At 41.8% G+C, this 57,671-nt stretch carries 62 protein-coding genes and 1 riboswitch (2 of these 63 running past the window's edge); of the genes, 1 reads left to right on the top strand and 61 read right to left on the bottom strand.

Going from position 1 to position 57,671, the window contains the following annotated elements; genetic code table 11:
- The 51 genes from rseP to sucC all read right to left on the bottom strand — a co-directional run.
- Positions 1 to 450, bottom strand: partial view of an RIP metalloprotease RseP gene (gene rseP / locus FZC78_RS13025; RefSeq protein WP_148940130.1) — the 5' portion only. 807 nt of this gene lie to the left of the window's left edge; only the first 450 of its 1,257 coding nucleotides appear in the window; the start codon lies at positions 448 to 450; its stop codon lies off the left edge, out of view.
- A 573-nt stretch (positions 451 to 1,023) separates the two neighbouring features.
- Positions 1,024 to 2,175 (bottom strand): 1-deoxy-D-xylulose-5-phosphate reductoisomerase, encoded by a 1,152-nt coding sequence (dxr, locus tag FZC78_RS13030; protein WP_148940131.1) that lies wholly within the window; start codon positions 2,173 to 2,175, stop codon positions 1,024 to 1,026.
- 51 nt (positions 2,176 to 2,226) lie between these two features.
- Positions 2,227 to 3,021 carry a phosphatidate cytidylyltransferase gene (locus tag FZC78_RS13035; RefSeq protein WP_148940132.1) on the bottom strand — a complete coding sequence of 265 codons (795 nt, stop codon included), beginning with the start codon at positions 3,019 to 3,021 and terminating at the stop codon, positions 2,227 to 2,229.
- On the bottom strand, positions 3,018 to 3,812 hold the full coding sequence (locus FZC78_RS13040; RefSeq protein WP_148940133.1) for an isoprenyl transferase: 795 nt from the start codon (positions 3,810 to 3,812) through the stop codon (positions 3,018 to 3,020). Before FZC78_RS13040 ends, FZC78_RS13035 begins: the two co-directional genes overlap by 4 nt.
- A gap of 708 nt (positions 3,813 to 4,520) precedes the next feature.
- Positions 4,521 to 5,078: a ribosome recycling factor gene (frr, locus tag FZC78_RS13045; RefSeq protein WP_148940134.1), complete on the bottom strand. Its 558-nt coding sequence runs from the start codon at positions 5,076 to 5,078 to the stop codon at positions 4,521 to 4,523.
- On the bottom strand, positions 5,078 to 5,803 hold the full coding sequence (pyrH, locus tag FZC78_RS13050; RefSeq protein ID WP_148940135.1) for a UMP kinase: 726 nt from the start codon (positions 5,801 to 5,803) through the stop codon (positions 5,078 to 5,080). The genes frr and pyrH overlap by 1 nt, the downstream gene beginning before the upstream one ends.
- A 120-nt stretch (positions 5,804 to 5,923) precedes the next feature.
- Complete coding sequence (gene tsf, locus FZC78_RS13055; protein WP_148940136.1) at positions 5,924 to 6,808, bottom strand: translation elongation factor Ts; 885 nt, start codon at positions 6,806 to 6,808, stop codon at positions 5,924 to 5,926.
- Between the two features lie 198 nt (positions 6,809 to 7,006).
- Positions 7,007 to 7,717 (bottom strand): 30S ribosomal protein S2, encoded by a 711-nt coding sequence (rpsB, locus tag FZC78_RS13060; protein ID WP_148940137.1) that lies wholly within the window; start codon positions 7,715 to 7,717, stop codon positions 7,007 to 7,009.
- Positions 7,718 to 7,867: 150 nt separating this feature from the next.
- Positions 7,868 to 8,443, bottom strand: a complete 576-nt coding sequence (locus FZC78_RS13065) for a hypothetical protein (protein ID WP_148940138.1) — start codon at positions 8,441 to 8,443, stop codon at positions 7,868 to 7,870.
- 283 nt (positions 8,444 to 8,726) lie between these two features.
- Positions 8,727 to 9,482 carry a FliA/WhiG family RNA polymerase sigma factor gene (locus FZC78_RS13070; protein WP_148940139.1) on the bottom strand — a complete coding sequence of 252 codons (756 nt, stop codon included), beginning with the start codon at positions 9,480 to 9,482 and terminating at the stop codon, positions 8,727 to 8,729.
- A gap of 589 nt (positions 9,483 to 10,071) precedes the next feature.
- Entirely contained in the window at positions 10,072 to 10,569 is a 498-nt protein-coding gene (locus tag FZC78_RS13075) for a chemotaxis protein CheD (RefSeq protein WP_148940140.1), read from the bottom strand.
- Positions 10,566 to 11,201, bottom strand: a complete 636-nt coding sequence (locus FZC78_RS13080) for a chemotaxis protein CheC (protein WP_148940141.1) — start codon at positions 11,199 to 11,201, stop codon at positions 10,566 to 10,568. Before FZC78_RS13080 ends, FZC78_RS13075 begins: the two co-directional genes overlap by 4 nt.
- A 111-nt stretch (positions 11,202 to 11,312) precedes the next feature.
- A complete protein-coding gene (locus FZC78_RS13085) occupies positions 11,313 to 11,753 on the bottom strand; it encodes a chemotaxis protein CheW (RefSeq protein ID WP_148940142.1) in 441 nt (146 codons plus the stop codon).
- Positions 11,754 to 11,770: 17 nt separating this feature from the next.
- Positions 11,771 to 13,846 carry a chemotaxis protein CheA gene (locus tag FZC78_RS13090; protein WP_148940143.1) on the bottom strand — a complete coding sequence of 692 codons (2,076 nt, stop codon included), beginning with the start codon at positions 13,844 to 13,846 and terminating at the stop codon, positions 11,771 to 11,773.
- A 15-nt stretch (positions 13,847 to 13,861) separates the two neighbouring features.
- Entirely contained in the window at positions 13,862 to 14,938 is a 1,077-nt protein-coding gene (locus FZC78_RS13095; RefSeq protein ID WP_148940144.1) for a protein-glutamate methylesterase/protein-glutamine glutaminase, read from the bottom strand.
- A complete protein-coding gene (locus FZC78_RS13100; RefSeq protein WP_148940145.1) occupies positions 14,938 to 15,807 on the bottom strand; it encodes a MinD/ParA family protein in 870 nt (289 codons plus the stop codon). Before FZC78_RS13100 ends, FZC78_RS13095 begins: the two co-directional genes overlap by 1 nt.
- Entirely contained in the window at positions 15,804 to 16,952 is a 1,149-nt protein-coding gene (gene flhF / locus FZC78_RS13105) for a flagellar biosynthesis protein FlhF (RefSeq protein WP_148940146.1), read from the bottom strand. Before flhF ends, FZC78_RS13100 begins: the two co-directional genes overlap by 4 nt.
- Positions 16,949 to 18,985, bottom strand: a complete 2,037-nt coding sequence (flhA, locus tag FZC78_RS13110; RefSeq protein ID WP_148940147.1) for a flagellar biosynthesis protein FlhA — start codon at positions 18,983 to 18,985, stop codon at positions 16,949 to 16,951. Before flhA ends, flhF begins: the two co-directional genes overlap by 4 nt.
- Positions 18,986 to 19,010: 25 nt before the next feature.
- Positions 19,011 to 20,093, bottom strand: a complete 1,083-nt coding sequence (gene flhB / locus FZC78_RS13115; RefSeq protein ID WP_148940148.1) for a flagellar biosynthesis protein FlhB — start codon at positions 20,091 to 20,093, stop codon at positions 19,011 to 19,013.
- Position 20,094: 1 nt separating this feature from the next.
- Positions 20,095 to 20,871, bottom strand: a complete 777-nt coding sequence (gene fliR / locus FZC78_RS13120) for a flagellar biosynthetic protein FliR (protein WP_148940149.1) — start codon at positions 20,869 to 20,871, stop codon at positions 20,095 to 20,097.
- Between the two features lie 5 nt (positions 20,872 to 20,876).
- A complete protein-coding gene (fliQ, locus tag FZC78_RS13125; protein WP_148940150.1) occupies positions 20,877 to 21,146 on the bottom strand; it encodes a flagellar biosynthesis protein FliQ in 270 nt (89 codons plus the stop codon).
- Between the two features lie 14 nt (positions 21,147 to 21,160).
- Positions 21,161 to 21,826 (bottom strand): flagellar type III secretion system pore protein FliP, encoded by a 666-nt coding sequence (gene fliP, locus FZC78_RS13130; RefSeq protein ID WP_148940151.1) that lies wholly within the window; start codon positions 21,824 to 21,826, stop codon positions 21,161 to 21,163.
- Positions 21,819 to 22,487, bottom strand: coding sequence for a flagellar biosynthetic protein FliO (fliO, locus tag FZC78_RS13135; RefSeq protein WP_148940152.1), 669 nt, complete (start codon positions 22,485 to 22,487; stop codon positions 21,819 to 21,821). Before fliO ends, fliP begins: the two co-directional genes overlap by 8 nt.
- A gap of 76 nt (positions 22,488 to 22,563) precedes the next feature.
- On the bottom strand, positions 22,564 to 22,926 hold the full coding sequence (locus FZC78_RS13140) for a response regulator (protein ID WP_148940153.1): 363 nt from the start codon (positions 22,924 to 22,926) through the stop codon (positions 22,564 to 22,566).
- Positions 22,927 to 22,942: 16 nt separating this feature from the next.
- A complete protein-coding gene (gene fliY, locus FZC78_RS13145; protein ID WP_148940154.1) occupies positions 22,943 to 24,145 on the bottom strand; it encodes a flagellar motor switch phosphatase FliY in 1,203 nt (400 codons plus the stop codon).
- Positions 24,135 to 25,133 carry a flagellar motor switch protein FliM gene (gene fliM / locus FZC78_RS13150; RefSeq protein ID WP_148940155.1) on the bottom strand — a complete coding sequence of 333 codons (999 nt, stop codon included), beginning with the start codon at positions 25,131 to 25,133 and terminating at the stop codon, positions 24,135 to 24,137. The genes fliY and fliM overlap by 11 nt, the downstream gene beginning before the upstream one ends.
- Positions 25,134 to 25,163: 30 nt before the next feature.
- Positions 25,164 to 25,586: a flagellar basal body-associated protein FliL gene (gene fliL, locus FZC78_RS13155; RefSeq protein WP_148940156.1), complete on the bottom strand. Its 423-nt coding sequence runs from the start codon at positions 25,584 to 25,586 to the stop codon at positions 25,164 to 25,166.
- Positions 25,576 to 25,797 (bottom strand): flagellar FlbD family protein, encoded by a 222-nt coding sequence (locus tag FZC78_RS13160; RefSeq protein ID WP_148940157.1) that lies wholly within the window; start codon positions 25,795 to 25,797, stop codon positions 25,576 to 25,578. The genes fliL and FZC78_RS13160 overlap by 11 nt, the downstream gene beginning before the upstream one ends.
- A gap of 58 nt (positions 25,798 to 25,855) precedes the next feature.
- Positions 25,856 to 26,635, bottom strand: a complete 780-nt coding sequence (gene flgG, locus FZC78_RS13165) for a flagellar basal body rod protein FlgG (RefSeq protein ID WP_148940158.1) — start codon at positions 26,633 to 26,635, stop codon at positions 25,856 to 25,858.
- A 72-nt stretch (positions 26,636 to 26,707) separates the two neighbouring features.
- Positions 26,708 to 27,100 carry a TIGR02530 family flagellar biosynthesis protein gene (locus FZC78_RS13170; RefSeq protein WP_148940159.1) on the bottom strand — a complete coding sequence of 131 codons (393 nt, stop codon included), beginning with the start codon at positions 27,098 to 27,100 and terminating at the stop codon, positions 26,708 to 26,710.
- Between the two features lie 15 nt (positions 27,101 to 27,115).
- Complete coding sequence (gene flgD, locus FZC78_RS13175) at positions 27,116 to 27,757, bottom strand: flagellar hook assembly protein FlgD (protein WP_148940160.1); 642 nt, start codon at positions 27,755 to 27,757, stop codon at positions 27,116 to 27,118.
- Positions 27,758 to 27,766: 9 nt separating this feature from the next.
- On the bottom strand, positions 27,767 to 30,025 hold the full coding sequence (locus FZC78_RS13180; RefSeq protein ID WP_148940161.1) for a flagellar hook-length control protein FliK: 2,259 nt from the start codon (positions 30,023 to 30,025) through the stop codon (positions 27,767 to 27,769).
- Positions 30,026 to 30,035: 10 nt separating this feature from the next.
- On the bottom strand, positions 30,036 to 30,641 hold the full coding sequence (locus FZC78_RS13185; protein ID WP_148940162.1) for a MotE family protein: 606 nt from the start codon (positions 30,639 to 30,641) through the stop codon (positions 30,036 to 30,038).
- An 8-nt stretch (positions 30,642 to 30,649) separates the two neighbouring features.
- Positions 30,650 to 31,093, bottom strand: a complete 444-nt coding sequence (fliJ, locus tag FZC78_RS13190) for a flagellar export protein FliJ (RefSeq protein WP_148940163.1) — start codon at positions 31,091 to 31,093, stop codon at positions 30,650 to 30,652.
- Positions 31,090 to 32,412, bottom strand: a complete 1,323-nt coding sequence (fliI, locus tag FZC78_RS13195) for a flagellar protein export ATPase FliI (RefSeq protein WP_148940165.1) — start codon at positions 32,410 to 32,412, stop codon at positions 31,090 to 31,092. Before fliI ends, fliJ begins: the two co-directional genes overlap by 4 nt.
- Entirely contained in the window at positions 32,409 to 33,188 is a 780-nt protein-coding gene (fliH, locus tag FZC78_RS13200; protein WP_187444933.1) for a flagellar assembly protein FliH, read from the bottom strand. The genes fliI and fliH overlap by 4 nt, the downstream gene beginning before the upstream one ends.
- The gene (gene fliG / locus FZC78_RS13205) at positions 33,181 to 34,197 is read right to left on the bottom strand and encodes a flagellar motor switch protein FliG (protein WP_148940168.1); all 1,017 of its coding nucleotides are present in this window, start codon (positions 34,195 to 34,197) and stop codon (positions 33,181 to 33,183) included. The genes fliH and fliG overlap by 8 nt, the downstream gene beginning before the upstream one ends.
- Before the next feature lie 11 nt (positions 34,198 to 34,208).
- A complete protein-coding gene (fliF, locus tag FZC78_RS13210; RefSeq protein ID WP_148940169.1) occupies positions 34,209 to 35,798 on the bottom strand; it encodes a flagellar basal-body MS-ring/collar protein FliF in 1,590 nt (529 codons plus the stop codon).
- A gap of 50 nt (positions 35,799 to 35,848) precedes the next feature.
- Positions 35,849 to 36,154, bottom strand: a complete 306-nt coding sequence (fliE, locus tag FZC78_RS13215; RefSeq protein WP_148940171.1) for a flagellar hook-basal body complex protein FliE — start codon at positions 36,152 to 36,154, stop codon at positions 35,849 to 35,851.
- Positions 36,155 to 36,165: 11 nt separating this feature from the next.
- Positions 36,166 to 36,627: a flagellar basal body rod protein FlgC gene (gene flgC, locus FZC78_RS13220; RefSeq protein WP_148940173.1), complete on the bottom strand. Its 462-nt coding sequence runs from the start codon at positions 36,625 to 36,627 to the stop codon at positions 36,166 to 36,168.
- A 2-nt stretch (positions 36,628 to 36,629) separates the two neighbouring features.
- Complete coding sequence (gene flgB / locus FZC78_RS13225; RefSeq protein WP_148940175.1) at positions 36,630 to 37,019, bottom strand: flagellar basal body rod protein FlgB; 390 nt, start codon at positions 37,017 to 37,019, stop codon at positions 36,630 to 36,632.
- Between the two features lie 433 nt (positions 37,020 to 37,452).
- Positions 37,453 to 37,532, bottom strand: a riboswitch (cyclic di-GMP riboswitch).
- Between the two features lie 161 nt (positions 37,533 to 37,693).
- Positions 37,694 to 38,401, bottom strand: coding sequence for an IS30 family transposase (locus FZC78_RS13230; protein ID WP_187444934.1), 708 nt, complete (start codon positions 38,399 to 38,401; stop codon positions 37,694 to 37,696).
- Positions 38,402 to 38,419: 18 nt separating this feature from the next.
- Positions 38,420 to 38,635, bottom strand: coding sequence for a helix-turn-helix domain-containing protein (locus FZC78_RS13235; RefSeq protein WP_148940178.1), 216 nt, complete (start codon positions 38,633 to 38,635; stop codon positions 38,420 to 38,422).
- Between the two features lie 143 nt (positions 38,636 to 38,778).
- A complete protein-coding gene (gene codY, locus FZC78_RS13240) occupies positions 38,779 to 39,558 on the bottom strand; it encodes a GTP-sensing pleiotropic transcriptional regulator CodY (RefSeq protein WP_148940180.1) in 780 nt (259 codons plus the stop codon).
- A gap of 160 nt (positions 39,559 to 39,718) precedes the next feature.
- A complete protein-coding gene (gene hslU, locus FZC78_RS13245) occupies positions 39,719 to 41,134 on the bottom strand; it encodes an HslU--HslV peptidase ATPase subunit (protein WP_148940181.1) in 1,416 nt (471 codons plus the stop codon).
- 185 nt (positions 41,135 to 41,319) lie between these two features.
- Entirely contained in the window at positions 41,320 to 41,862 is a 543-nt protein-coding gene (gene hslV, locus FZC78_RS13250) for an ATP-dependent protease subunit HslV (RefSeq protein ID WP_148940183.1), read from the bottom strand.
- A gap of 21 nt (positions 41,863 to 41,883) precedes the next feature.
- Complete coding sequence (xerC, locus tag FZC78_RS13255) at positions 41,884 to 42,783, bottom strand: tyrosine recombinase XerC (RefSeq protein WP_148940184.1); 900 nt, start codon at positions 42,781 to 42,783, stop codon at positions 41,884 to 41,886.
- 303 nt (positions 42,784 to 43,086) lie between these two features.
- On the bottom strand, positions 43,087 to 45,162 hold the full coding sequence (topA, locus tag FZC78_RS13260) for a type I DNA topoisomerase (protein WP_148940185.1): 2,076 nt from the start codon (positions 45,160 to 45,162) through the stop codon (positions 43,087 to 43,089).
- Between the two features lie 671 nt (positions 45,163 to 45,833).
- Positions 45,834 to 46,727, bottom strand: a complete 894-nt coding sequence (gene dprA, locus FZC78_RS13265) for a DNA-processing protein DprA (protein ID WP_148940187.1) — start codon at positions 46,725 to 46,727, stop codon at positions 45,834 to 45,836.
- Between the two features lie 89 nt (positions 46,728 to 46,816).
- A complete protein-coding gene (sucD, locus tag FZC78_RS13270; protein ID WP_148940188.1) occupies positions 46,817 to 47,719 on the bottom strand; it encodes a succinate--CoA ligase subunit alpha in 903 nt (300 codons plus the stop codon).
- 16 nt (positions 47,720 to 47,735) lie between these two features.
- The gene (gene sucC / locus FZC78_RS13275; protein WP_148940190.1) at positions 47,736 to 48,896 is read right to left on the bottom strand and encodes an ADP-forming succinate--CoA ligase subunit beta; all 1,161 of its coding nucleotides are present in this window, start codon (positions 48,894 to 48,896) and stop codon (positions 47,736 to 47,738) included.
- A gap of 727 nt (positions 48,897 to 49,623) precedes the next feature.
- Here sucC and FZC78_RS23715 point away from each other — a divergent pair.
- Positions 49,624 to 49,857: a hypothetical protein gene (locus FZC78_RS23715; protein WP_187444938.1), complete on the top strand. Its 234-nt coding sequence runs from the start codon at positions 49,624 to 49,626 to the stop codon at positions 49,855 to 49,857.
- 513 nt (positions 49,858 to 50,370) lie between these two features.
- Here the strand turns inward: FZC78_RS23715 and FZC78_RS13285 are convergent.
- From FZC78_RS13285 to FZC78_RS13330, 10 genes are all read right to left on the bottom strand, one after another.
- Positions 50,371 to 50,655, bottom strand: coding sequence for an EscU/YscU/HrcU family type III secretion system export apparatus switch protein (locus FZC78_RS13285; RefSeq protein WP_148940193.1), 285 nt, complete (start codon positions 50,653 to 50,655; stop codon positions 50,371 to 50,373).
- A complete protein-coding gene (locus FZC78_RS13290; protein WP_148940195.1) occupies positions 50,652 to 52,481 on the bottom strand; it encodes a hypothetical protein in 1,830 nt (609 codons plus the stop codon). Before FZC78_RS13290 ends, FZC78_RS13285 begins: the two co-directional genes overlap by 4 nt.
- Positions 52,482 to 52,494: 13 nt before the next feature.
- The gene (locus FZC78_RS13295) at positions 52,495 to 53,271 is read right to left on the bottom strand and encodes a ribonuclease HII (RefSeq protein WP_148940197.1); all 777 of its coding nucleotides are present in this window, start codon (positions 53,269 to 53,271) and stop codon (positions 52,495 to 52,497) included.
- Positions 53,272 to 53,380: 109 nt separating this feature from the next.
- Complete coding sequence (gene ylqF, locus FZC78_RS13300; protein WP_148940198.1) at positions 53,381 to 54,250, bottom strand: ribosome biogenesis GTPase YlqF; 870 nt, start codon at positions 54,248 to 54,250, stop codon at positions 53,381 to 53,383.
- A 34-nt stretch (positions 54,251 to 54,284) separates the two neighbouring features.
- The gene (lepB, locus tag FZC78_RS13305; RefSeq protein ID WP_148940200.1) at positions 54,285 to 54,836 is read right to left on the bottom strand and encodes a signal peptidase I; all 552 of its coding nucleotides are present in this window, start codon (positions 54,834 to 54,836) and stop codon (positions 54,285 to 54,287) included.
- 297 nt (positions 54,837 to 55,133) lie between these two features.
- A complete protein-coding gene (gene rplS / locus FZC78_RS13310) occupies positions 55,134 to 55,478 on the bottom strand; it encodes a 50S ribosomal protein L19 (RefSeq protein ID WP_113929873.1) in 345 nt (114 codons plus the stop codon).
- A gap of 134 nt (positions 55,479 to 55,612) precedes the next feature.
- Positions 55,613 to 56,356: a tRNA (guanosine(37)-N1)-methyltransferase TrmD gene (gene trmD / locus FZC78_RS13315; protein WP_148940202.1), complete on the bottom strand. Its 744-nt coding sequence runs from the start codon at positions 56,354 to 56,356 to the stop codon at positions 55,613 to 55,615.
- A complete protein-coding gene (rimM, locus tag FZC78_RS13320) occupies positions 56,353 to 56,871 on the bottom strand; it encodes a ribosome maturation factor RimM (protein ID WP_148940204.1) in 519 nt (172 codons plus the stop codon). Before rimM ends, trmD begins: the two co-directional genes overlap by 4 nt.
- 11 nt (positions 56,872 to 56,882) lie before the next feature.
- Positions 56,883 to 57,269 carry a YlqD family protein gene (locus tag FZC78_RS13325; RefSeq protein ID WP_148940206.1) on the bottom strand — a complete coding sequence of 129 codons (387 nt, stop codon included), beginning with the start codon at positions 57,267 to 57,269 and terminating at the stop codon, positions 56,883 to 56,885.
- A gap of 302 nt (positions 57,270 to 57,571) precedes the next feature.
- On the bottom strand, positions 57,572 to 57,671 hold the 3' portion of the coding sequence (locus FZC78_RS13330) for a KH domain-containing protein (protein WP_148940207.1). 134 nt of this gene lie beyond the right edge of the window; 100 of the gene's 234 nt are visible here — the last part of the coding sequence; its start codon lies off the right edge, out of view — the gene reads right to left on this strand; its stop codon occupies positions 57,572 to 57,574.

Consider the following 57,671-nt stretch of genomic DNA (forward strand, 5'->3'; position numbering starts at 1 on the left):
TTCCATACCATCTTCAATAATGACCGCTTCTCTTCCGATAGAGAAAGTCTTCAATTCTTCTTCCCCATCTTCATATCCACGGATGAACAACTTGTGTTCCAAATCACTTTCTTCTACTTCTACAACGCGGATATCCGGATATCTGTCTTTATTGTTAATAATGATTTTTTTGATTGTTTCATTGTTATCCAGAACTAATCCTATTCTGTAACCCGGCTTCAGATCCACCATTTCCGGATCTTCTCCTGCCATTCGGACAAAGCCTCCAAGCGGAAGCAGCCTGATCGTATAAGTTGTTTCTGATTTCTTGTAGGAGAACACTTTTGGGCCAAAGCCAATAGCAAACTCCCGGCACATGATCCCCGCTCTTTTGGCAAAAATTAAATGTCCCAATTCATGGAAGAAAACAAGTGCGCCAAAAATGATAATAAAGGCTATCACTGTCTGCAAATAGAAAACCACCTTTTTAGAGTATGTGTAATGAATTTTAAAATTGTACGGTTAAAAAGCTGTATTCTGCAGTTATACCCCTCAAGCAAAACAAGGAACATTATCTATTTTTTGTTTTTAAGAACAATAATATCAGGAGGCCCATTCAACCTCTGCCTTGCTTCGGTAAGAGTGGTCAGCCTTTCATGCAAGCACCCCGCATAAAGAACGATCAACCTGAATATGTAAGGTTGTTTTCGCAAAGATTGCGGCTATGGACAAATAATGGATTTCCACTCCAGCCGCACGACTCCGCGGGGCGGGCGGTGAGCCTCCTCGGCTTTGCCTGCGGGGTCTCACCTGTCCCGCAGGAGGTCGCACGCCTTCCGTTCCAATTTCCTACTTTAAAGGGGAAAGGCAAGATAGTAATCAAAAGCAACTTTTTCTTAGAAAAGAGCAACTCTCAAAGAACTGCTGGGGATGAACGCAAGGGATTTCAGCTCCAATTCCACTTAAAAGAAATTAAAATAGCATCCAAAAGTAACAATCTTTTAGAAAAGAGCCATTTGTAAAGTCTTCAGTCCAGAAACTACTTTAACCAAGATTCAGCTCATTTACAAATCGGCGCGTTTCAGAATCAATCTCCCTTATGGCCTCCAGATCAGGCTGTTTAATCAATTCATGCTTTGTAAGAGATTTTTCGATGAGCGTCTCAATATCCAGGAAAGAAATTTCCCCATTCAGAAAGCGTGCCACCGCTGCTTCATTGGCAGCATTCAGGACAGCCGGCATAGATCCGCCAGCCTTTCCTGCCTCAAAACAATATTCCAGACAGCGGAAACGTTCAAAATCCATTTCCTCAAAGTGCAGCTTTCCGATTTCAGCAAGGTTCAGCCTGCCTCCCCTTGGTCTGGCAAATCGATCCGGGAATGTCAATGCATATTGAATCGGCACTCTCATGTCAGGTGTTCCCAGCTGAGCCATAACTGAACTATCATGGAATTCCACCATAGAATGGATGATGCTTTCTCTATGTAACAAAACTTTAATATTCTCATAAGGAATGCCAAACAGCCAATGAGCCTCTATGACCTCCAGACCTTTATTCATCATCGTTGCAGAATCTATCGTGATTTTTGCACCCATAGACCAATTCGGATGATTCAGTGCTTCATCTACAGTCACGCCTTCCAGCTCGGTTCTTGTTCGGTCCCGGAAGCTGCCTCCTGAAGCTGTAATAATCAGGGATTCAATATTCTTCGTGTTTTCACCTTGAAGGCATTGAAAGATGGCAGAATGCTCACTGTCAACAGGCAAGAGCGAGACCTGATTTCTTGCGGCCGCTTCCATGACAATATGGCCAGCAGTCACCAGGGTTTCCTTGTTCGCAATGGCAATCGTTTTTCCAGCCTCTATTGCCCTCAGTGTAGGAAATAGACCAACACTTCCAAGCACTGCGTTCACCAGAACATCAGTATCCTGATGACAGGCAGTTTCAAGCAGTCCTTCCTCACCCCAAAGCACTTTTGTTCCATGAGCTACCTCGTTTTTCAAAACCTCTGCATCCTCTTTCAATTGGACGGAAACAAGCCGTGGATTAAACTCCTGAATGATCTTACGGGTTTCGGCTATATTTCTCCCAGCAGAGATGGCTGTAAGTTCAAATTGTTCCTTATTCTCTCGTATTACATCAAGGGTTTGCATTCCAATTGATCCGGTTGCCCCCATAAGACTGATTTTCCTCAAAAACATTCACTCCTACATTAAGACCAAGTTTTTCAGCTATTGCTTTATGACTTATAGAACATTCAAAAAATGCAGCAAAGGCAGTACGAATAAAAGACTATCAAAGCGGTCTAAAATTCCGCCATGTCCAGGCAGCAGTTGACCAGAATCTTTCACGTTATAGTGTCGTTTCAATGCTGATTCGACCAAATCGCCAATTTGCCCGAATACAGATAATATGGCAGAAACGATTAACAGCTTCGGAAGGGATATGGCCAAATCTGCAAACAAAGTGAAAATGACCGCCACTGCCATTGCACAAATGACTCCGCCTACAGAGCCTTCAATTGTTTTATTTGGACTGATATCCGGCCAGAGCTTCCTTTTCCCTAAAGCCCGTCCGATAAAATAAGCCCCTGAATCAGTTGACCAGATTAAAAACAGCGAATAAAAAACAAACTGTATTCCTGCATCAGCATTCCTGGTTTCAATGAAGTAATAAAATCCAATCCCGACATAAAGTGTCGCCAAGATAGAAAAAGCGACATCATCAAAAGAGAATCTGTTCTTTGCGGCTACTGTATAAGTAAGGAACAGCAAAACAGCAAGCAATGCAAGCTCAATCTTGCTGTACCCCAAACCCTCTATAACACCAATATATTGATCCGGGACTAAAAAAATCCATAAAAGTGCAATAGAAATTATTCCAGGTATCGATAGCAGGCGCAAATTCCTCATTTTTAGAGCCTCATAAAGACCTATCGTCGCAATCAAATAAGTTAAAATTAAAAACGGCGTACCTCCGAACAATACTATTGGCAGAAACACTGCCGCTGCTATAACTCCAGTCAGTATTCTTTGTTTCATTCCAATTCCTCACTTTGTATACCGCCGAACCTTCTTGACCTTCCTTGATACACTTCTATTGCTTCAATTAAGTGTTCTTCCTTAAAATCCGGCCATAGAACTGGTGTAAACCAAAATTCAGTATACGCCAATTGCCAAAGCATAAAATTGCTGAGCCTGATTTCACCGCTGGTACGGATTAAAAGATCCGGATCGGGGAGATCCTTTGTCAACAAGTAATTAGAGAAGGTTTCTTCGTTAATTTCATTTTTATCTATTATACCATTGCTGACATCATTTAAGACATCCTTTACAGCCTCTATGATTTCAAATCGGCTTCCATAGTTCAGGGCAAAGTTTAATACAAGCCCATTATTATGTTCCGTTTCTTTCATTGCCTTCTTGATTGCATTAGCTGTGTGGGACGGGAGTTTATCCTCATAGCCCATCATTGTTACCTTTACGTTTTCCTCAATCAATTCTGGCAGAAAAGTACCAAGGAACTCTTCAGGAAGTTTCATAAGATAGTCCACTTCCATTTTAGGCCTTTTCCAATTTTCTGTCGAGAAAGCATACAGTGTTAATGTTTTGACTCCAAGCTCATTAGCCATTCTTGTAATTTTGCGAACCACTTTCATCCCCTCATGGTGGCCAGCTATTCTAGGGAGGGCCCTCTTTTTGGCCCACCTTCCATTACCGTCCATTATGATAGCGATGTGGCCGGGAATCTGGTACTTTAACACGTCATGAAATTTTTCGTCAACCATGGATTTATCCTTTTGACTTTTCCATAATTTCATTCTATTTAACATAAATGATCCTCCACAAGACTATAGTATCAATTTTAGTTTGAATGCCGGCAAAGACATTGACATGCCCTTATGATCCGTGCACAGTCCATATTCACCTGCAGCTTGGATAAGAACCTCACATTATAAATGAATATGAAGCCTCGAAGCCTGCTGCCAGTTATTCAGCCATAATCCCCCAATAGGATTTTTCTCGCTGCAGTAATAATAACATAATTTATAAACAAGGATTCTCCATAGAAACTAAAATCGGATAGGAAAACTTTTTCCCTACTATCATATCAAAAATATGTATATTTATCTTTAAAAAACAGAAATCGCTTCGCTTTATGTATATTTAGTATGAATTAACTGCCTTTTCATAACCTTTTTTCCGCTATGCCCGCCTTCCTTGCCTGCAGTTATGTTAATTGAAGACTGTTTAAATTGTTGCTTCAGAAAATCCCAAGAGCCATCTTTTCTCCTTGATACATAAGTGTTTCTTTGTAAACAGGAAGAAAAGCCCTTTTCTTTCGTGCTTACCAGATTATTTCTCGTGAACTTTGATTGATGTTACTCTTTGAAATTCATATTAAACAACAAGAAAGTTTACGAATAGAGCCTTATCAACACTTTGATTGTTACTCCACGAAATGCAGAGATTAATGTATATTTACACAGATGAAAAAAACCCCCTGAATAGAGGGTTTGAACTGCATTATTGATTTCAACTCAGACTTCGAGGATCTCTTTTTCCTTGTCTTTTGCTATAGAATCAATTTGAGTGATATGGTCATCTGTCATCTTTTGGACATCATCTGAATATCCACGAAGATCATCTTCTGTGATTTCGCCATTTTTTTCTAATTTCTTCAAGTCATCATTGCCGTCACGACGGATGTTCCGGATGGCCACTTTAGCATCTTCGGCTTCTTTTTTGACCAGCTTGACAAGGTCTTTACGGCGTTCTTCAGTCAATTGTGGAATCACAATACGAATAATGTTTCCATCACTTGTTGGTGTAATACCTAAATCTGATTTCATGATCGCCTTTTCAATATCACCCAATGCTGTTTTATCATAAGGCTGAATGACCAGCATTCTTGCTTCAGGAACAGAAATACCTGCTAGTTGGTTTACTGGAGTGGGAGCTCCGTAATAATCGACTGTAATCTTGTCCAGTAAAGAAGCGTTTGCTCTTCCCGCACGGATAGAAGCCAGTTCCCTTGTAAAAGTCTGAATTGCTTTACTCATTCTTTCTTTTGTGTTGGACATAGTTTTGCTTGGCATTATGCTTTCCCCCTTACCATTGTTCCGATTGATTCGCCCATAACGGCACGTTTGATGTTGCCATCTTCTGATATAGAGAAGACGATGAGTGGAATATCATTGTCCATACATAGAGATGAAGCAGTGGAATCCATTACTGCCAGCCCTTCCTTGATAACATCCAAGTAAGAAAGTTCATCGTATTTCACGGCATTTGCATCCGTTTTCGGATCGGCTGAATAAACACCATCCACATTATTTTTTGCCATGAGGATAACTTCGGCTTCAATTTCTGCAGCTCTCAATGCAGCAGTCGTATCAGTTGAGAAGTAGGGATTGCCTGTTCCTGCAGCGAAAATTACGACTCTTTTTTTCTCAAGGTGGCGGATTGCTCTTCTGCGGATATATGGTTCTGCTACCTGACGCATATCAATTGAAGTCTGAACCCGTGTTTCAACTCCAAGCTGTTCCAGGCTGTCCTGAAGAGCCAATGAGTTCATAACGGTTGCAAGCATCCCCATATAATCAGCAGACGCTCGGTCCATCCCCATTTCACTGCCTACTTTGCCGCGCCAAATGTTTCCGCCGCCTACAACAACTGCGACTTCAACACCCAGTTCTGCAATTTCTTTTACATCTTCTGCTACATTTTTAATGATGGAAGGGCTGAGGCCGAATCCCTGTTCGCCAGCCAGTGCTTCACCACTTAGTTTTAATACTACTCGTTTGTATTTTGGAATGCTCATTTGAACCTCCATATGTAGTTGATTTTTTTATTCAAACCTGCAAGGTTCCTATAATCACTTTTTGAAAAAGAGGGAACACACAGTGTGTTCCCTTTTTTGAGTAAAGCATACCCTTTGGGCTTACTTCTTATTTACTTGGCTCATTACTTCATCAGCGAAGTTTTCCTGGCGTTTCTCGATTCCTTCTCCAACTTCATAGCGAGTGAAATCTTTCAATTCAGCTCCGTTAGCTTCAAGGAATTGACGTACTTTTTGATCAGGGTTCTTAACAAATGGCTGATCAAGGATACATACATCTTCAAAGAACTTGCCAAGGCGGCCTTCCACCATTTTTGCTACGATGTTTTCAGGCTTGCCTTCGTTGAGTGCCTGCTGAGTAAGAAGTTCACGCTCACGCTCAACTTCTTCTTCAGACACTTGGTCACGAGATACATATTTCGGGTTCAGCGCAGCTGCGTGCATCGCCACATCTTTAGCTGTATCAGCATCAGTCGTTCCTTCAACCACACTTAGTACAGCAATTCTTCCACCCATATGCAGGTATTCACCAAATGCGCCATTGTCCGTTTTAGTGCGGATTTCAAAACGGCGAAGAGTGATCTTCTCACCGATTTTAGCAATTGCAGAGTTGATGAATTCGCTGACAGTGCTGCCATTAGCCATAGTTTGCTCATGAGCTTCTTCTACATTGGCAGGCTGGTTAGTCAGCAAGTGTTGAGAAAGCTCTTTTACAACACTTTGGAAGTTTTCGTTTTTGGCAACGAAATCAGTTTCAGCGTTAACTTCAAGAATCACTGCAGTATTTCCTTCACTTTGGATGAAAGTAGTACCTTCAGCTGCAATGCGGTCAGCTTTTTTAGCTGCCTTTGCGATCCCTTTTTCACGAAGAAAGTCGATTGCTTTGTCCATGTCGCCGTCTGTTTCCTGTAAAGCCTTTTTACAATCCATCATTCCGGCGCCAGTTTTTTCACGAAGTTCTTTTACCATTTGCGCAGTAATTGCCATAATGATATTCCTCCTTAAAGTATATTATGTAAGCTTAAATAGCTTGTACTCTAATTTTTCATTTTTAAAAAAAGGTGATAAGGGGTATCCTCTCATCACCTTTTTCAGATCAACTGATCGGAGTATGATCCACAGCAGTTTCTGCTTATGCAAGGTGCAGATAGTCTGTCTTACATATCATCCGGTCGCAACCTTTAATTACTCAGCCGCAGTTACAGCAGCTTCTTCACCTTGCTTAGCTTCAAGGATAGCATCCGCCATTTTTGAAGTAAGAAGTTTCACAGCACGGATTGCATCATCATTTGCAGGGATAACTACATCGATTTCATCCGGATCACAGTTTGTATCAACGATACCTACGATAGGGATGTTCAATTTGCGAGCTTCTGCAACAGCGATACGCTCTTTACGAGGATCGATGATGAATAATGCATCAGGAAGTGTCTGCATATCTTTAATTCCGCCTAGGAATTTAACTAAACGCTCATGCTCTTTTTTCAATTGTACTACTTCTTTCTTCGGAAGAACTTCAAAAGTTCCGTCTTCTTCCATCTTTTCGATTTGCTTAAGACGGGAAATACGCTTTTGGATTGTTTCGAAGTTTGTTAAAGTACCACCCAACCAACGTTGGTTAATGAAGTACATTCCAGCACGTTCTGCTTCTTCTTTAACAGACTCCTGTGCTTGTTTCTTAGTTCCTACGAAAAGGACTTTCCCGCCGTTTCCAGCTAGTTCCTTAACGAAGTTGTAAGCTTCTTCAACCTTTTTGACTGTTTTTTGAAGGTCGATGATGTAGATGCCGTTACGCTCTGTGAAGATATATTTCTTCATCTTAGGGTTCCAACGGCGAGTCTGGTGACCGAAATGAACACCAGCTTCAAGCAATTGTTTCATAGAAATTACTGACATGTGTGTTTCCTCCTAATAGGTTTTTATAATCCTCCGCTTATGATCATCTCCAGACAGAAACTTTTTCAAGCACCTTCTGCCAGAATCCCACAGCGTGTGTAATCACACCGTTAACTAATATAGCACAATCATCTGCAGCAATCAAGAAATTTATTCTTGTTTTTGTCGAAATTTCAATGCCAGCTCAATTTCGGTTACACCTTTGCCTAATTCCCTGGCGATCTCCTCAAGTGAATACTCTTTCTCTTGCAGTCTTTTTATTCTGAGATAGAAAGGATCTTCTGTTGAAGAATTTTCAACTTCCTGCAGGTAGCCGCCCATTCCTTCCAAGGGCTGGGGTTCAGGCTTGAAATCCTGCTTATATGCCCGAGCTGCGCTTTGGCGCTTATATGACTGACTATTAAAGTTCTTATTATCTGATTCACTGGAAGGAAACTCTGGCTCGGTCTTCAAAGCGGATTCAGCCGCTTTTTTGATTTTTTCCACTTTACCCCTGCTCAGGTTGTGCTGTCCCTCGTTGACTTCCTGGAATTGCTGGATGAACCGGTCATTATCCTCCTTCATTTCAAGAAGGTAGGAGGAAATTACATCTTCCATCTCTTTGACGGCTCTTTCCTGCCTTTTCTCGACCTCGAGGAGTCTGTTCTGCCTAGTATATAGTAAAACGATGGCTAAAAGGGCTGCTATGTTCAAGATAAAGGATATAAGAATTAAAAATGTCTGCATCTGTTCACCGTAATTTCTTTTAGTTAGGCTCTGTTAGTTAATATTGTTGTTATAAAACATATTGGGTTCAAGTGCCAGTAAGAAGGCTTCATCCAATTAAGAAACTTGAAAAATGCTGGGTAATCGACTTGCTTTTCCTTTTAATTCTATCGTGAGTTTATAACCAAATTCATTATGAAAAGTTGATGTGCCAGTTTATATTGGATTCTTTAGTTCCTCCCCATATGTTGACAATAGTCTTTAACAGAGCCTTTAGTTAAAGACTGTTAAACATCCAGGTTTTTTATCCAAGTAAGGTGCGAAGTTTAAATATTGCTTTGGAGTGAATCTGCGAAATCCTTGAAGTCGACAGACTCATCACCTCTCCTATTTCTGTAAGCGTCAGTTCCTCGTAGTAAAACAAACTGAGGACTGTCTGTTCTTTCTCTGATAATGACCGGATGGTTTCTGTTAATTCTTCTATATTTTCACTTTTAAGCAATTGGGCTTCCGGCAGGATGGTTTGTTCATCTTTAATAGAAAAAGAATGCTGTCCGTCGTTTTCTTCATCTGAGAGCTGCTCATCAATGGAAAGTACATTGGCAAGGAAGTATTCATTCATAGTCTGATATACTTCTCCCTCTTCCATCTGCAGTTCTTCAGCTATTTCTTCAGGCGATACATGGCGAAGCATTTTTTGTTCCATTGATTCAATCTTTGCCTCGATTCTCTTGGCCCTCTCCCTTGTGGAACGGGGGAGCCAATCTTCTTTTCTAAGGCCGTCAATAATGGAACCGCGCACCCTGAAAGAAGCATAGGTGTCAAATTTCAGATCCCTGGAGGGGTCGAACTTTTCCAAAGCATCGAGTAACCCCATAAGACCAAGGCTCTTCAAGTCCTCCCGGGAAACATTTTTAGGCAATCCCACTGAAACCCTTTGAACATGGTAAGAAACAAGCGGCAGGTACTTTTTCACCAGCATATCTCCAGCATGCGGGTCTTTTGATTTTTTCCAAAGATCCCAATACTTTTGTTCATCCATTGTAGAGGGCTGAGACATAATACTCCTCCTCCCGGCTTTTCAATATAGGCTGATTTTCATTTGCACAATGTCACCAAAAAATTATATCTGCTTGGGCTAATGACTTATTCTTTTTTTAAGGCTCTTTTCGTAAACTTTGTTGCTATTCTATACTAATTTTGAAAAATAACCCTATTATGGAGTGAAATCTGGTAACCCCGAAAAGAAAAGAGCTGCTCTTTCCGTTTAGAGTTCTTAGTATCTGGAGAAAATCCGGCTCTTGGGATTTTTCTGAAAGCAACAATATATACGAAAACAGCCTTTATTAAAAACGTTTGAATTATGGCAGCAATCTCTTTATCGTCATACTCTGTGCTTTCAGCAGAGGGTCAGTCTCCTGAGTTGCTGGCTCTTCCAAAATCACGCCTTTTATGGTTCCCGCTTTCGGAGCACCCTCAAACTTCCCGGCTCTCAGCAGCATTCTTATAAGCTACATCAGCCTAAAAAATGCAGCGGAAGACAGAAATGACCCTAGAGAACTTTTGTTGGTTCGCCGTCTGAGAATGCCAGGAAAAAATATAAGCTGAAGCCAAAGATGGCAAACCAGAAATTCCAGAGGATGTTCCCGTCATATGTCCCGGACGCCCATATTGACTGTCCTGACATTCAATAAGAAAGAATCAAGGTGGAACTCAATCGTCCGGCCATTCCTGCCTCCTACATCCTCCGATAGTAAAGGAATTCCCAGGCTGTCCAGAGCTTGTTTTACAGATTCTATATTTCTTGGTCCAATCCGCATTAGTTCGCTTCCTGAGGTAAACTGAAACATTTGGGCCCCCCCGGCGATTTTGGCTTTCATCCGGCTTATCCTGCCACCTTGTTTCGAAAGGAGGTTTGCTAATTCCCTGACTCCTGTATCAGCGAATTTGGCAAGATTCAAGCTGCTGCCATTGGCAAGGCTCGAGGAAGGAAGCATCACATGGACCATGCCTGCTAAGTGTATCACCTCATCATAAAGGACGACCCCGACACAAGAGCCTAACCCAGATGTGCGGATGGATTGGCCCCTTGTGGCAATGTTCATATCCGCGATACCAACTTTTACTACTTCTTTCACAGTATTCACAACTCCACACCCAGAGCTTTAAAGATTGTATTGAAGGCATCAGGGTCAGGAAGCAAGAAGAAATGCCCCCTGACACTTTCTGTTTCCGGTATTTCTTCTTCCTTAAGAGCAGTATCGATCACAATCGCTGTGTCACTCTTTTGAGAAACTTCCAACAGTCCGAAGCTTATTATTGCCCCGGCCATATCCACTGATAAAGCCGGAACAGAAGGGTATAAATTCAGGTTTGTGAAGTCGCTCAAAGAAGAGAGGTAAGACCCTGAAAGAATATTGCCCAGCTCCTGCATGGCAGAAAGCCCGAGTTCAGAATAAGGAGGCTCTTCAAATGAAAAATCCTTTTCGCCAGTCATCTGTTGAATGAAGCGGGCTCCTTGAGATAATGGCAGAACAAAAAACATGCTCCCTGGCGCTTCCCCTTCAATGCGCAGAAAAACGCTTACCACTACATTATCAGGCCCCCCTGCCATTTCCATCATTTCATCGAAGGAAGCCACTCTGACCTGTGGGACTTTCATATCAATCTTTTTGTTTAATAAAGTAGATAAAGCTGTTGCAGCATGTCCTGCCCCGATATTCCCGATCTCTTTCAGGATATCCAGTTGCAGGCTCGTAATCCGTTCTTCAAATCCCATAAATAATAACCCCAGTTTGATAGTTTTTGGAACAATTAACAATGTTATTGACTGATCATGGAATGAATCCAAAGGGTCACTGGATTCACCATTCAGTGACTCAGCTTGTGGCTAATTTAGAACTTCTTCAAGGTTTAAAAGAACAAGAAGCCTTTTTTCCAGCTTTGCCACCCCGCTGATATAATCAGCTTCCACTGCACCAACGACTTCAGGCTGGGATTCGATTGCTTCAGAAGGAATGTCCAGCACATCATTGGCAGCATCTACGACAAGCCCCACTTCCTTGTCGTTCACTCCGGCAATAATCACCCGGGTGTCTTCAGAATGGACATCTTCGGGAAGTGAAAACCTGATCCTTAAATCAATGACAGGAGTAACTACACCGCGCAGGTTGATGACACCTTTAACAAAAGGAGCAGCTTTGGGAACGCGTGTAATATGCTGGACTTTTTCAATCGAGCGTACCTGGCTGACTGGTATTGCATATTCTTTTCCCATTAATTGAAAAACAATTACTTTCACATTTTCAGATATTACTGCAATTTCACTCATTTTTTTCCAGCCTCCCATTATTTGATCAACGCATTACAATCCACTATCAGAGCGACTTGGCCATCCCCAAGGATGGTGGCACCCGAAATGGCAAATACGTCTGTTAGATAATTCCCAAGAGATTTAAGCACTACCTCCTGCTGGCCAATGAATGAATCGACAACAAGTCCTGCCATTCTATCTCCTTTACGTACAATCACGACAGAATAAAACTCATCTTCCCCACGTTGGGCAACTTGGAATACCTCCTCCAAGAACAGCAGCGGAACAACCTTGCCTCTGAAATCAATCACTTGTTGATTATGGGCATTTAAGATGTCCTCCCGTTTGATAATGGCTGTTTCAATAATGGAAGACAATGGAATAGCATATTTTTCTTTTTCTACTTCAACCAGCATTACAGAAATTATGGATAATGTAAGAGGAAGCTGTATGGAAAAAGTACTTCCTTCACCTAATACCGAGTCGATTGTAATTGACCCCCCCAGAGATTCAATCGTAGCTTTAACCACATCGAGACCTACCCCTCTTCCGGATATATCGGAAATGGTTTCTGCTGTGGAAAATCCGGATGCCAAAATCAGTTCGTATACTTGCCTGTCCGTTAATGCAGAAGCAGCCTCTTCCGAAACAACACCTTGAGAGATAGCCTTTTTCAACACTTTCTCCCTGCTGATTCCGCCGCCATTGTCAGAGATTTCGATGAAAACATGGTTGCCGCTGTGATAGGCTTTTAGAGTTACCTTTCCTTCATCCGGCTTTCCATTCTGTCTGCGGATTTCAGGCGTTTCGATTCCATGGTCAATGGCATTTCTCAGCAAATGGACTAACGGGTCACCTATTTCATCAATCACTGTGCGGTCCAGCTCTGTTTCTGCCCCAATAATTTCAAGTTCAATCTTCTTATTTAAATCTCTGGCAAGCTGCCTTATCATTCGAGGGAAACGGTTAAACACTGTTTCCACAGGCACCATTCTCATGTTTAGAATGATATTTTGAAGATCTCCGGAAATCCTGGACATCCTTTCAACTGTTTCGTTCAATTCCGGATGACCAAGTTCTTTCGAAATCTGTTCGAGTCGCCCCCGGTCAATGACCAGCTCCTCAAAAAGGTTCATTAATATATCAAGCCGTTCAATGTTCACCCTGATCGTTTTATTGCCGGCATGAACTTGTTTAGAAGGAGAAGCCTCCTTCTTAACTGCCTCAGCTGTCTGAGGTGATAAACTCGATACTTTCTCGGCGTTGTCTTCAGTCGAATCCTTCCGGGCTGGTACAGATTCATCCACCCTGCCTGCAGGAATCGTTCCTTCTATTGATTTATGGAGTTCAACAAGCTGAACATCAACATTTTCAACCTCTGAAACTTTTAAAACTTTTTTCTTGATGTCTTCCTGAGGTTCTTTTGTGACGATACTTACCAAGAAGTCATGGTCAAAGTTTTCTTCTTCTAAAACCTCTACTGCAGGAACTGATTTAATGACTTCTCCGCACTTTTCCAATACCTCGAAGACCATAAAGACTCTCGCTGCTTTCAACAGGCAGTCTTCCCTTAGGGATACCGAAATTTCGAAGCAGCTGTAACCCTGCTCCTTTGACTGTTGAATAACGGTTTGCTCAAACTGATCGTACTCAGCCGCTTGAGATCTAGGTGATTCTATTTCCGTAACTGCAGCAGCAGCCTCTTCCTTTGCTTTCAAGCTATCGATAGATTCGCCTTTTTCGATTAGTGCCAGTTTCTTGACGATCTCAGTGACGTCCCGTTTGCCGTCACCGCCTTCAGCAATAGACATGACCATTGCTTCAAGGTCATCGACAGCCATGAAAACAACATCCAAAATCTGTGAAGATACTTGAAGTTTATTATTCCGGATAGCATCCAGGACATTCTCCATTTGATGGGTCAAATTGGCGAGGTCTTCGTATCCCATGGTTGCCGCCATGCCTTTCAGCGTATGAGCAGATCTGAAAATCTCGTTTACAATAGAAAGATCCTCCGGGTTTTTCTCCAGCTCGAGCAACTGGACATTGCAGGTTTGTAAATGTTCTTTGCTTTCTTCAATAAAAACCTCTAAATATTGATTTAATTCCATGTTCTCCACACCTCTCTAGGGCATATACTTCATAATGCAGCCAGCGATATTTTCTAAGGATTCGATGTCATCTACTAGATTTGTAGAGATGGCAGCCTTTGGCATTCCATAAACAATACAGGAATCCTCTGTTTCGGCAATAGCCTTGACCTTACCGCTCTCCTTCAATTTTACCAGACCTTTAGACCCATCTGAACCCATTCCTGTCATAATAACAGCTATTTTGTCATGTTCTGCTATTTCACTCGCAGATTCAAACATAACATCCACTGCCGGCCGGTGGCTGTTTCGTGGTGGTTCTAGATCATCGAGTACAGCCTTCAGACCGGCTCTGTCCTGCTTAACCTTCAAATGGCTGCCGCCAGGTGCAATATAGGCTGTCCCGTTTTTCAACAGCTCTCCATCCTCTGCTTCTTTAACAGTGATTGCAGATAATGTATTCAGCCGATTGGCCAGAGATTTTGTAAACCCAGGGGGCATATGCTGAACAATCAGGACCGGTGCTCCAATCGTTGAAGGAAGCGAGGTCACAACTTGCTGCAGTGCCCGCGGTCCCCCTGTAGAAGTTCCAATGAGAACCAATTTCTTAGCACCATTGCTCCATTCCTTATTACTATTACTGACTGTATGCAAATTAGGATGAACGGGGCGTACATGGGTTTTCTCATTCACGGTCTTTAGACGGTGAAGAGATACCTTACCGGCATTAAGGACTTTTGAAACCAACTCTTCCTTAACTTTATGAAGATCCAGTGAAATAGCTCCCGATGGTTTTGCCACAAAATCAATAGCGCCATTATTCATAGCCGTAATAGTATTCTCTGTTCCTTCTTTGGTTGTGGAGGAGAGCATGATGACAGGGAGTGGATGCTTGTCCATGATGGCTTGCAAAGCCTGGATGCCGTTCATCTCGGGCATTTCAACGTCCATAGTAACAACATCAGGGTTCAGTTTTTCGATTTTTTCTAGAGCATCTTTGCCATTTCTGGCAGTTCCGACGACTTCCAGGCTGGATGAGCTGGAGAGGAAATCCGTTATTAACTTCCTCATAAAGGCTGAATCATCAACAACCAGAACTTTTTTACGAATCATCAGACGTTCCTCCTGAACAGAAGCCGTTTCAAATTAGAAACAAAACCTTTTTTCCCGGCAGGTGTAAATGTCGTGATTCCTGCAAGATACTGTCTCAGCAGCCGGTTCAATGACAGGACAATTGACGACTGAGGATAAGAGTTAAGCAAAGGGACCTGCCTAGTGACTGCTTTCCTTACTGCAGTATCTTCCGGCAGCACCCCGAATAGATGTACTTCTGTATTCAGGAATTTTGACATTGCCTGCTTCAGCCTGTTCAAAGTGTCCGTTCCCTCTTGTTCAGTTTCCGCTCTATTGCAAATCAGGTAAAACTGCTTGCCGCTGTCTTTTAAGTAAATAAACTTCATCATGGAATAGGCATCCGTCACAGCAGTAGGCTCAGGTGTTGTCACCACAAAAATATCTTCCACTGCCATAAGGATCTCCATCGTATGCTGGGCAGCACCGGCACCCATATCAAAAACAATATAATCATAGGATTGAGTGAGTTCTGATAGAGCAGTTAAAAACCTTTCAACATCCTCTTCATCCCACTCCATAATACTCTGCAGCCCGTTTCCTCCGCTTATATAGGAGGCTCCCTCTTCATCATGGTAGATAATATCTTCTATATTGGAAAAAGGATCATTGATGAAATCAGCAATTGTTTTATCCGGCTGCCTTCCCAGTATGATATGAATATTCCCCATACCGATATCAAGATCGAAAAGAAGCACTTTTTTACCTTCTTTCTGAAGCGCAAGTGAAAAATTCACCGCAAAGTTCGTTTTCCCTACGCCTCCTTTGCCGCTGACTACAGCAATAGTTTTGGCGTTCCTTGATTGTGCTTCCAGTATCTTAAGCCTTAGACTTTGTGCTTGATCTTTCATTCAGGGGCACCTTCCATCACTAAATCAATGATTTGTTTAGAAGATGCTTCTGATATATCTTCCGGCACACTTTGGCCGGCAGTTAAATAAGCCGCGCCCTTCTCTTCGTTTCTTATAAGATTGTACATGGTTCCATAACTGGAAGTTTCATCAACCTTGGAAAAAATGAACTTTTCAATTGGAACAGTGGAGAAATTTTTTATAATGCCACGTAAATCTTTTTCTTTTGCTGTCAAGGATAATACAAGAAATGTTTCCATATCTTTTTTAAAATCTATGATTTTTTCCAGATCTTTAACGTACTTCTCTTCTCTGAAATTCCGGCCGGCAGTATCAATGAATACAACATCATAATCGGCGAATTTATCTATCGCCTTCTGAAAGTCTTCAAGCTTGTATACTACTTCCAGCGGAACATTCAATAATTGGGCATATGTCTTTAATTGTTCTATAGCAGCAATTCTGTAAGTATCCGTAGTGATGAATGCGATTTTTTTCCGTTTTTCAAGAACGGCTTCAGACGCTATTTTCGCAAGAGTGGTTGTCTTGCCGACTCCAGTAGGTCCAATGACATTGACATATTTTTTGCGGTAACTCATTCCTCCGAAATCGAAGCCGTGCAACTTCCCATGTAGAAATTCAAAAAGAGCTGTCTTCAGTTCACTATTAGAAGCCTCTTTATTTTCATTAAGAGCTGCTAAATGCTCTGCTGCTTCAAAAGTATACTTTTCGTCGATATCCTGATCTTCCAGATACAAGAGAAGGGTTCGGATGTTTTCGGGATAATGTCCAAATCCATCCTTTGTTTTAAAGTGTCTTACGATACTTTGAAGCTCTGTGATTTCCTTTTTCAGCTCCTGTGTACCGTTTCCAGTTTCTTTCATAAGGGGTGCTTTCATAACGGGTGGTGAGGACTGTTCTTTAATTTCTATTGATCTATACTGCGGTCGTTTTTCCCTTGCCGTTTGGTTTGAATTAGGGTCAATTGCTGCAATCACTTCGATATTCTTCTTTTTGAATAACCCCAGGAAACCTCCCGTGTAAATGATCTTGGAATTTAATATAACAGCACCCTCACCCAATTCCGCCCGGATATTTTTCATAGCTTCCGGCATGGTAGGCGCAATAATTTTTTTTACTTTCATTCGATATTCACCAACCCTAAACTCTGGACTTCAACGTTCGCCTCTAATTCATTGTAAGAGAGCGTCGGTACTTGAGGGAAGTACCTTTCAATCAACTGCCTCACATACATCCTGATGGCAGGGGAACATAAAATAATGGGTGATTCTTCCACAAGGGACAACTGCTCCACTTGGGAGGCAAGCGCCTCCAGGACTCTCTGGGAATCGTTAGGATCCATCGATAGATAGTTGCCATGTTCTGTCTGTTGAACAGCATCAGCAATAAGTTTTTCGATTCTTCCAGACAGGGTGACCACTTTAAGGCTGCCTCCCTGATCAACATATTGTGCAGTGATTTGTCTTGCCAGTGCCTGCCTGACATACTCTGCCAATAAATCTGTATCAGAGCTCATTTTCCCATAGTCAGCCAAGGTCTCGAAAATGATCGGAAGGTTCCGGATGGAAACATTCTCTTTTAATAGTTTCGCAAGAACTTTTTGTACTTCGCCAACAGACAAAGGACTCGGAGTAACTTCTTCCACAAGTATAGGATAGGATTCCTGAAGGTGATCGATGAGCTGCTTCGTCTCCTGTCTTCCAAGCAATTCATGTGCATTATTCTTGATCACTTCAGTGATATGTGTGGAAACAACTGAAGGTGGGTCTACCACTGTGTAACCGAAAATCTCGGCCTGCTCTTTCATATCTTCGCCAATCCACTTGGCCGGAAGACCAAAGGAAGGTTCAACTGTATCGATACCTTCTATAGACTCATCTTCCACTCCAGGGCTCATGGCTAAGTAGTGGTCCAGCAGCAGTTCCCCCCTGGCCATTTCGTTCCCTTTAATTTTCAGCCTGTATTCATTGGGCTGTAATTGGATATTATCCCTTATGCGTACGACAGGAATGACCAATCCAAGTTCTATCGCCAGCTGTCTTCGAATCATGACAACCCGGTCAAGGAGATCGCCTCCTTGGTTGGCATCGGCTAACGGTATTAGACCGTAACCGAATTCAAACTCAATCGGATCCACATTCAACAAGCTGACCACGCTCTCAGGGCTTTTCATTTCATCCTGTTCTCTCTCTTCTTCCATTTCAATGAGGTCTTCTTCATCTTCTTTTGGTGCCCGGGACAGCATATATCCGCCAATTCCAAGAGCAGCAGCTACTGGTATGGTCAAAATATCGTTAATTGGAGTAAATAACCCCAGAAGAAAAATGGTGGCTCCGGATACATAAAGCATCGGCGGAAAAGCCAGAAGCTGATTCATGATATCCTGTCCGAGGTTTCCATCAGAGGCTGCCCTGGTCACAACAATACCGGTTGCGGTTGAAATCAAAAGGGCTGGAATCTGGCTGACGATTCCATCTCCCACTGTCAATAATGAATAGCGTGTGGCCGCCTCTCCTATCGGCAGTCCCTGCTGGGTCATCCCTATGATGATTCCAAAAATCAAGTTCATCATCACGATAATGATCCCGGCAATCGCATCTCCTTTGACAAACTTAGAAGCACCATCCATCGCTCCATAGAAGTCTGCTTCGCTGCTTACTTTTTCCCTGCGCGCCCTGGCATCATGTTCAGAAATGATCCCGGCGTTCAGGTCTGCATCTATACTCATCTGCTTACCCGGCATGGCATCAAGAGTGAATCTTGCCGCGACCTCGGAAACCCGCTCAGAACCTTTGGTAATAACGACAAATTGGATAATGATTAAGATAATGAATACTACAAGTCCTACCAGGACATTTCCCCCGACTACAAAAGTTCCGAAGGTTTCTACTACATCTCCCGCTTCCCCGTTACTGAGAATGGAACGGGTTGTTGACACATTCAGTCCCAGCCTGAACAGTGTCAATAGCAGCAGCAATGAGGGAAATATGGCAAATTGCAGCGGCTCATTCATATTCATCGAAATCAGAAGAACCAAGAGCGCCAAGGAAATATTAATAATGATCAGTACACTTAACAGCCAAGGCGGAAAAGGAATGATAAGCATAGCTACTATAAGAATAACACTGGATAAAACGGATAAATCTCTTACTGACATCTGCATTCCCTCCTAACTTAAGCTGTTACAGCTGATTTTTCATCCTGTAAACATAGGCCAGAATTTCGGCCACTGCCTTAAAAAACTCTTCTGGTATCGCATCGCCTATTTCGGCACTGTCATATAGTGACCGTGCCAGCGGCCGGTTTTCTACCATAATGACATCATTTTCACTGGCAATGAATTTAATTTTCTGAGCTAGATAATCGACCCCTTTTGCCACGACATAAGGAGCATCGGATTGGCTTTCATCATACTTCAATGCGATGGCAAAGTGGGTCGGATTGGTAATGACGACATCTGCTTCAGGCACTTCCTGCATCATCCGCCTCATCGCCATTTCCCTCTGTCTTTGCTTTATCTTAGATTTGATGAGGGGATCTCCCTCACTGTTTTTATGTTCATCTTTGATATCCTGTTTGGACATCCGGATATTTTTTTCAAAATCATATTTTTGATATAGATAGTCAAAAACGGATAAAAACAGAAGGGCCAATGAAGCAGCAATACCCATTTGTACTGTCAGCGACGCCATTGTCGCTAACGAGTCATGGGCGGATTTAAATGAAAGCAGCAATACTTCATCAATATTTAACCATAAAATGACAAACGTTATGGCACCAACAAATCCGATTTTCAATATCGACTTCAACAATTCGACTATTGCTCTTAGAGAGAATATCCGTTTTGCCCCTTTGATTGGATCAATTTTTTCAAGCTTTGGCTGCAAGGGTTCTCCAGTGAACATGACACCGACTTGAACATAATTAGAGAAAACGCCTGCAAGCAAAGCGACCAGCATGATAGGCCCGAGCAATATTGCAACCTGCTGCAATACTTCCATCACAATCAACATAAAGGAATCTTGAGTAAGGTCCATCATCATATAATCCTGAAAAGAAGTACGGAATAAATCAAAAACGATATTTCCTATATAGGAAGCAGTAAAAGTCAAAAATAAAAATACAGCAAGTAAAATGACAGCTGTATTCACATCCTGGCTCTTCGCTGTTTGTCCCTTCTTCCTTGAATCCTGGCGTTTTTTCGGTGTAGCTTTTTCAGTTTTTTCACCTGCAAAATACTGCAGATCAAGGGAAAGCAAATTCAATTCAAGCGCCTCCGATAATTTTCATAAGATCTCTCATGGTGTAAACCATCAATTCAAACATTTGCTGCATAACCGTCATCATGGCACCAAGCACAATGAATAAAACCAGGAAGCTGACTGCAATTTTAATAGGGAACCCCACTACGAAGATGTTAAGCTGAGGGACAGTCCTTGCCACTATTCCTAACGCAACGTCTACCAGAAAGAGTGTAGCTACAACAGGAATCGACATTTGAAAAGCTATGATAAACACAGAGTTAAAAGTTTTCACAACATATTCTGTCAGGTTCTCATTTCCGAGAGGAATCCATGGCTGATCGATTGGAATAAACTGATAACTGTAAAATACACCATCGAGAAGCAGGTGATGCCCATCGAGAGCCAGCAAAAGCAAAAGAGCAAAAGTATATAGATACTGCCCAACCAGCGGGGATTGAGCTCCGGTCTGCGGATCAATGACATTGGCTATGGCAAACCCCATTTGAAAATCGATGAAGCTGCCTGCAACCTGTATGGCCGCTATGATCATGTAAGCTGTGAATCCGATCAAAAGGCCAATTAAAGCTTCTTTCACAATCAAAAGAAAATAGGCCGCGTCAATTACCATCGGAGAGGCATCAATAGAATAATACATAATCCAGGCAATCACACCGGAGAAACCGATTCGGTGCTGTGCCGGAATGGATCTATATGAAAATAGCGGAAGGGTCACAAAGAAAGCAGAAACCCTTGTAAAAACTAATAGAAAGATAGACAGATTTGGAATCAATTCTTCCATTTCAGTTATCCTACAAACCTGTTTAAATTTGAGAAGATTTCAGATGTATATGTGACCATTTTAGTAAGCATCCACGGGCCGAAAAAGACAACACCAACAAGGACTGCGACAATCTTCGGGATAAACGCCAGAGTCTGTTCCTGAATCTGAGTGGTTGCCTGAAAAATACTGACAACGAGACCGACAACCAAGGCAAGCAAAAGCAACGGACCGCAAATCACCAATGTTGTATAGACTCCTCTTTCAGCTAAAGCAATTACCGATTCTACATTCATAGTTATTCACCTACTTAAAAGCTTTGCAGCAGTGATTTGACGACCAGATACCAGCCGTCTACCAAGACGAAAAGCAAAATTTTGAACGGCAAAGATATCATAACCGGAGGAAGCATCATCATCCCCATGGACATCAGTACACTGGCAACGACCATATCAATGACAAGAAAGGGAATAAAAATCATAAACCCGATCTGGAAAGCCGTCTTAATTTCACTTAAAGCAAAAGCGGGTACGAGAGCTGTCAATGGAATGTCCTCAATGGATTCGGGCCTTTCTGCACCAGAGTAATTCAGGAACAGTTCAAGGTCTTTCTGCCTCGTATGCTTACTCATGAAATCCTTAAACGGCATAGCTGCATTATCATAGGCTTCCTCCAGGTTGATTTCCTCATTGAATAAAGGAGTCAAAGCCGTTTCATTTACTTCCTGAAAGGTCGGTGCCATGATGAAAAATGTCAAGAAAAGCGCTAATCCCATCAAAACCTGATTAGGGGGCATCTGCTGTGTGGCCAATGAGGTTCTGACAAATGACAGCACGATGACAATCCTGGTAAACGAAGTCATTAATATCAGGATACTCGGAGCAATGGAAAGGACAGTAAAGAGCAGCAGAAGTTTTACAGATGTTGAAACAGAATCGGGGGAAGTTGAATTAAAAAACTCCATGAACTCATTCATTGTTATCCTTCTCCCTGCTGTTAAGATCTTTAAGCATCTTTTTTCTGCCTTTCCTTACATCATCTATCTGCGATTTCAGCAATGCTTGAAATGACTGCTCTTCTTTGGGTTTATCAGAAGAAATACCGGACTTCTTGCCCAGCCATTGAGTTAAAAGGTCCTTTTGCTGCTGCAGCCCTTGAGATTTATCTTCATAGTAGTGAAGTATCTCTGCTTTTTCCTCTGACCCGTCAATTTCCTTCAATAGTTGAATGTCTTCCCCTACACCGAGGATCAGGATCCTTTCACCAACCTTAACGAGCTGCACGGAGCGGTTTCCTCCGAGTGCGGTTCCTCCCAGGTTATGAATCAACTTGGTCTGCTGAAATGATTTGCTTCTTTGATTGATAAATTTGAGTAAAAAATAAATTAAAGCAATAACAAATACAAGCGCAAAGATCATTTTCATGTAGTCCATGGCTGTTACACCTGTGGCGGGCTGGGGATTGCTGATGGTATTTTGTTCTGCTGCAGGCTGTTCTTCTTCATTACGCTCATCGGACTGTTCCAAGTAGTCTTTCACAGTTCCATCAACCCCTGCATATACTGGAAGGTTTCCAGTCATATGCAGAGCAGCTATAAAAGCAATAATGAAAAAAAGCTTCCTAGATATGTTTCTCAAAAAAAGCACCTTCTCTATAATTCTCTTGCTTGCGCGGCTTGTAATAGTACATCATCTATCAACCTTTTAAATTTGTTTAACTTAACGCTTTTTGAATAGCTTCAATGACACGGTCCGCCTGGAATGGCTTAACGATGAAGTCCTTGGCACCGGCCTGGATGGCATCGATGACCATCGCCTGCTGGCCCATTGCAGAACACATGATGATTTTGGCATTCCCATCTATTGCTTTTATTTCTTTAAGAGCTGCAATGCCATCTTTTTCTGGCATTGTAATATCCATGGTAACCAAATCAGGGTTCAACTCTTTAAATTTCTCCACTGCCTGATTGCCGTCCGCTGCTTCTCCAACAACCTCAAAGCCGTTCTTGGAAAGAATATCCTTGATCATCATTCTCATAAATGCCGCATCGTCAACTATTAAAATTCTATTTGCCATTTTCTTTTCCCCCGTTTTACTTCAATTTTTTTAATCTATCAGATTGACTGACAATGTCTGTAATTCTTACTCCAAAGTTTTCATCAATAACAACCACTTCGCCTTTAGCTATGAGTCTGCTGTTTACCAGGACATCGACCGGTTCGCCGGCAAGCTTATCGAGTTCAATAATCGAGCCTGAAGATAACTCAAGAATATCTTTAACGGAACGATTCGTCCTGCCAAGCTCCACTGTCACATTCAATGGAATATCCAGGAGCATGTCCAGGTTTTTGCTTTCTGACTTATGAACCGGTGCCTGATCAAAGCTTGAGAATGATGCAGGCTGGACATTGACCGGCTGTTCATTCATCTGGCTTCCTCCAAAGTGCTGAGGCTGCGTCCTTTCAGGTGCCTGATAAACTGGTGTTTCGTTGAAAGGGTCCGGCTGACTATAAGACGTTGCCATTTGTGGTTCAACATTCGGGTTCGTGTTATTCTGCTCGGCATTGCCCTGTTCCATTATATCGGAATTTGTCGAAGAAGTGTCGCTATTATTTGTTAATTCTTCGACAAGCTGTTTAGCAAATGGTAAAGGCAGCAGTTGCATAATGTTGGAATCAATCAGATTTCCCACCTTTAATGTGAAAGAAATCTTTGTCAGCAAATCTTGTTCAGGAATGTTTTCGGCACCTTCCCCTTTAGGGAGATACATCATATCAACTGTTGGAGGGGAAATATCCACCCTTTTACTAAATACTGTCGACATGGAAGTTGCAGCAGAACCCATCATTTGGTTCATTGCTTCCTGAACGGCACTTACTTGTATTTCGCCAAGGTCTGCTGAAGGACTTAACCCATCTCCCCCCAGCATCAAGTCAGCTATAATGGCTGCATCTTCCTGCTTTATGACCAGGAGGTTGGCACCAGAAAAGCCTTCTGTATATTGAACCTGGATAGCCACATAAGGATGCGGAAAGTCATCTTCCAACCTGCTTCTTTCCAGGATGGATACCTTCGGTGTGGTAATTTCGACCTTTTGGTTCAGCAGGGTAGAGAGCGCCGTTGCTGAACTGCCAAATGAAATATTCCCAATTTCCCCCAAGGCGTCCTGTTCAAACTCACTCAAGTACTCTTCAACATTTAACTTTTGAGAAGAAGCTGGTTCCTTTTCTTCGCTGGCTGTGCCTCTCAACAGGGCATCTATTTCGTCTTGTGATAACATATCATCACTCATCATCCTCTTCTCCCCCCTTCAAAGAATCTAGTATCTGTACAGCAAGTTTTTTGTTCTGCTCACCAGGCTGTGCAGTGAATTTCGGGATTTCCCCCACCTTAACAGTCAAAGGCGCATCTATTCGTCTGTTCAACTGTATAACATCGCCAATATCCAGCATCAGAAAATCATCGATTGTAATATCTGAGCTGCCCAATTCAGCCACGACCGGCACTTGGGCTGTTTTAATTCGTTTCTCGAGTTTTTCTGATTCCAAAGGATCATTTTCCTTTGCTTTCGTCTGCATCCAGTAGCTGACCGATAATTTAGGAATGATCGGCTCCAGGACGACATGCGGTATACAAATGTTAATCATTCCGCTGGTTTCTCCAATTGTGGTATTCATAGAAATGACGACAACGGTTTCGTTAGGAGAGACCATCTGCAAAAATTGAGGATTGACTTCAAACTCTGCAAGTATCGGATCTATTTCGGCTATATTGCTCCAAGCGTCACGAAGGTTATCAAATGCCCTTTCAAAAAGGTTGGACATGATTTTGGTTTCGATTTCAGTCAGGTTTTCGATCTTATTCATCCCAGTTCCCTTGCCGCCCATTACACGGTCCATCATGGCATAGCCAATATTAGGATTGACTTCCATTAATATATGGCCGTCCAAAGGGGGAACATCAAAGATATTCAATATCGTCATTTTAGGTACCGACCTTACAAACTCTTCAAACGGCACCTGATCGGCTGATACCACGGATATCTGTACATAGGTTCTCAGCTGTGCTGAAAAGTAGGTAGTCAGGATTCTTGCAAAGTTTTCATGTATCCTGGTCAAACTTCTGATTTGATCTTTTGAGAATCTTAAAGCTCTCTTAAAATCGTAAACTTTTACTTTTTTCTCTTCTTCATCTTTTTTAAAATCCTCTGCACTCATTTCACCTGTAGAGAGTGCAGATAATAATGCATCTATCTCATTTTGCGAGAGCACCTCACTGGACATTTCCTCACCCCGCTTCCTGCTTCAGCATTCTTATTGAATTATATAAGAGGTGATATAGACTCTTTCGACTTTCCCCTCTTGCATAAGGCTGTTAGCTTTATCTTTAATGGTCGTTTCCAGCTGCTGTTTTCCTTCTTTGCCCTGAAGTTCATCCGATTTCAATTCGGAAAGTTCTTCAATGATGATATTTTTCACTTGAAAGTCCCTTTTTTCCAGCTCTTCCTTTGCTTTTTTGCCGTCCGTCTGGACTTTGAAGGAAATTTTAATGTAATCCCCGCTGAGCAGGTTAGTAGTAAGTTCCGGAACGTCCACCGATGCTTCAATCACTTCATCAATAGTCGGTTCTTTTGTTTCATCTTCATTGAATTTCAATAAAACGACAAGGGCCAGCACACCTACCAAGGTAATCGTCACTAACAATATCAGAGTTATCGTAAGCAATTTATTCTTCATCTTGAACCCCCGCAGCATTCCGCAGTCCCAATATATTAATCTTTCGATAGAAGGAAACTGTCTTATTTTCCACGTCTTCTACTGTCTCTTTCACAACAATCTTCTTGCCATTAGTCAGGGTGAGGGTTGTGTCAGGAAATGCTTCCGCACTTTCTATGTATAAACAATTAAGTGAAAACGTCTTGCCATTCAATTTGGTCAGCTTTATCAAATTTATTCAGGACCGGTATGATTTTCATCACCCAGCCCTGTACCTCCCTTGCCATCTATTATCTTTTCAGGTTCACAAGCTCTTGAAGGATTTCATCTGAAGTCGTGATGATTTTGGTGTTCGCCTGGAAACCACGCTGTGCCGTAATCATTTCAGTGAATTCTTCAGACAGGTCGACATTGGACATTTCAAGGCCCCCGATGATGAATTTCCCCGTACCATCTTCTCCTGCGGCAACAATATTAGCTATACCGGAGTTAGCTGTTTGAGCGAACAGATTTCCCCCTTGCTTTTCTAAAGCACCAGGATTAGCGAACTTTGCCACCTGCAAGGTCCCAACATTTGTAAGCGCTCCTGCATTATCTATATAACTCACTTCTCCCGAAGGGTCAATGCTGAAACTTTGCGCATCATCAGGGATATTAATACCAGGCTGGACTACTAATCCATCTGAATTTACAAGATCTCCATTACCGTCTAAATAAAAGTTCCCTGCCCTTGTATAAAAATCGTTTGCGCCATCTGAAACCACAAAAAATCCATCTCCAGAAATCGCTAAGTCTAAGGGACGATTTGTGTACTGAATACTTCCCTGAGTATGAATCGTGTCAATAGTTGAATTAGCAGATCCTAACCCTATTTGTTTAGGATTAACTCCTCCAATTACCCCATCACTGGCTTTCGCACCCTGAATATTTTGGTTTACCAAATCGGCAAACGTAGCTCTGCCTTTCTTAAATCCAAAGGTATTAACATTTGCAATATTATTTCCGATTACATCTAACTTTGTTTGAAAATTCTTCATTCCACTGATTCCTGAGTACATTGAACGTAACATCTATATTTTCCCCTCTCTTTTTCATTGCTTCTATCATTCAGCAATGATAGGCCTCCATATTGGTCCAGCCTGCTAATCTATTATTATTGTTCCATCTATATTTGTGAAAATTTGAGAACTTGCTTCCTGCCGGTCCATAGCTGTAATAACTATTCCGTTCTTTGCACTTACAATAAGTGCAGCATTCTGTAACAGGACAAGTGGTTCCTTTACACCTTTTTCCTTGGCCAGTGCAACCTTACTTTCAACTTCTGTCCATATTTGAGGACTTATTTGAATGTTTCTTTGTTTCAATCGAAATTCAGCATGCTTGCTGATAGAAAGTATTTCTCTTTTTTCGTGTACAGTCTCTTTCAATGTGTCTGCAAACGATCGACCAGACTTTGGTGCATTAATTCTATCTTTAGTTGGAGGAAATGATGAAATTGGCTGAGTTGGCAGGCGATTGAGTATACTTCTTTGCATCCAATCACACCTTTTTTAGGAAATTTTCAATATATCTTCTTCCTTAATTTTCTCACCGTTCTTTAATTGTAACCACAGTATTCCTTCTTTTTTAGAAACAGATGTAACTATACTTGATTCTTCTTTGGAACCATTATTCCAAGAGATCTGCTTACCAATCAAATTACTTGCATTTACTAAGGTGTTGGTTTCATTAAAGCTACTTGAATTTTTTAACTGAGAGATATTCCCGGGATATAATACCGTTCCATCTTTAAGAATTAATTCTACTTCATTGCCTTTAAACCTAACAGAGTTAATAACCCCGGTCCCCTCTAAGGTCGAGCCTTCTGGTTCGTTTGGTGAAGTTTCCTTCTGCTTGTGCCAATTTATTTCTTTACCTATGAACTGGTTATAAGAAATCAGCTTATTCTGGTTTTCTGCCTCCAAGAATTGTTCCATAGTTTTGCCTAGATTTGTTATTTGCTCTAATGTTGAAAAAGTTGCCATTTGAGCTATAAAGTCTTTATCTTCCATCGGATTTAATGGATCTTGATTTTGAAGCTGTGTCATTAATATTTTCATAAAGTCATCTTTTCCAAGTACATCTTTTTCTACTTGTTTTTGCACCTGTTGAACAGATGTAAGAAACAAATCTGGATTGATTATGTTAGCCACTTTCATCACCTATATAAATTCAGTCATATTTAATAATTCTTTGAAATCAGGTTCCTCAGAATTTCTATTTGTTTTCTGCTCATCTTGCTTCTGTTCTTTTTGTTGTTGATGGCCATGATGATTATGGGAAGACTGGCGTTCCTGACGGTAAGAATCTAACAGTGTTTGTGAAACTTCAATTTTATCTATTTGCAAGTTCTGACTCATGAAAGCTTGTCTTAAACCACTAAGCTGTGAATCGAGTAATTCTTTTGTCATTTTAGTACTGGCCAGCAACTTTGCTGTTATTACACCATTGTTTTGAAGTATCTCAATTCTTATAGACCCTAGTTGTTCTGGATAAAGCTTAATTAAAAGCTTATTCATATTGGGAGTTTGCAACAACTGTGATTTACCAATAAGACTTGTAAAATCCTTGGTGAATTGTTGAAGAGTTTGTTCGTTTTCACCTGTTTTTAAAGCAAGGAAAAATGGCTCTGTCCTCGGTAAAGTATTTTGAAACAATTGAAAGTTGTTAACTGATGATAAAGCAGGCATTTGATCTTTATTGATTAAAGCCCCGCCAGGCTCAATGTTGTTTTCAAAGTTCATAAATAAATTAGTATTATCCTTTACGCTTAAAGAAGGTACCCTGTTATACGCCTTATCGCTTCCAACTAATCCCAATTGATTCCTTGTAAAAACGTCTTCTAAAATTCTTAATTTTCCCTTCGGTCCAATAGGATCCAAAACCTTAGAATGAATTATGCCCTGCTCTTTTTCAACATAGTTTTTTTGATTCTCTCCAAGAGGAGCATTCATCTGCTTACTTATCAGAGTAGATGCATCTTTACTGTTACTTTTGGTAAAAGAGGCTAACACATCTTCTGAGTTTTCCTGATCCCCACTAAGTTGATCATTAATGTGCCTACTTATTTGAAATAGTCCCTCTTTACCGTTATCTTTTGCAGCAGTTAACGCATTTGATTCGCCAAGATTATCATTGAGTGTTTTTTTAACGAGATCATTCTCAGAATCCAGCACTGTTATGCTGCCTTTTAACCCTTTGAATTCTAACTCCTCACCACTGTTGAGAATCTTTAAAAGTTTTTGAAGAAAATAAGTATCTGAAGCTAAGTCCATTAAAGTTCCGGACATTTCACCAGCATTTTCTTCTTTTTCTGTCTCTAGTAGATTTAGTACAGAATCTTTTGATACCAATTGAAAATCTGACAGAAAACTCTTGAGACTATCTATACCCTTTGATAGTTGTACAAATTCACTAAAAAGGTTCGGTCTTTCTCTGTTAACCTTTCCTTTAAAATCGCTAAGATCAGCTTCTATGAATGGTTTATTTCTCTTTTCTGTTGCCCAGCTTAATGCAATGCCTTCGGGAATAATAAACGAATCTTCATCAGGTGTCTTCGTGAGGAAATTCATTACTGATTTTAATAAGCTTAGACTCGATTTTAAATCATTTTGATAAATTTCTTTCTGAATCTCCTCAGGCAAAATACTAATAAAGTCCACTACTTGTTGAATGGTTGCTGAAATTTGAGTTTTATCATAATTTCCCATATCTTTAAGGCTGATCAACTCTTTTTTCAATTCAATAGATTGATTTAGAGAGCTGACTGCGAGTTCTATGTCAGAGGCATACACTTTGTTCAATTGAAGAGAATTTTTTAGAGGTACATTCGATTCCCTTTTTGACATATTAAAAGAATTATGATTAGAAACTGCATTATCACTATTAAATAACTGTTTCAGCCTATGCGTGAGTAATTTCAGGTTGGATTGTATTAATTCACCTTTTCCTGTTTCCATATTGTGTTCTACTACAGCCTCGGAAGAATTTAAAACAATTAGAAGGTTTTTCCGATTAATGTTTTCTAGAATACTTTTTGGCAAGATATTTAAAATATCAATAATCTGAGTTAATGAATCCCCTAGCTCATCCTGTTCAGTTTCACTTAACACATTTTTCAAAAGTGGTTCTGCTTTGTTGATATCTGCAATAACTCCTTTAATTGCAGTTCTCAGATCCAATTCGCTAAAGTTAAGGTCGGTGAGTGCCTCTGAAATTCCTATGGATCTGCCAGCTATTATGCTATCTGTTACAACAGGCTTCTCTTTCCCATCCATAGCAGCAAAAGCGTCTATAAACTTTTTAAAAACAACACCTTGATCATCTTCCTTCGGAACTTCTAACAGATCTTTCTTACCTGCTTCTCTTAAGACATGACGTGAAGGCACTATACCCAGGTTCACTTTTTCACCACCTTTCAAATCTCTTCCTTTATCTTTCTTGATTTACTTCAGCTGATAGCTGCTCTGTATACATTGCTGCATCTTCAGGTGACATCTTTTCCAGAATTTTCGCAAGAGTATCTGGTTTAATATTGGAGAGAATCTTTATAGCTTTTTCTTTTTCCATATTAACGAGAACAGGGGCAGCACTTTTAGCTGACATTGTTTCAAATGTGGAAATCATTTCCTTGAATGCCCGTTTATTCTCTTGCTGAATCTGCTCCAATTCCTCAATTTTAGATTGAAGTTCTTCCTGTTCAGCAAGCAGGTTCTCCCTTTCTTTCTCTTGAGAATTTATTTTGCCTTTCAAGGTGCTAATTTCAGAAAGTTTGTCTTCTATGTCGGATTGAAGGGAAAGCACCCTTGCTTCCAGCTTAGCAGCTTCTTCTTTTGCATCGGTAGGAATAACAGAAGAAATGACAGGTATTTTCTCTCCGGCTTCTTTTGCTTTTTCAAAAATATTCATACCTGCTAATGACAGCACAACTAAAGTTGTTACCACGGCAAACAGAAGAGGAATAATACCTGCAAACAACACCCACTGAAAGGGACTGGTTGTTTTTTCGTTTCTATTCTTCCCTGTTTTCTTCCCCATGTCATCACCTAATTTCTCTTATTCGTAAACTGCATGACTGCCAACTCATCAAGTACTTTGCTCTCTGAAGTGTGCAGGAATTCTTTATACCTATTAAAATCGTTTTCTCTGATCTTTTCATATTTCTTCACTTCAACGTTCATCTCTGAAAGTTTTTGTTCATGCCAATTCATCCTGTTCCTGGCCTGGATGACAAGGCCTTGGTAATACTCTATTGTTTTTTCAATATTTGAAATGAAATTTTGATTATGGCGGATATCCTGTACTGACAAACCGCTTACCAGCTTTTCAGTCTGGAAGTTTTCAAGGTCTTCTTTTTTCTTCAGTAATTCATAAAGCTTTTGAGCGATATCCTCGAACTTTTCCACTGCTGCCCGGTAAGATTCTCTGACTTCCTCTTTTTCTCTTTCTTTCAGATTGAGGATTTTTTCGAATTTAAACGTGTAGGTCATCCTTTCCACTCTCCTTTTTCAGCAAGATTGATGAGGGAGTTGACACTTTCATGCATTGTCACTCTTTCCCCCGTTCCCTGCTTTAGGAATGAGAGGATCTGCGGTTGATACGCAATGGCCATATCGATTTCCTGTGATGTTCCCTTCTTATAAGCACCAATGTTAATGAGATCTTCAGAATTACTATAGGTACTCATCAGTCCCCTTACTTTTTCAGCCGCCTTTAAGTGCTGCTGGGGTGCCAAGTGGTTCATCAGCCTGCTGACACTTTTCAGGACATTGATCGCTGGAAACTGCCCTTTGTTGGCGATGTTACGATCAAGAACGATATGGCCGTCAAGAATACCTCTTGTTGTATCGGCAATCGGTTCGTTCATATCGTCGCCATCTACCAATACTGTATAAAAAGCTGTGATGGTTCCATTCTGGTTTGTGCCCGTTCTCTCCAATAGCTTAGGCAGGATGGCAAATACAGAAGGTGTATACCCTTTAGTGGCAGGAGGCTCTCCGACAGCAAGGCCGATCTCCCTTTGTGCCATTGCCACTCGTGTCACTGAATCCATCATCAGCATGACATTCAATCCCTTATCGCGGAAATATTCGGCGATGGCGGTTGCGGTGAAGGCTCCTTTAATTCTCATCAGGGCAGGCTGGTCAGAGGTAGCTGCCACAACTATCGAGCGCTTTAAGCCTTCTTCCCCGAGGTCTCTTTCAATGAATTCCCTCACCTCACGCCCCCGCTCTCCTATTAGGGCTATGACATTCAAATCGGCTGTTGTATTCCTTGCAATCATTCCGAGGAGGGTACTCTTTCCAACACCGCTTCCTGCAAAAATCCCCACCCTTTGTCCTTTTCCGACTGTCAGCATACTGTCAATCGCTCTGACTCCCACTTCAATTTTTTCATTGATGGGCGGGCGGCTAAGCGGGCTTGGGGGAGCTTGTTCTGTGAAAGTGCGTGTCAGCCCTTTAGGCAGGGGCTCTCCGTCCAAAGGATTCCCCAGCGAATCAACCACTTTGCCGATCAGAGAATGACCAACCTTTATGGTCAGCGGATTGGAAGTCGCTTCTACAAGACTTCCTGGAGAGATTTCATTAATGCCGGAATAAGGCATCAAAATGACGGTCTCTTCTTTGAATCCCACAACTTCAGCCTGAATTTTCCTTGTAGATTCAGCAATATGTATGAAACACATATCCCCAATTGAACTTTTCGGACCCTGTGATTCAATCATTAAACCAACAACTCTTTTTACTTTCCCGAACTTCTTAAAGGAGTGTAATGAAGGAATATGTTCTATTAGTTCAGCGGCTTTCATTCATTTTCACCCTCTAAGATCTCAACAAGTTTAGTCTTGATTTCATTCAGCTGGCTGTCCACACTGACAATCACTCTGCCTTCACCCGTTTCAATAATGCATTCCTGCTGGCTGAGTTCATCATCCGGATATAAAAGAAGCTTGCGAAGAACAGGGAAAATTGATTCAATTTCTTCTTGATTTCCGCTCAGCAGCTTGTAGTTTGAAGGATGAATATGAACCTGCACTTCAGGCAGGTCCCGTACCTCCTTGATTCCCCGTTTGACTATATCCAAAAAGATTTCCGGGTCTTCTTCTAATTTCCTTCCGATGACTCTTTCAGCTGTTTGCATACCCAGTTCTAATATGACCCTCTCCGCTTTGTCAATATGAAGATAGTAATCATTTTTTGCATTTGTGACCACATCGACAGCTTCACTAATATGATTCTTATACTCCTGCATTCCATTTTGTCTTCCTTCATCCAGCCCCTGCTGAAAGGCTTGCTCATACGCTTCTTGCTGCAGCAGCTCCTTCTCCTGTTCCCAATGGGATTTTAGAGAAGACACTTCCTCTTCCAGTCTCTTCGCTTCATTTCTTGCTGATTCCAATATAAATCGAGCTTCTGCTTTAGCTGCCTCTATAAGTTTTTCTCTTTCCAGATGCCCAATTTGGTTCTCCTGTATGTTTCCATCACCTTCATCATTGGCCGGTCCGAGAATGTTTCTTAGAGATATAACTCTTGCTTTCCGTGCTTGAGTATCAGAAGCATCCGTATACTTGATGACTTTAGACAATAATATCGTCTCCTCCGCCACGGGCAATAATAATCTCACCAGAGTCTTCAAGCCTTCTAATCACACTAACAATTCTGGATTGTGCCTCTTCTACATCACGAAGCCTGACAGGGCCCATGAATTCCATTTCTTCTTTAAAAGAGTCCACCATTCTGGTTGACATATTACGGAAGACAATGTCCTTAACTTCATCACTTGAGACTTTAAGAGACAAAAGCAGATCTTCATTTTCGCTGTCACGGATAACCCTTTGGATAGAACGGTTATCAAGCGTGACAATGTCCTCAAACACAAACATCCGCTTCTTGATCTCTTCTGCTAATTCAGGATCTTGTATCTCCAGGGCATCAAGGATCGTCTTTTCGGTAGACCGGTCAACACCATTCAATACCTCAACGACTGCCTCTACTCCGCCTGTCTGGGAGTAATCCTGGGTAACAGTTGTAGAGAGCTTCCTTTCCAGAATGGCTTCCACTTCACTTATTACTTCAGGTGAAGTGCCGTCCATAAGGGCTATACGCCTTGCAATGTCGGCCTGTACCTCCTGTGACAGTTCAGAAAGAATCTGCCCTGCCTGCTGAGGATTCAAGTATGAGAGGATCAAGGCAATCGTTTGTGGATGCTCATTTTGAATAAAATTCAATATCTGGGATGCATCTGCTCTTCTCGCAAAATCAAATGGCTTCACTTGCAGAGATGAAGTCAATCTATTAATGATGGCCGACGCCTGCTCATTGCCCAATGCTTTCTCCAGTACTGTTTTTGCATAGCCAATACCGCCCTGTGAAATATAATCCTGAGCAAGGGCAATCGTGTGAAATTCCTCAAGCACTTCTTCCTTGGCTTGGGATTCAACCTTCTTCACACCGGAAATTTCCAGCGTCAGCTTTTCGATTTCCTCTTCTGATAAATGTTTGTAAACAGACGCCGAAACATCCGGGCCCAGTGAGATGAGGAGAACGGCCGCTTTCTGTTTGCCCGTTAATTCTTTTTCGCGTTGCTTAGCCATGTTGCTTCCTCCTATTCATCAGCCAGCCAAGACCTTAGCAGCTTCGCAAATTCTTCAGGTTTTTCCCTGGCCATTTTTTCAAGTTGTTTTCTTCTGGCAGATCCTTCAGTCTCTTGCTCTGTGCCAATGTCAGGGATATTGATCGGCTGCATGACTTCCTCCTGGTAAACTGCCTCTTCCTCAACAGTATTTTTCTTCCTTCTTACCATTAAGAAAATCAGTAAAAGGATTACCGCGAGCAGTATTCCACCTATAACATATGTCCACCACGGCAAAGCAGTTTCTGATTCCTGGCCGAATTCCACCTTCCCATTAAAGGGCTGAACGGATACAACTATTTTGTCTTCAATGGCTTCCGGTGTCAGCTCTGTACCAGATTCTTTGTCAATTGAAGTTCTGACAATCGTCGACAACATCTGGGATATATCTTCCTGTCTGTCCTGAGGAAAGGAGTTTGGATCTTCAGGATCCGGCGGTTCTACCATTACTTGGATACCGATATCCCTGATTTTATACGGACTTTCGACAATTTCTCTTCGGATTCTATTAACCTCGTTATTGATTGTCTCTTCAATCCGCTCGTAATCACCATCGGAATTCTCGCCTTCTACATAAGTCCCCAAACCATCACCTGCGTCTTCAGCAGGAGGAACACCCCCAGCAGCGGCACCATTTCCTGTAAAGGTTTCAGTGATTCTTTGGACACTTACAGCGATTCCTTCCATATTTTCTTCATCAACTGGCGTAACTTCGTTTACTTCCCTGTTTTCCTGGGTAAAGTCAATATCAGTAGTTACAGAAACAACCACTTTATCGAAGCCAATCAAAGTTCCCAGCATGCTTTGTACTTGCTTTTGAATGTCCTTTTCCACCCTGTCTTTAACATCCATTTGCTGGACAATACTTCCTCCAAAGGAAGAATTTTCATTTTCCAGCTCAAAGTACTCAAAAAATTGATTCATAATGACGATATTACTTGTAGGCAGATTAGGAACACTCTTAGAAACTAGATGATGAAGGGACTTGATCTGTTTTTGATCAAAATTAAATCCCGGTTTTGTGTTCAGAACAATAGATGCGGATGCCTGCTCTGATTCTTCGCTGATGAAGACTCCTTTTTCAGGCAGGGTTATCATCACATTAGCATCCTCGACGCCTTCAATCCCTTTCATCAGGTTGGAAAGTTCGGTTTGCATGGCATCAAGCTTCATGACATTGAACTCATTGTCTGTCATTCCAAACCCTGCATTTTGACTAAAGAAAGAATAATCGATGCTTCCTGAATTCGGAATCCCTTCCGCAGCAAGTTCGACTTTTAAGGTATCGACCATCTCACCTGGAACCATGATGGTAGAGCCGCCGTCGGCGATTTCCGATGCAATCCCCCTGCCATCAAGGTTTTCCTTAATTGCACCAGTTTCCGAGGGAGCTAGGTTGCTGTACAGTGGCACAAGATTGGTCCTTGTGGAAAGGAAACCAGTAATCGCAATGGCAAGCACGACCACTAGTACAACCGCTCCATACATACCTTTTTGCTTTTTTGTTCTGCTTGACCAAAATGTTTTAAATTGTTCTTTATATTTTTTTACATTGTCATTCATCTTAATCCCCCGGTTACTTTGTCTGATTTACCCGGCAATAATAACCGTCATTACATAGGCATTCTCATAATTTCCTGGTAAGCTTCAACAACTTTGTTCCGCACTTCCATTGTTGTCTGCATAGTGATGCTGGCTTTTTGTGATGCAATCATCACCTGATGCAAGTCCACGTTCTCACCGCGCACTAATTTTTCAGTCAACATATCAGAATTCTTTTGGCTCGTGTTCACTTCTTCAATGGATTTTTTTAGGAAGTCAGCGAAGTTCTGCTGGTTTTGTATTGGCTTCACCAAATTTTTATCAAACGACGGACTTATTCTGTTTTGCGTTGCAGAATATATATTATGTACAGCCATTGGTCTCCTCCTTATTTACCTATCTCAAGAGATTTCATCATCATCGATTTATTTGCATTAAAAGCAGTGACATTTGCTTCATACGATCTAGTAGCTGAGATCAGGTCAATCATTTCCCTTAGAGGATCAACATTCGGCATCCGAACATATCCCTCTTGATTGGCATCAGGATGTTCAGGGTCATACACAAGGTTAAAGGGTGTCTCTCCATCCTCTTTAATCTCTGCAACTCTTACACCATTTCCAAGAGACTGTGAGTCTTTCATATTCATAGCTTTATTCAATAGCGTAGAAAAGCTTCCGGCATCCGGCTGCAGCACAACCGATTTCCTTCTGTATGGCTGCCACTCACCGTCAACCAGTTTTCCTCTTGTTGAATCTGCATTGGCCATATTTGAGGAAATGACATCCATCCTCAGCCTTTGAGCGCTAAGGGCAGAAGCCGTAGTATTCATCCCATGAAATATCGACATGTTTATTTACCTCCTGAAATGACAGACTTCATAGAATTAAACTTCCCATTTAAGCGGTCTGACAATGCATTAAAGTAGATTTGATTATTGGCCATTTCCGACATTTCTTTATCAATATCGACACCATTGCCATTGTGGTTATATTGGAAAGGCTTGTTGTTAATACGGAACCCTGCTGCTGACCTTCCGGAGAATTCAAAGTGGCGGGGATTGGTTTTAATGGCTTCCATGGATGATATGGAGTCATTTAACTGGTCTTTAAAGCTGACAGATTTTGATTTGTAATTAGGAGTATCTACATTAGCAATATTTTGAGAAATCATCTTCTGTTTAACCGAAGAATTATTCAAACCATTTTCAAGTGATTGAATGGTGTTGGAAAACAAATTCATTTTTTTACACCTCTAACCAGGATTTTGTCAAAAATTAATGGTTTTTGACATTTTTTACGGAATCATACTACCTATTGTAATATTAAGCAAAATGAGTGTCTATGAATATTTGGTTAATTTTTTCGCTACTTCTTTATCATTTTTTAAAAGGACTTTTTGCTTAAATGGATGAAGAAAACCACCCTTTTACGTTTTCCACGCTAAAAACTAGGTTTCAATCAATACATTAGTCCCACTTCATTTCCATACTTTACATGTAGTTTTAGTACATAATAAAACAACTAATGTTACAAATATATTACAAAGCTTGATACTCTGACTATTTATGTTATAAGGAAAGCTACCTTCCAGGAAAATAATGCTAACTCTAACAGCTATAAAAAAAAGCGATCCCCAAAGAGATCGCTCCATAGATTTATCTATACTTGCTCCCTTAGGTAACCCGGCTGCCATTTGATTGTAGGCCCGTGGCTTTGCGTCCTTCCTTTTCAGTGAAGTTTGCCTTTTCTGCATGAAATTGTTGAAATATGTCGTAAACTGTTTGTACTATCATTTTACTATGTACGGGGGTAATTACAACCCTTTCCACTATTTTATTATTAGGTCTTTAGACCCTTTTTGTGAAATTATACTAGAATCCACTAATGATTTTCATTAATTTGTAAATTGTCAACTCAAGTCGAACACGGCAAGAAATTCATGAATACCTCAAATGGCGTATTATAATTGAGCACTTTCCGGGGGACCTGGTTGAACGTCAAGAGAAAATCCAGGATGTCCTTCTGGGTCATTCGGCTGAAATCGGTTCCTTTTGGATACGTGCGCCTAATGCGGCCGTTGCTTTTTTCGTTGGTACCACGCTGACCTGGTTTGCCAGGATCCGACAAGTAAAAGGGAACTTCCAGCCCTTTCTCTACTTCTTCCCAAAGATGAAATTCCTTGCCGCGGTCTGCGGTGATGGACTTTACCACTTTTTTAGGCAAGTTTTTCAACACGTGGATGATGGACTGTGCGGTTTCACTCGCCGTTTTCGCCGACAGCTTATAGATAATCTCAAACCGGCTGGTACGTTCGGTCAACGTGAGAATCTGACTTTTGTGCGACTTGCCGATGACTGTATCGACTTCCCAATGTCCGACTTGGCTCCGAGGCGCATTACGAGCATGAATCTTTTTAAGACGGGGCATCTTGCCTCGCGTTTCCGTCATGTTGTTTTTCAACTTCCGCCCTTTTCGAATCAGAAGCTTTTGGGACAGCTTAAACAGCCCGAGGGCAGCGTACCGGTAAATGCTTGATACACTGATAGGAAAAGGTTTCTTATGCATTTTCCTATACCTGCCTACAATGCTTTCCGGCGACCAGCCCAGCTTGAGTTTGGACAAGATATAGTCGACATCTTTTTAATCGACCGTGCGTCTAGAGCGACAGTTTTCCCGCTTGGCATCGTAGTCGAGCTGAGCCTGCAGGGCATTATAAGGCTTACAGCGTTTTAGCTCGTAGTTAATGGTGCTCTTGCTTCTTTTCAACTGGGAGGCAATGTAAGACAGCGATTTCTTTTCCAGGCAATAACTTTCAATTAATACACGTTCCTGTGGTACGATATGGGTATAGCTCATTTGGGAACACTCCTTAGTTGATTGGCGTTAACTATTGTGTACCCACTTGAGCTATTTTAATTTACGAGCCGTTCGACTTAATATGATAATCTATAATTTTAAAAACCGCCAGTCCAAAAGGACCAGCGGTTTTTTGATTTTGATTAATTTGTTTTTAATTTATCCAGCTCGATCAGGAACTTATCATTCAATACTTTAATGTAAGTCCCTTTCATTCCAAGAGAACGTGATTCGATTACACCTGCACTTTCAAGTTTACGAAGTGCGTTTACGATTACAGATCTTGTGATTCCAACTCTGTCAGCAATCTTTGAAGCTACAAGCAGACCTTCATTCCCATCTAATTCTTCAAAGATATGTTCAATGGCTTCAAGTTCACTATAGGATAAAGAGCTGATTGCCATTTGTACAACAGCTTTACTTCTTGCTTCAACCTCTATCTCTTCCGATTTCTCCCTAAGGATCTCCATACCGACTACTGTCGCTCCATACTCACCCAGGATCAAATCATCATCATCAAAACTGTCCTCTAGACGGGCAAGAATCAATGTACCAAGGCGCTCTCCTCCACCGATGATCGGCACGATTGTAGTCAGCCCGTTTTTAAACAGCTCTCTATTCTCGACAGGGAATGCTGTATACTGGCTGTCGATATCCAGATTAGATGAAGTTTCTTGGACGTTGAACAGGCTGTTTGTATATTCTTCAGGAAACTGACGATCTTCAAGCATCTTCTTCATTCTTTCATTTTCGATCTTTTGATTAACCGCAAAGCCCAAAAGCTTTCCGCGGCGGCTTACCACGAAAACATTGGCAATGATGACAGAACTCAATGTTTCTGCCATTTCTTTAAAATTAACCGGTTTCCCTGCTGCTTTTTGCAGCATTGCATTGATTGTTCTTGTTTTACTTAATAAATTCATTTTATTTCCTCCTAGTGCAACTGAATAGTTTCTATATTTATATAATTAAATCCATGTTTGATTAGTATAGTCATTGATATAAATAAGGATATTCCTGTAATGGGGGAGTGTATTCTTTCCCTGCCTTAAACGTTTTACCCTATGGACTTATATCGCAAACTTATAAGATGAACTGGCTCAGGTCTTTATCCTGAGAAATCGCCCCTAGCTTATCCTCGACATAGGAAGGAGTAATGGTGATTTTCTCCATCGTAATGTCTGGAGCTTCAAATGATAAGTCCTCCAGCAGTTTCTCCATGATTGTATGGAGCCTTCTTGCACCAATATTATCGGTATTCTGGTTAACGGAAAAAGCGATTTCTGCCATCCTACGAATAGCTTCGTCAGAAAATTCAATTTGTATACCTTCTGTTTCCAAAAGAGCTATATATTGCTTAACAATGGCGTTATCCGGCTCAACCAATATTCTCACAAAGTCCTCGACAGATAATTTTTTTAATTCGACCCTGATAGGGAAACGTCCCTGCAATTCAGGAATCAAATCTGAAGGCTTGACTGTATGGAAAGCACCCGCAGCAATGAACAGCATATAGTCAGTCTTGACTGAACCATGCTTTGTAACAACCGTGGAGCCTTCCACTATCGGAAGGATATCCCGCTGAACACCTTCTCTCGAAACCTCTCCTGAAGATTGGCTTGAGCTTTTGCTCGCAATCTTATCAATTTCATCAATGAAAATGATGCCTGTCTGCTCAGCTCTAACAATGCCCTCCTGCGTTACTTCATCCAAGTCAATCAGTTTCTGGGCTTCTTCATTAATCAACACCGGCCGGGCCTCTTTAACCTTCAGCTTTCGCTTCTTTTTCTTCTTAGGCATAAGTCCGCCAAGTGCATCCTGCATATTCATGCCCATCTGTTCCATACCTGAGCCTTGCAGCATATCGAACATTGAGGCCTGCTGTTCTTCTAGTTCTACCGTTATGACCTCTTCCTCGAGGTCGCCTGAAGCAAGTTTTTCAGAGATTACCCTGCGCTTTTCATGAATAGAGGATTCTTCTTTTTGCTCTTCATCCTCCTCTTTCTGCTGTCCGCCTTGGTTCCCTCCGAAAATCATTTCAAAAGGATTTTTATAGTTGTTGTTTTTCTTCTTCGAAGGAACAAGCAGTTCCACTAGACGGCGATTCGCACTCTCTTCTGCCGCCTCTTTTACATCAGCGATTTTCTCTTCCTTGACCAGCCTCACGGAAGTTTCTACCAAATCCCTTACCATCGACTCTACATCCCTGCCGACGTAACCGACTTCAGTAAACTTTGTGGCTTCAATCTTCAGGAATGGAGCCCCAACGAGTTTGGCCATCCTTCGGGCAATCTCCGTTTTCCCCACCCCTGTAGGACCCATCATTAAAATATTCTTGGGCACAACTTCATCCCTGATTCCTTCAGCAAGCAGACTTCTTCTATATCGGTTCCTCAAGGCAACAGCTACCGCCTTTTTAGCGTCACTTTGCCCTACTATATATTGATCAAGTCGATCGACAATCTGTCTTGGCGTTAATTGATTGGCTTGTTTTTTCAAGAGAAACACTCCTTTGTCGGATAGGGTCGACTATTCATCAGTCCCCGCTAAAGTGGTTGACTATCTAAGGCCTTTGGGGTGTACTTTCCATCATGATGTCACTACAACCAACGTATCCATTCTACCATCACAGTTTCAGGCAGACGAAAATTGGATCCGTCCTCTGCAGATAGCGCTTCTTGCTCTTAAAGTTTTTCTACAATAATATTATGATTGGTATAAACACATATATCTGCCGCAGTTTCCAATGCTGCCTTTGCTATCTGTTCTGCGTTTAACTGTTCACCGCTCATATTCTTCAGCGCGCGACCGGCTGCAAGTGCATAATTCCCCCCGGAACCAATTGCTAAAATACCATCATCCGGTTCAATCACTTCCCCGGTACCAGATATCAAAAGCAGGTCCTCTTCATTCATGACAATCAGCATGGCTTCAAGTTTGCGAAGCACTTTATCGCTTCTCCACTGCTTGGCAAGCTCTACTGCAGCCCTTTGCAGGTTTCCATTGAACTCCTGTAATTTCCCCTCAAACATTTCAAATAACGTAAAAGCGTCAGCCACTGAACCTGCAAATCCCGCTACCACTTTTCCATTAAATAACTTCCTGACCTTCTTGGCCGTATGTTTCATTACTACCGCATTTCCAAATGTAACCTGTCCGTCCCCCGACATGGCACATTCCCCTTTATGCCTTACAGCAAATATCGTGGTTGCATGAAAATTGCCCAATATAATGTACCTCCTTTTAAACTAAGCACGAGGATGGTGATTCAAGTAAGTCTTTCTAAGATGATCTTTCGTTACATGCGTATAAATTTGAGTTGATGATAAATTTTCGTGCCCAAGCAGTTCTTGCACTGTACGCATGTCTGCACCATTATTCAGTAAATGGGTTGCAAACGTATGCCTGAGCATATGAGGATGGATTTTCGCAGTCAGGGATGCTTTCTTAATGATCCCATTCAGCACATGCCTGATTCCCCTTGCAGTCAAAGGGCCTCCTTTGTAATTCACAAAGACATATTCGTGTTTCCCGTCTTTCATCAACTGTCCGCGAGATATATTTATGTATTTTTCCAGTTCTTCATGCGCGTAAGTTCCAAATGGCACATATCTTTCCTTGCTTCCCTTTCCCTTCACAAGGATAGTAGACAAGGAAAAATCTATATCTTTTATACGCAGCCCTGCACATTCACTTACCCTGATCCCTGTAGCATAAAACAACTCGAACATCGCTCTGTTACGGAGCTGCAATGGCTCTTCACCTTCACACGCCTGCAAAAGGTTCTCCATCTCCTCTTCATAAAAGAATTGCGGAAGCCTCTTTTCAGCCTTAGGGCTGCTTACCAAAGCAAAAGGATTCTCAGTAATCTCCCCCTCCCGGTTCAAAAACCGGAAAAAGCTTCTCAAACTTGAGATTTTCCTTGAGATTGATGCTCTGGCAAATTCCCTTTCATGCAGGCCTGTCAAGAATAATCGGGCATCAAAGTACTCAATTGCCGTTAACGAGTGCAGGTTCTGTTCATTCATAAAAAGGAAAAATTCCCTGATATCATCCTTATAAAAAGTAACGGTATACTCTGAATAGTTCTTTTCAATCTGTAAATATGTAATAAAGTTATTCAGATATTGGTTTGCATTTTCCAACATATTAATCACCTCATAAAAGGCTACTAAATAGTAACATAATTTAGTAGCCGGTGCAATGGAGTTTACAAATATTTCACAAAGTTCTGAATTGTTTCTAATTATCTTCCATTTTTACCATTTAAAGCTTTAGTCTTTTAAGGGGCTGCTGGTTTTTGAATGAACCCATATTTACAAAAGTCTTCACCAGAGTCATTATGACGCATTCTTCCTGCCGGCAGTTCTATAGGCCGCCATCAACCTTAAAGATACCATATATTCTTACAAAAGGAAAAAGTGAGCCATGTCAGCTCACCATCCATTCCTTTATTGCTGTGTTTCTTCTTTATAATCACAATTTGAACATTGGACCTGTACACCCTTTTTCAGCTTTTTCTCCACTAAGAGCTTCTCACACTTAGGACACTTCCTGTCAATCGGTTTGTCCCAAGAAAGGAATTCGCACTTCGGATATTGGTCACACCCGTAGAAAATGCGTTTCTTCTTACTCTTTCTTTCGATGATATTACCTTCTTCACAATCAGGGCACTTAACACCGATTTCCTTCACGATTGCCTTGGTGTTGCGGCAGTCCGGGAAGTTACTGCAAGCCATGAACTTTCCATACCGTCCCATTTTAAATACCATTGGGTGTCCGCAGTTTTCACAGTCCTCACCAGCAGGTTCATCTTTGATCTCTACTTTCTCCATTTCTTCCTCGGCTTTTTCAAGATGTTTTTCGAATCCTCTGTAGAACTGATCGATAATATTGACCCATTTTTCTTTACCATCTTCAACGTAATCAAGGTCACGTTCCATATTGGCGGTAAATTCGACATCTATTATTTCAGGGAAGAACTCTGAAACAAGTTCGGATACAATCCCTCCCAGCTCTGTCGGGATAAACCGTTTGTTGTCAAGGCTTACATAGCCTCTCCTTTGTATTGTATCCAAAGTAGGGGCATAGGTGGACGGCCTCCCTATACCCAGCTCTTCCAGCGTCCTGACCAGCCTCGCTTCTGTATACCGGGGCGGCGGCTGCGTGAAATGCTGCTTGGGATCGATATCCTCATAGCTGACAATGTCCCCTTCTTCCAGGGCCGGAAGCATATTCTCCTTCTCTTCTTTCCCATCATCCGTTCCTTCTACGTACACTTTCATGAAACCAGGGAATTTAACTTTAGATCCGTTGGCACGGAAGAACACGTCACCATTTACTACATCGAAACTCATGGTATCCATGACTGCTGAAGCCATCTGGCTTGCTACAAAACGTTCCCATATAAGCTTATACAGCCTCAATTGGTCACGCGACAGATACTCCTTCATTGAAGCAGGGTCTCTCAAGGTTGATGTTGGCCGGACAGCTTCATGGGCATCTTGTGCTTTTTGCCCCTTTTTCTCTTTTCGTTCCTGGCTTTTCAAAAATTCCGAGCCATATTTCTCAGTAATATACTCTGATGCTTCTTTTTGGGCTACTTCTGAAATCCGGGTAGAATCTGTTCTCATATACGTTATGAGACCGACAGTTCCTTCTTTTCCAATTTCAATCCCTTCGTATAACTGCTGTGCAAGCATCATTGTTTTCTTGGCCCTGAAGTTCAGCTTCCTGGCAGCCTCCTGCTGTAAAGATGAAGTAGTAAACGGTGCAGCAGGATTCCTTTTTCTTTCCTTCTTGGTTACTTTCTTGATTTCGAAAGAATCACCTTTTATCTTTTTCAGGACATCCTTTACCTCTTGTTCAGTTTTCAGGTCCAGTTTGTTTCCGTCCAGCCCATAGAAGGCTCCCTCAAATGAGCTCTTGCCCTTTTTGAATTGTGCATGAATCGTCCAATATTCTTCGGGAATGAACTCTTTTATTTCTTTTTCGCGGTCAATGATCAGCCTTACCGCTACCGATTGAACCCTCCCCGCACTAAGACCCTTCTTTACTTTCTTCCAAAGGAGGGGACTGATATTATAGCCGACAAGCCTGTCCAAGATCCTTCTTGCCTGCTGGGCGTCGACCAGATCCATATTTATGGCACGCGGATGCTTGAAAGATTCCTTAATGGCATCCTTCGTAATTTCATTGAACACGACCCTGCACTCGGAGTGGACATCCATGTCCAGGCTGTGGGCAAGGTGCCAGGCAATTGCTTCTCCTTCTCTGTCGGGGTCAGCTGCAAGGTAAATCTTTTTTGCTTTTTTCGCAGCTGTTTTTAATTCTTTTAAAACAGGTCCCTTACCGCGGATTGTAATGTATTTTGGATTGAATCCGTCTTCTACATCCACACCCATCTGACTTTTAGGGAGATCCCGTACATGGCCCATCGAAGCACGGACCTTATATTTCTTTCCTAAATATTTCTCGATTGTCTTTGCCTTTGCGGGCGACTCAACAATCACTAGATATTCTGACATTAAATTGCCTCCTTAAAGAGGGAAATCGTTTATTTTTTCGTTCTAATCATCCATATCTTTGCTATATGAAATACTCTCAACCCCACCAGTAATCCTTGTGGAGTAGAATAGGCGATTCCGTAAGAACAGCTGCTTGGCTGGAGCGCTCTTGCTTACTTTCCAGTCAATCTTTCTTAAAAAGGCTGTTTTCCCTATATTGCTGGCTTTCGGAAATATCCCAAAAGCCGGACTATTCCCCTGATACTAGGTTTTTTTCTCTAAAAGGAAGAGCAGCTCTTTTCTTCCTTCCTTACCATGATCTTCTGTAAATCATGGCGTTATCTTCCGATGCAAAGTTTACGAAAAGTGTTAATTTCTTTCACTGGAACACTTATGATCCAACAACTTTTGATTCGAGGAAATTATTATGAGTCATTGATAGAGCAAAGGAAACGTTTCCATCAGCTCAATCAAAAAGAAACTGATTTTTGGTATTATATCTGTTGCAAAATGTATAACAGTTTGAGAAGAAATGCAACCTTTTTATACATTTTATACATATTAAGAGGAATTTTTCAAAAAATCAGCTGATTTTATACTATTCTTTTATCCTTCTTCTTGCTTTATAAGCACGCTGCATTATTCTAAGTCAGGCAGACAGTTATGTAAAGAACTGGCTGCCTTTCTAAAGTTTATATGTTTTTATAAGAATTATACGCGAATTCAGAAACAATGTCTTCAGATGATGTAATGAGCTTCGCCCCTTGTTGAATCAGTAAGTTGCTTCCCTCCGAAAGAGATGAATCCATTCTGCCGGGAAGCGCAAAGACATCTCTCCCTTCATTCAAGCTGTATTCTGCCGTAATCAGCGAACCGCTCTTTCTGCTTGCCTGTGTGACAAGAACTGCTTGAGTCATGCCGCTGATAATTCGATTCCTTAAAGGAAAATGCCAGCGCTGAGGCATAGTATCCGGGGGATACTCTGAAAGGATCAGCTGATTGGTCTTCATCCATTCTGCCAGTCTTCGGTTTGCAGCAGGATAGATGTGATCCAGCCCGCCTCCTATTACTGCTATGGTGTCGCCTTTTAATTCTATGGTTTTCCGATGCGCCATCTCGTCTGCTCCTGCAGCCAGGCCGCTGACAATCACAAAATTTTCTTTCACTAATTGGGGGAGAAGAAAATTTAAAGAAGCAGAAGAATATTCATCGGCTTTCCTGGAACCGACAATGGCAATCTTTTTATCTCTCTCTAACAAGCTTGATTTTCCTGAAAAGAATAATACCCAGGGCGGATCGTAAATATTCTTCAAAAGGGGAGGATATTTATGATCGAAAACAGTTATAAACCTAATATTACGATCTTCATATTCTTTCATTTTGGGTAAAGGGTCGAATGAGTGAAATTGCTTGTAGAAAGCGTTAATTTTACTTGCGGAAATGGGGAGGATATTACGCAGGTCGGCCGGTGTCAGTTTGTTGATTTCATTAGGAGAAGGTACAGACTTCATAAGAAGGGATATCGACTTCCAGCCTATACTCTCACAATGCTGAAGGGTAAAAAGAATGTTTCTGTCTATGTTCATTTAAACCTCCTGATTATAATTTTTTTAAATTTTAAAAAGGACTGAACAGGATGGTTATATGCATCCTGTTCAGTCGAGTTTCTACTATATTAATGTGTTTTACATTTATCGTAAATGCCTTTATCCCTAAGGACTTTGATAAGTGTCTCACCCATGTCGGACGGTGTCGGAGCTACTTCGATTCCACACTCATTCATAACACGGATTTTTTCATCTGCCGTACCTTTACCGCCAGAAATGATGGCACCCGCATGGCCCATGCGTTTTCCTGGAGGTGCTGTACGACCGCCGATAAAGCCGACTACCGGCTTTGTCATATTGGCTTTAACCCACTCGGCTGCTTCTTCCTCTGCAGTACCGCCAATCTCACCAATCATGATGACAGCAAATGTGTCTTCGTCTTCATTAAAAGCTTTCAACACATCGATGAAATCAGTGCCGTTCACAGGATCACCGCCGATACCTACTGCTGTAGACTGCCCTATGCCTTCCTGTGACAGTTGGTGTACAGCTTCATACGTTAATGTACCAGAACGGGAAACAACCCCTACATGCCCTTTTGTATGGATGTAGCCAGGCATGATCCCGATCTTGCATTCATCCGGAGTGATGACGCCAGGACAGTTAGGACCGACTAGGCGTGTCTTTTTGCCTTCCATGTAGCGTTTCACTTTCACCATATCAAGCACAGGGATGTGCTCTGTGATACAGATGGCAAGGTCCAATTCAGCATCGACAGCTTCCAGGATCGCATCAGCTGCGAATGGCGCCGGAACATAGATAACTGAAGCATTTGCGCCAGTTTCTCTTGTTGCTTCCTCGACTGTATTGTATACAGGAACTCCTTCAACTTCGGTTCCGCCTTTTCCCGGAGTCACACCAGCAACGATCTGCGTACCGTATTCAAGCATTTGCTTTGTATGGAAAAGAGCAGTCGAACCAGTAATACCTTGAACAATAACTTTTGTATCTTTATTAATAAATACGCTCATTAGTCCTCCGCCTTTCTTATCCTACTTGCTCAACAATTTTTTGTGCGCCGTCCGCCATAGATTGTGCGGCAATGATATTAAGACCTGACTCACTCAGGATTTTCTTACCTAGATCAACGTTCGTTCCTTCAAGACGGACAACCAATGGAACTTTAAGCTCCACTTGTTTAGCCGCTTCAACGACACCCTCGGCAATAATGTCACACTTCATGATTCCGCCGAAGATATTAACGAATATGCCTTTAACATTTTCGTCAGAAAGGATAATCTTGAATGCTTCAGTAACTTTTTCAGCTGTTGCACCGCCCCCAACATCAAGGAAGTTGGCGGGATCTCCGCCGTAATGCTTAACGATATCCATTGTTGCCATCGCTAAGCCTGCACCATTAACCATGCAGCCAATATTTCCGTCAAGGGAAATGTAGCTCAAATCATATTTGGAAGCTTCGATTTCTTTTTGATCTTCTTCTTCAAGGTCACGAAGTTCCAGGACATTTTTCTGGCGGTACAGTGCATTAGCATCAAAGTTGAACTTTGCATCCAATGCCATTACATTGCCATCACCTGTTACAACCAAAGGATTGATTTCAACGATGGAAGCATCTTTTTGGATATAAACATTATATAGGCCCAGCATGAACTTAGCCGCTTTATTGACAAGCTCTTTCGGGATATTGATATTGAATGCGATCCGGCGTGCCTGGAATCCAGTCAGGCCGACTACAGGATCAATATATTCTTTGAAGATCTTCTCAGGAGTAGCTTCAGCCACTTCTTCGATTTCTGTTCCTCCTTCTTCAGAAGCCATCAAGACCACTTGGGAAGTTGCTCTGTCCAGTACAAGACCGACATAATACTCCTTCTTGATGTCGCAGCCTTCCTCTACAAGTAAGCGCTTAACTTCCTTGCCTTCCGGGCCTGTTTGGTGGGTTACCAACGTTTTCCCCAGCAGTTCTTCTGCGTATGTACGTACTTCGTCAATACTCTTTGCGATTTTAACTCCGCCCGCTTTTCCACGGCCGCCTGCATGAATTTGTGCTTTCACAACATAAACGCTTGAATTCAATGTTTTCGCTGCTTCCACCGCTTCATCCGGAGTAAAAGCCACTTGACCATTAGGTACGGGTACCCCATTATTTCTGAGGATTTCTTTACCTTGATATTCATGGATATTCATTTTCCATCCTCCTATCAAACTCTTTCAAAAATAGACTGCGCTTTCATTGTATAAAATGAAAGATTAGATGTCTACATATATGCACAAAATATTATATTAATTTTAAAATTCAGAAATATGAAGAGAGAAAAAGGGTACTGTTTTTTGATTTTATTAAATGAAAACGTTATCTTAAAAAAACAATCTTAGGAAATTTTTCCGGTACACTTTTCAAATTACAACCCTTTTTTCGTATAGACTTGAGACGGGCACTCCCTGGCCAATTCTCTACATAATACATAGTAAAATGAAAAGAAAACCTTCCAAATGCTTTGTAGAAATCTTCTTGCTTTTTTACAAGGCTGTACTCAAATAAATTGCTGCTTTCAGAATAATTCCAAGGGTGGGGTTGAGTGATTCACACCTATTAACAATGTCTATTGATTTCCACTCCAGGTGCGTGACTCCCCGGGGCGTGCGGTGAGCCTCCTCGGCTTCATAAAAAGCGGAAGCGGCCGTTCAGCGACGTACAGATTTTAGGGCTCTCGCATGAGATAAAGGAAACACAACGAACGTAGTGAGTTGATGTTGACTTATCGCAAGGAGGAGGCAGGGAAGTACGCTAGCCGCCTTAGGCCATGCAGCTAGATTAGCAAGGAGAGAGACCGAAATCTGCTAGTCGCTGGCCGCTGAAGCTAGATTCGCCTGTATATAAAGTGGAAGCGCCCCGATCAGGCCCGACAGGCAAATGTTCCGAAGAGAAAAAAAGGCGAACTTTCCTTTTATTCTCTTCGGGTTATTTGACCCCGAGGGACTGGGCGCTGCAACTGGATTAGGGGTCTCACCTGTCTTCAAAAGTGGAAGCACCTTGATCAGCCCCGACAGGCAAATGTTCTCAAGAGAAAAAAAGGCGGTCTTCCTTTTTATCTCTTGGGGTTATTTGACCCCGAGGGGCTGGGTGCTGGAACTAGACGCACGCTAGTCCCGCAGGAGGTCACGCCCCTTCCGTTCCAATCAAATCATTGCTAGACTTTTTATAACGTACAACTCTCCTTCTTCCTAATATTAGGATTGAAAGTGTATAGGAAATTGTGCAACCAATTTTGAACAACAAAAAGTTCTGTCATTTGCTATTTAGGGTACTTTTTGTATTACCTATTGAACAGATTTACCAGCAAGGATATCCTTAAATCAACAAAAAAGGAGTGTCAATATTAATGCGATTTGACACTCCTTTTGATGTGTAATTAATAATTTTGTACTCGAAAACCGAACCCCTTATTGTAAAAGTCTCTTTTCTTTCTTATGCTGTTATCTTACGAAATTCATATTAAACAGCAGCAAAGTTTACGAAAAGAGCCTTTTACAAACCCTTTTCACAAGGCATAGGTGTTCATCAGGAATAGCCGCAAATTCTTTGAAAGCAGCCATTCGCCCACCTATATTGTTGCCTTTTTAATAGGTTCATAACAAAAGCTGAAGCCACCCTTCCGCTTCAGCTTCTTCCCGCTTCCTTATCGACTCTGTACAAAAAGGCAAACACTTCTGCCACTGCCTGATAGAGTTCCTCAGGTATCGATTCATTGATATCCAGGCTGCCGAGCAATTCGACAAGAGCAGGGTCCTCCTGCACCGGTATGTTATTCTGCCTGGCCCTTTCAAGGATATTATCCGCTATCAATCCTTTTCCCTTCGCAATGACTTTGGGAGCTTGCTGCCTGTCTGCTTCATATTGAAGCGCCACAGCTTGCTTCCTCTTATTCTCATTATTCTTTTTCATACTTTTAAATCCACCCCCGCATAAGGAACTTCTCCCGCCAACCCTCGATATTTTTCCTTCGCTGGTACAGCGGCAGTACCAGATTCCTTAAAATGGACGGATGACAACTTGTAGCCGAGTAATTCAAGGCCCTCCTTCATATTCATTGAAAAAGGAGCCGATAATTCTTTTAACCCGGGAGTATCATTGTATATGTTCAAGGCAATGACCCTGTTCTGGACTGTCATATCGACAATGACTTCTTTGATGCTTTCCAGTTCAAGATAGAATAATACACGACAATATTCGGAATCGATTTTCCCGCTTTCCGTTTTCCTTCCAGTCCACTGCATAGTCAAGTCAGTTCTTTGGTTCATCCATGATAGCGGAAGCTGGTAAACGACGTGTTGAAGCGGTCCGCTTTCCCCAGACAAGGCAGCTTGGCCATTCAGCTTATATAGAAGCCTTTCAGCAGACTCTCTCGCCTCCCCATGAGGAAGCTCCTTTAATAGGGCTATCAATGACGGTTTCAGAGAGTCTTGCATGGACCGGTCTCCAGGAGCTCCTCCTGCAAGCCTGGCCTCTTGATTCAGTCCTAGCTTTGAAATAAGATCCTTAATAATATCCGGCAGGTTTTCTTTATGAACCTTAGCAGCATTGCCTTCATCAAAAGCTACGATCTCTTGAAGCAGTCTCAACGCTTGCTGCTCCGGTCCGCGATTATCACGCAGGCTGCCTATCATTCTGGAAAAGCTGATTAGTGCTTGCTGCTCTTTTCTTGAATGGATACCATACATCAGGTTGAATTTACCTGTTTTTGTCAATTGAGGGATTGTTTCTACATGGGAAAGCAATGATTCAGCCCGCCTTATTATTTCTGCTGCCCCCTTGATTATTTCCTGAGACGAAGTTTCACTTGATTTCAAGATATCCAAGGCAGTTTGGACATCTTTGAGAAGGAGATGGGGCTTTTCAGCGGATATCTCCACTTTTGCTAGAAGTTCAGCCAAAACGGTCATCTTATCTTTCAACAAGGCTGTCCCATTATTTCCGATAAAAGATTTTATTTCTCCCAGAGAACTTTCTGGAGGCTCAATCCCCATCAATTGAAGGAGGTTCTGCGCTGGTGCACGACGGCTTGGCTCTCCAGCATTATCCACCGCTAAACCCGAGGCGTAGTTGACAACTTTTTGAAAAAGGTGATTGGTTTCGGATTCTTTTACCCCTGCAAGAATTTTTAAGATCCCCTTGTTTTCCGTTGATAAAGAAGTGCTATTCTGTAAAGCGGTTTCCAGCCTGTCCAACAGATCTGTTACGGACTCCATATTTCGTCCATATAGGTAAGAAAAGTATAGCGGCCTAGTAATGGTCAAATTTGCATCCTTCAGTCTCAAAAGAGTTTGGATACCCTCCTGCTTGTCCGGCGTATCGGTGAGTACCTCACCCATCCTGAGCAGCTCTCCTTTTGTGAAAGGCATAGAATTCCTCACCATGAGGGCAACTAACTCCTTAATATTTCCTCCTTTTGGAAGCTGAAGATCGCTCATGAACTTCTCGACAACATCGGACAATGAGCCCTTACCTTCACTCTGGAGAGATGATATTACCCTCAATTTCAGAATTCCTTCATCCGCAAGCTCCGCTTGAAAGAAATAATGATTTCCCGCAATCAAGGGGGCTTCCAATTTAGCAATGGTTTTTTGTCCCTTGTAATTGACTTCAGCCATCCCTTCTGGCAGCAGCTTATTGACTTTTGCATAAAAAACCTGTCCATCAATCAATTTGGGTGGATAAGGAGATTTATTCAATTTTTGAAATGTAGCACTTTGTATACTGCGTTCCAGCATGAATACACCTTCTTTATTTCAACATAAGTTCTTTTACCGGCGCAAAGGAGCTGCGATGAATCGGACATGGACCATACTGCTTCAAACCTTCCAAGTGCTCCTTAGTTCCATAACCCATATTTTTCTGAAACCCATATCCCGGGTAGTCTTGGGCATACTCTTCCATCAGCCTGTCTCTCGTCACTTTAGCGACAATAGATGCAGCGGCAATTGAAATACTCCGGGCGTCTCCTTTAATCAAAGAGATTTCAGGAAAAGGTGTCCCCAATTCCATCGCATCAATTAACAAATGGTCAGGATATACACCGAGTCCATTAACGGCTGTGATCATGGCTTTCTTAGAAGCTTGATAGATATTCAGCCTGTCGATCTCCTCTGCAGAAATAATCCCTGTACCCCAGGCAATCGCTTTATCTGTAATAAGCTCATAAAATGTCTCTCTCTGTTTTTCTGACAGTTTTTTTGAATCATTGATGCCGAGCAGGCAAATATCCTGAGGCAGGATGACAGCAGCCGCAACAACCGGTCCGGCCAATGGCCCTCTTCCTACCTCATCTATACCCGCGATAAACCGGAAACCCTGATGCTTTAATTCGTTTTCGAAAGAGCTCATTCGGACGAATTCCTCTCGCAAAGCCGTCTCTTGTTCCCGTTCGCTGTACCATTTTGAAATGAGTTTCTGGATTCCTTTTCTTTCATCCTTTTTAAAGGTCTGAAAAAGCTCATCCTTCTCTTCTTGAATATCCTTGATAATTCTAGCTGCTTCAGAAATTGTATACTGTTTGGGCATAAGCGCTCTCCTATTTACTATGTATGTTCATTCTTTTTATCGGCAGATTCACCAAAAAATAAAGCTGACTCTATAAGGACGAAATACGCCTTTTGAATCAGCTTTTTCTCTATTCTTGTTCTGCTTCAGTAAACTCTCCAGGGATATCGAATGTAATCTTACCCAGGCGTTCACTTCTGATATCACGGACAATCAGGTCAGAAGTCTTGTCGTAGTCCACTCCGCCTCCAGCAATCAAGCACCCTCTCTGGACACCGATTTTATCAAACACTTCCACAATTTCCTCTGGAAATACTTCAATGCCATAGCGCTCTTCCAATCTGTTTGGATAATGCTTTTCCAAATAGCGCAATCCATATACAGCAATATCCTGCAAGTTGAGAATTGTGTCTTTGATTGCACCGGTTAAAGCCAGCTTGTAGCCTACTTCCTGATCTTCAAACTTCGGCCATAGTATACCTGGTGTATCAAGAAGCTCCATTTCCTTGCCGACCTTTATCCACTGCTGTGCTTTTGTTACACCTGGTGTATTGCCGGTCTTGGCGATATTCTTCTTAGCGAGCCTGTTGATCAATGTGGATTTTCCGACATTAGGTATACCTACAATCATCGCCCTTATCGCCCTCGGTTTCATCCCTCTTGATTTCATCCGGTCGAATTTTTCTCTCAAAATTTCTTTTGAAGCTCTTACGATGTCACCTAAACCAGTTCCGCCTTGGGCATTCACTGCCAGCGCCTTGATGCCCCTGTCAGCGAAATACCTTATCCACTGATCTGTAAGTGCCCTGTCTGCCATGTCCGCCTTGTTTAAAAGGACAAGACGGGGCTTATGCTGTACCACTTCGTCAATCATTGGGTTCCTGGAAGAAATCGGAATGCGGGCATCGACAAGTTCAATGATGATATCAACGAGCTTCAACTTCTCGGTTACCTGTCTCCTTGCCTTCGCCATATGTCCCGGAAACCATTGAATGGTCATATTATCACCTCCAATAAAATCTGTTTCTATCTTCTTACTTTATAACTTCTATATCTTTAATCGGCCAATAGATGACATTAGTACTGCCAATGACTTCATCCACTTCCACTGCGCCTATGTGGCGGCTGTCCTTACTGAAACGGCGGTTATCCCCCATGACAAAGAGGGTGTTTTCCGGAACTGTTTCCCGGCCGATTTTTTCTGCTAACGTAAAGTCTTCAGTCAACAGTCCATCATCGATCTGTTCCTTATATTCTTCCAAATAAGGTTCGTCATATGCTTCTCCGTTAACATAAAGTACATCGTCTTTATATTCGACAGTGTCTCCAGGAAGCCCGATTACACGCTTGATATAATCTTTTTGTTCCGGTGCATGAAAAACGATTATATCAAAACGATCCGGTTCTCCAACGCTATAACTTAACTTATTAACAATCATCCTGTCTCCATTATGTAATGTCGGCATCATCGATAAACCGTCAACCACGATCGGCGTAAATAAAAAGTAACGGATCAGCGCAGCCAGTCCGACAGCAATCAATAATGCTTTGGTCCATTCCCACAGTTCATTCTTCTGCTTTGCCACCAGGTTCCCCTCCTGTGCCTCAAATTTTCCCATAGTCATATTCTACAAAAAGCAGACACGGTTTACATCTGATATACTTTAAACTAGATCATAGTATGTAATGTTGTATTAATTTAAGAAAAGAGCACTCAATAAGATTAAATAGACTTGTTCCTGCTGAAAGCATGTAATCCGCCTGGATGGACGCTTGATCATATCCGCAGACCTTTGCTAACGGAAGTAACTGAAAAGCTGTTTAATAAACTGAAAAATAAACTGAAAAAGGAGCTTGTCTCCAAGCTCCTTTCCATCTTAAAATTATCGAATTTCTTTGATACGGGCAGCTTTACCGCGCAGGTTGCGCAAGTAGTAAAGTTTCGCACGACGGACTTTACCGCGGCGGATAACTTCAAGCTTCGCGATTTTTGGTGTGTGTACAGGGAATGTACGCTCAACACCAACACCATAAGAAATTTTACGAACTGTGAACGTTTCGCTGATTCCGCCTCCGCGACGGCCGATTACTACACCTTCGAATACCTGAATACGCTCGCGAGTACCCTCAACAATGTTAACGTGTACGCGAACTGTATCACCAGGACGGAAAGATGGTAAATCAGAGCGAAGTTGTTCTTTTGTAATTTCTTCGATCAATTTGTGCATCTATTTCATCTCCTTCCACCAGATGCTCTTACAAAAACGATTTATTGCAGCGGAACATCCTAATCGATGACCCGATAGAAATTATCTGATCAAGTCACAAAGGTAATAATACCATATTGATATGATTGAATCAACTAGTTTCTATCATTTTTCCATTCTTCCAGCCAATTTTTTTGGCGTTCATTCAATTCTTTACCATCCAGTAAGTCCGGCCTTCTTTCAAACGTCCTTCTGAGTGATTCCCTTTCTCTCCATTCCTCAATGAGTTTATGGTTACCGGAAATCAGTTCTTTCGGTACCTTCATTCCTCTAAAGTCAGATGGCCTTGTATAATGCGGGTGTTCAAGATATCCCGATGAGAAAGAGTCCAGGACAGGTGAATCTTCATTCCCCAGCACTCCCGGAAGAAGCCTTACTACACTGTCGATGATGACCATTGCTCCGAGTTCCCCGCCCGTGAGAACAAAGTCACCAATCGAAATTTCATCTGTCACCACATGCTCCCGGATCCTTTCATCGTATCCCTCGTAATGCCCGCAGACGAAAATCAAATGGTCTTCTTGAGCCAGTTCTTCTGCTTTCTTCTGAGAATACCGTTCTCCCTGCGGACAAAGCAGTATGACTCTTGGCTTTTTCTGCTGAGATGGACTTGTGAGGGCTTCTACAGCGTCAAAGATCGGCTGCGGCTTCAATACCATGCCTGCACCGCCTCCGTATGGGTAATCATCGACTTGTCCATGTTTGTTATCGGCATACTCCCTGAAATTCACTACATTGTACTGAACAGCACCTTTTTCAGCAGCTTTTTTTAGAATGGACTCACCGAATACTCCACTGAACATCGAAGGAAATAGAGAAAGTACATCTATTTTTTTCATGTAAGCAGTCCTTCGAGAGGCTCAATGAGAATCACCTTTTTATCAATGTCTATTTCTTTCACAACATCGTCTATATAAGGAATCAGAATTTCCTTCCCTTTAGCACCTTTGACTACCCATACATCATTCGCTCCCGGTGTCAGGATTTCAGAGATTGAACCAACTTCCTCACCCGAAGATGTTTTGACTGTGCAGCCGATGATTTCATGGAAGTAGAATTCTCCTTCTTCAAGGTGTCCAAGCTGCGTTTCATTTATTTTCAAGATTCCATTTTTGAAGGGCTCCACTTTGCTGATGTCTGTGTAATCAACAAAAGTGAGCAAATCAAAATTCTTATGTTTCCGGTGAGTTTCAACCGTCAATTCCAGAGGGTCTTTTCCTTTTTCAGTAAATAAATAGAGTGTATTGCCCTTCTTGTATCTTTCTTCCGGGAAATCCGTCCTTGAAATCACTCTGACTTCACCTTTGACTCCATGTGTATTAACAATCTTCCCTACGTTAAACCACTTATCCATTTGTATCACCTCTAACGTATTTCACTTATGTACCCGTCTTTCACCACAATCGTCTTGGAAGGACTCTTTTCTTCCCAATTATCCCCCACTTGGACCTCAACAATCCCCTGAATCTCTTTATCCTTCAACTCACTTCCAAGCGGCAGTATATTAAGCTGATCGATCTGGAAATCTGTCAGTTTGATTTTTTCTACTCTTAACTCTATCTCTTTTTCAAAATGAGACTTAAGATTCTGCGAGGAATACTTTTTCGTTTTTTCCATCTTCTTCATTTCAAATCTCAGCTGATCACACTCTTTATGAAGTTGGAACTTTTTCCCCTCGTATTTATCAAGCAATGCTCTCTTGCTCGATTCCGTCAGCACTTGATTCACTGTGACATTCTGGAGAATCTTCATTAATCCGCCTCCTGTGAATGTGTTCATTTTATTCCGCTTCCACCTGTGTATGCAGGGGGAGGGAATGTACTTAGGTAAATCCCCTCTAAAAATCGGTATCACGTCTGTTTTTCTGATGTAAAGCAGATGGGGACTGATCTCTTAAAAGGATGAACGCAGCCTTCAGATCTATAAAATGGTATATAAAAAGGGAGGTTATTTTCTCCTCCCTTTTGACTGTCTTATATGTGCCGGCATTAGCGGAACTTCCATCCGTGTGATTACCCTGAAGGGAAGCAGCCGCTATGTCCGGCTCTTGTTGTTCACTCTGCGATTTCCAGAAAGACTCTCTTTTTTTCATGTGATCCTGCTGCAGCATAAACTACTGTCCGAATCGACTTTGCGACCCGCCCTTGCTTTCCG

The sequence above is a fragment of the Rossellomorea vietnamensis genome, from assembly GCF_008180415.1.
Lineage (GTDB): Bacteria > Bacillota > Bacilli > Bacillales > Bacillaceae_B > Rossellomorea > Rossellomorea vietnamensis_C.

Excerpts from the sequence above, each read along its gene's own strand:
- fliJ (WP_148940163.1), bottom strand. The coding sequence starts at position 31,093 with ATGACCTACACGTTTAAATTCGAAAAAATCCTCAATCTGAAAGAAAGA.
- FZC78_RS13090 (WP_148940143.1), bottom strand. The coding sequence starts at position 13,846 with ATGGAATTAAATCAATATTTAGAGGTTTTTATTGAAGAAAGCAAAGAA.
- FZC78_RS13095 (WP_148940144.1), bottom strand. The coding sequence starts at position 14,938 with ATGATTCGTAAAAAAGTTCTGGTTGTTGATGATTCAGCCTTTATGAGG.
- topA (WP_148940185.1), bottom strand. The coding sequence starts at position 45,162 with ATGTCAGAATATCTAGTGATTGTTGAGTCGCCCGCAAAGGCAAAGACA.
- FZC78_RS13100 (WP_148940145.1), bottom strand. The coding sequence starts at position 15,807 with ATGAAAGATCAAGCACAAAGTCTAAGGCTTAAGATACTGGAAGCACAA.
- FZC78_RS13065 (WP_148940138.1), bottom strand. The coding sequence starts at position 8,443 with ATGCAGACATTTTTAATTCTTATATCCTTTATCTTGAACATAGCAGCC.
- fliE (WP_148940171.1), bottom strand. The coding sequence starts at position 36,154 with ATGGCTGTACATAATATATATTCTGCAACGCAAAACAGAATAAGTCCG.
- FZC78_RS13290 (WP_148940195.1), bottom strand. The coding sequence starts at position 52,481 with ATGCTGGAACGCAGTATACAAAGTGCTACATTTCAAAAATTGAATAAA.
- FZC78_RS13235 (WP_148940178.1), bottom strand. The coding sequence starts at position 38,635 with ATGAGCTATACCCATATCGTACCACAGGAACGTGTATTAATTGAAAGT.
- fliL (WP_148940156.1), bottom strand. The coding sequence starts at position 25,586 with ATGAAGAATAAATTGCTTACGATAACTCTGATATTGTTAGTGACGATT.
- FZC78_RS23715 (WP_187444938.1), top strand. The coding sequence starts at position 49,624 with ATGTTCCGAAGAGAAAAAAAGGCGAACTTTCCTTTTATTCTCTTCGGG.
- FZC78_RS13080 (WP_148940141.1), bottom strand. The coding sequence starts at position 11,201 with ATGGGATTTGAAGAACGGATTACGAGCCTGCAACTGGATATCCTGAAA.
- rplS (WP_113929873.1), bottom strand. The coding sequence starts at position 55,478 with ATGCACAAATTGATCGAAGAAATTACAAAAGAACAACTTCGCTCTGAT.
- frr (WP_148940134.1), bottom strand. The coding sequence starts at position 5,078 with ATGCCAAGCAAAACTATGTCCAACACAAAAGAAAGAATGAGTAAAGCA.
- flgB (WP_148940175.1), bottom strand. The coding sequence starts at position 37,019 with ATGAATTTGTTTTCCAACACCATTCAATCACTTGAAAATGGTTTGAAT.
- flhF (WP_148940146.1), bottom strand. The coding sequence starts at position 16,952 with ATGAAAGTAAAAAAAATTATTGCGCCTACCATGCCGGAAGCTATGAAA.
- fliQ (WP_148940150.1), bottom strand. The coding sequence starts at position 21,146 with ATGAATGTAGAATCGGTAATTGCTTTAGCTGAAAGAGGAGTCTATACA.
- dprA (WP_148940187.1), bottom strand. The coding sequence starts at position 46,727 with ATGAACATAGACAGAAACATTCTTTTTACCCTTCAGCATTGTGAGAGT.
- ylqF (WP_148940198.1), bottom strand. The coding sequence starts at position 54,250 with ATGACCATTCAATGGTTTCCGGGACATATGGCGAAGGCAAGGAGACAG.
- FZC78_RS13170 (WP_148940159.1), bottom strand. The coding sequence starts at position 27,100 with ATGCAAAGAAGTATACTCAATCGCCTGCCAACTCAGCCAATTTCATCA.
- fliM (WP_148940155.1), bottom strand. The coding sequence starts at position 25,133 with ATGTCCAGTGAGGTGCTCTCGCAAAATGAGATAGATGCATTATTATCT.
- sucD (WP_148940188.1), bottom strand. The coding sequence starts at position 47,719 with ATGAGCGTATTTATTAATAAAGATACAAAAGTTATTGTTCAAGGTATT.
- FZC78_RS13325 (WP_148940206.1), bottom strand. The coding sequence starts at position 57,269 with ATGAAGATTCTCCAGAATGTCACAGTGAATCAAGTGCTGACGGAATCG.
- flhA (WP_148940147.1), bottom strand. The coding sequence starts at position 18,985 with ATGTCAGTAAGAGATTTATCCGTTTTATCCAGTGTTATTCTTATAGTA.
- fliP (WP_148940151.1), bottom strand. The coding sequence starts at position 21,826 with ATGAATGAGTTCATGGAGTTTTTTAATTCAACTTCCCCCGATTCTGTT.
- FZC78_RS13285 (WP_148940193.1), bottom strand. The coding sequence starts at position 50,655 with ATGAAAAAGAATAATGAGAATAAGAGGAAGCAAGCTGTGGCGCTTCAA.
- FZC78_RS13140 (WP_148940153.1), bottom strand. The coding sequence starts at position 22,926 with ATGGCAAATAGAATTTTAATAGTTGACGATGCGGCATTTATGAGAATG.
- FZC78_RS13035 (WP_148940132.1), bottom strand. The coding sequence starts at position 3,021 with ATGAAACAAAGAATACTGACTGGAGTTATAGCAGCGGCAGTGTTTCTG.
- pyrH (WP_148940135.1), bottom strand. The coding sequence starts at position 5,803 with ATGAGCATTCCAAAATACAAACGAGTAGTATTAAAACTAAGTGGTGAA.
- rpsB (WP_148940137.1), bottom strand. The coding sequence starts at position 7,717 with ATGTCAGTAATTTCTATGAAACAATTGCTTGAAGCTGGTGTTCATTTC.
- xerC (WP_148940184.1), bottom strand. The coding sequence starts at position 42,783 with ATGTTGGAAAATGCAAACCAATATCTGAATAACTTTATTACATATTTA.
- trmD (WP_148940202.1), bottom strand. The coding sequence starts at position 56,356 with ATGAAAAAAATAGATGTACTTTCTCTATTTCCTTCGATGTTCAGTGGA.
- fliI (WP_148940165.1), bottom strand. The coding sequence starts at position 32,412 with ATGAAAGCCGCTGAACTAATAGAACATATTCCTTCATTACACTCCTTT.
- FZC78_RS13085 (WP_148940142.1), bottom strand. The coding sequence starts at position 11,753 with ATGAGTGAAATTGCAGTAATATCTGAAAATGTGAAAGTAATTGTTTTT.
- fliR (WP_148940149.1), bottom strand. The coding sequence starts at position 20,871 with ATGGAAGAATTGATTCCAAATCTGTCTATCTTTCTATTAGTTTTTACA.
- codY (WP_148940180.1), bottom strand. The coding sequence starts at position 39,558 with ATGAATTTATTAAGTAAAACAAGAACAATCAATGCAATGCTGCAAAAA.
- tsf (WP_148940136.1), bottom strand. The coding sequence starts at position 6,808 with ATGGCAATTACTGCGCAAATGGTAAAAGAACTTCGTGAAAAAACTGGC.
- fliG (WP_148940168.1), bottom strand. The coding sequence starts at position 34,197 with ATGGCTAAGCAACGCGAAAAAGAATTAACGGGCAAACAGAAAGCGGCC.
- flgG (WP_148940158.1), bottom strand. The coding sequence starts at position 26,635 with ATGTTACGTTCAATGTACTCAGGAATCAGTGGAATGAAGAATTTTCAA.
- flgC (WP_148940173.1), bottom strand. The coding sequence starts at position 36,627 with ATGTCGATATTTCATGGGATGAATACTACGGCTTCTGCCCTTAGCGCT.
- FZC78_RS13295 (WP_148940197.1), bottom strand. The coding sequence starts at position 53,271 with ATGCCCAAACAGTATACAATTTCTGAAGCAGCTAGAATTATCAAGGAT.
- FZC78_RS13040 (WP_148940133.1), bottom strand. The coding sequence starts at position 3,812 with ATGTTAAATAGAATGAAATTATGGAAAAGTCAAAAGGATAAATCCATG.
- sucC (WP_148940190.1), bottom strand. The coding sequence starts at position 48,896 with ATGAATATCCATGAATATCAAGGTAAAGAAATCCTCAGAAATAATGGG.
- FZC78_RS13070 (WP_148940139.1), bottom strand. The coding sequence starts at position 9,482 with ATGTCTCAGCCCTCTACAATGGATGAACAAAAGTATTGGGATCTTTGG.
- rimM (WP_148940204.1), bottom strand. The coding sequence starts at position 56,871 with ATGGATAAGTGGTTTAACGTAGGGAAGATTGTTAATACACATGGAGTC.
- fliF (WP_148940169.1), bottom strand. The coding sequence starts at position 35,798 with ATGAATGACAATGTAAAAAAATATAAAGAACAATTTAAAACATTTTGG.
- fliY (WP_148940154.1), bottom strand. The coding sequence starts at position 24,145 with ATGATGAGTGATGATATGTTATCACAAGACGAAATAGATGCCCTGTTG.
- FZC78_RS13185 (WP_148940162.1), bottom strand. The coding sequence starts at position 30,641 with ATGGGGAAGAAAACAGGGAAGAATAGAAACGAAAAAACAACCAGTCCC.